Annotated in this window: 39 protein-coding genes and 3 pseudogenes (2 of these 42 cut by a window edge); 26 read left to right on the forward strand and 16 right to left on the reverse strand. The window is 58.9% G+C overall.

Going from position 1 to position 57,671, the window contains the following annotated elements:
• Both JH25_RS26485 and JH25_RS29290 read right to left on the reverse strand, forming a co-directional pair.
• Positions 1–179, reverse strand: the start of a protein-coding gene (locus JH25_RS26485) for an ImmA/IrrE family metallo-endopeptidase (RefSeq protein ID WP_032875220.1). Its footprint begins 1,117 nt before the window's first position; the window shows 179 of its 1,296 coding nt (coding positions 1–179); it begins with the start codon at positions 177–179; its stop codon lies beyond the left edge, outside the window.
• Between the two features lie 201 nt (positions 180–380).
• Positions 381–571, reverse strand: a pseudogene (locus tag JH25_RS29290) (DUF7693 family protein); the annotation flags it as partial.
• Between the two features lie 139 nt (positions 572–710).
• Between JH25_RS29290 and JH25_RS26480 the strand changes: the two are divergent.
• The gene (locus tag JH25_RS26480; RefSeq protein ID WP_032875222.1) at positions 711–1,865 is read left to right on the forward strand and encodes an ATP-binding protein; all 1,155 of its coding nucleotides are present in this window, start codon (positions 711–713) and stop codon (positions 1,863–1,865) included.
• A gap of 1 nt (position 1,866) precedes the next feature.
• A complete protein-coding gene (locus tag JH25_RS26475; RefSeq protein ID WP_032875225.1) occupies positions 1,867–4,101 on the forward strand; it encodes a hypothetical protein in 2,235 nt (744 codons plus the stop codon).
• A 1,110-nt stretch (positions 4,102–5,211) separates the two neighbouring features.
• On the opposite strand, the gene JH25_RS0126725 is transcribed toward JH25_RS26475, so the two are convergent.
• Genes JH25_RS0126725 through JH25_RS26465 form a run of 3 tightly spaced genes read right to left on the reverse strand, consistent with a single transcriptional unit; the run spans position 5,212 to position 11,139 of the window.
• The gene (locus JH25_RS0126725) at positions 5,212–7,452 is read right to left on the reverse strand and encodes a DEAD/DEAH box helicase (RefSeq protein WP_081883349.1); all 2,241 of its coding nucleotides are present in this window, start codon (positions 7,450–7,452) and stop codon (positions 5,212–5,214) included.
• Positions 7,427–8,722 carry an ATP-binding protein gene (locus JH25_RS26470; RefSeq protein WP_032875226.1) on the reverse strand — a complete coding sequence of 432 codons (1,296 nt, stop codon included), beginning with the start codon at positions 8,720–8,722 and terminating at the stop codon, positions 7,427–7,429. The genes JH25_RS0126725 and JH25_RS26470 overlap by 26 nt, the downstream gene beginning before the upstream one ends.
• Entirely contained in the window at positions 8,719–11,139 is a 2,421-nt protein-coding gene (locus JH25_RS26465) for a tellurite resistance TerB family protein (protein ID WP_032875229.1), read from the reverse strand. The genes JH25_RS26470 and JH25_RS26465 overlap by 4 nt, the downstream gene beginning before the upstream one ends.
• Before the next feature lie 283 nt (positions 11,140–11,422).
• Here JH25_RS26465 and JH25_RS28950 point away from each other — a divergent pair.
• Positions 11,423–11,575 (forward strand): annotated as a pseudogene (locus tag JH25_RS28950) (glutathione S-transferase); the annotation flags it as partial.
• A gap of 392 nt (positions 11,576–11,967) precedes the next feature.
• On the opposite strand, the gene JH25_RS26460 reads toward JH25_RS28950, so the two are convergent.
• Positions 11,968–12,882: a LysR family transcriptional regulator gene (locus tag JH25_RS26460; protein WP_032875232.1), complete on the reverse strand. Its 915-nt coding sequence runs from the start codon at positions 12,880–12,882 to the stop codon at positions 11,968–11,970.
• A 268-nt stretch (positions 12,883–13,150) separates the two neighbouring features.
• Here JH25_RS26460 and JH25_RS26455 point away from each other — a divergent pair, with 268 nt between their 5' ends.
• The 4 genes from JH25_RS26455 (at position 13,151) to pgm (ending at position 19,490) form a co-directional block, all read left to right on the forward strand.
• Positions 13,151–14,173, forward strand: coding sequence for a zinc-dependent alcohol dehydrogenase family protein (locus JH25_RS26455; protein WP_032875235.1), 1,023 nt, complete (start codon positions 13,151–13,153; stop codon positions 14,171–14,173).
• A 703-nt stretch (positions 14,174–14,876) separates the two neighbouring features.
• Positions 14,877–16,301, forward strand: a complete 1,425-nt coding sequence (locus tag JH25_RS26450; protein WP_177327387.1) for a hypothetical protein — start codon at positions 14,877–14,879, stop codon at positions 16,299–16,301.
• Between the two features lie 36 nt (positions 16,302–16,337).
• The gene (locus tag JH25_RS26445) at positions 16,338–17,741 is read left to right on the forward strand and encodes an aminotransferase-like domain-containing protein (protein ID WP_032875242.1); all 1,404 of its coding nucleotides are present in this window, start codon (positions 16,338–16,340) and stop codon (positions 17,739–17,741) included.
• 105 nt (positions 17,742–17,846) lie between these two features.
• A complete protein-coding gene (pgm, locus tag JH25_RS26440; RefSeq protein WP_032875244.1) occupies positions 17,847–19,490 on the forward strand; it encodes a phosphoglucomutase (alpha-D-glucose-1,6-bisphosphate-dependent) in 1,644 nt (547 codons plus the stop codon).
• A gap of 115 nt (positions 19,491–19,605) precedes the next feature.
• Here pgm and JH25_RS26435 read toward each other — a convergent pair whose 3' ends face one another.
• Positions 19,606–20,301 (reverse strand): pirin family protein, encoded by a 696-nt coding sequence (locus tag JH25_RS26435; RefSeq protein ID WP_032875247.1) that lies wholly within the window; start codon positions 20,299–20,301, stop codon positions 19,606–19,608.
• Positions 20,302–20,519: 218 nt separating this feature from the next.
• Between JH25_RS26435 and JH25_RS26430 the strand changes: the two genes are divergently transcribed.
• On the forward strand, positions 20,520–22,964 hold the full coding sequence (locus JH25_RS26430) for a UvrD-helicase domain-containing protein (RefSeq protein ID WP_032875249.1): 2,445 nt from the start codon (positions 20,520–20,522) through the stop codon (positions 22,962–22,964).
• 80 nt (positions 22,965–23,044) lie between these two features.
• Here JH25_RS26430 and JH25_RS26425 read toward each other — a convergent pair whose 3' ends face one another.
• On the reverse strand, positions 23,045–23,317 hold the full coding sequence (locus tag JH25_RS26425) for a DUF1652 domain-containing protein (RefSeq protein ID WP_005788459.1): 273 nt from the start codon (positions 23,315–23,317) through the stop codon (positions 23,045–23,047).
• Positions 23,318–24,178: 861 nt separating this feature from the next.
• Between JH25_RS26425 and JH25_RS26420 the strand changes: the two genes are divergently transcribed.
• Positions 24,179–24,631, forward strand: coding sequence for a M10 family metallopeptidase C-terminal domain-containing protein (locus JH25_RS26420; protein WP_032875250.1), 453 nt, complete (start codon positions 24,179–24,181; stop codon positions 24,629–24,631).
• Between the two features lie 2 nt (positions 24,632–24,633).
• Here JH25_RS26420 and JH25_RS26415 read toward each other — a convergent pair whose 3' ends face one another.
• Complete coding sequence (locus JH25_RS26415) at positions 24,634–25,419, reverse strand: helix-turn-helix transcriptional regulator (RefSeq protein ID WP_005788457.1); 786 nt, start codon at positions 25,417–25,419, stop codon at positions 24,634–24,636.
• Between the two features lie 197 nt (positions 25,420–25,616).
• Here JH25_RS26415 and JH25_RS26410 point away from each other — a divergent pair, with 197 nt between their 5' ends.
• The 10 genes from JH25_RS26410 (at position 25,617) to JH25_RS26365 (ending at position 42,597) form a co-directional block, all read left to right on the forward strand.
• The gene (locus tag JH25_RS26410) at positions 25,617–26,981 is read left to right on the forward strand and encodes an APC family permease (protein WP_032875251.1); all 1,365 of its coding nucleotides are present in this window, start codon (positions 25,617–25,619) and stop codon (positions 26,979–26,981) included.
• Positions 26,982–26,990: 9 nt separating this feature from the next.
• Positions 26,991–28,097 carry a DmpA family aminopeptidase gene (locus tag JH25_RS26405; protein ID WP_032875253.1) on the forward strand — a complete coding sequence of 369 codons (1,107 nt, stop codon included), beginning with the start codon at positions 26,991–26,993 and terminating at the stop codon, positions 28,095–28,097.
• A gap of 366 nt (positions 28,098–28,463) precedes the next feature.
• Positions 28,464–29,897 (forward strand): serralysin family metalloprotease, encoded by a 1,434-nt coding sequence (locus tag JH25_RS26400; RefSeq protein WP_005788454.1) that lies wholly within the window; start codon positions 28,464–28,466, stop codon positions 29,895–29,897.
• Positions 29,898–29,943: 46 nt separating this feature from the next.
• A complete protein-coding gene (locus JH25_RS26395) occupies positions 29,944–30,312 on the forward strand; it encodes an AprI/Inh family metalloprotease inhibitor (protein ID WP_032875255.1) in 369 nt (122 codons plus the stop codon).
• Between the two features lie 99 nt (positions 30,313–30,411).
• Positions 30,412–32,166, forward strand: coding sequence for a type I secretion system permease/ATPase (locus JH25_RS26390; RefSeq protein ID WP_032875257.1), 1,755 nt, complete (start codon positions 30,412–30,414; stop codon positions 32,164–32,166).
• The gene (locus JH25_RS26385; protein WP_005788451.1) at positions 32,163–33,476 is read left to right on the forward strand and encodes an HlyD family type I secretion periplasmic adaptor subunit; all 1,314 of its coding nucleotides are present in this window, start codon (positions 32,163–32,165) and stop codon (positions 33,474–33,476) included. Before JH25_RS26390 ends, JH25_RS26385 begins: the two co-directional genes overlap by 4 nt.
• A 2-nt stretch (positions 33,477–33,478) precedes the next feature.
• Positions 33,479–34,819 carry a TolC family outer membrane protein gene (locus tag JH25_RS26380; RefSeq protein WP_005788450.1) on the forward strand — a complete coding sequence of 447 codons (1,341 nt, stop codon included), beginning with the start codon at positions 33,479–33,481 and terminating at the stop codon, positions 34,817–34,819.
• 45 nt (positions 34,820–34,864) lie between these two features.
• Positions 34,865–37,822: an autotransporter serine peptidase EprS gene (gene eprS, locus JH25_RS26375; RefSeq protein ID WP_032875260.1), complete on the forward strand. Its 2,958-nt coding sequence runs from the start codon at positions 34,865–34,867 to the stop codon at positions 37,820–37,822.
• A 114-nt stretch (positions 37,823–37,936) separates the two neighbouring features.
• Positions 37,937–41,044 carry an autotransporter outer membrane beta-barrel domain-containing protein gene (locus JH25_RS26370; RefSeq protein WP_032875262.1) on the forward strand — a complete coding sequence of 1,036 codons (3,108 nt, stop codon included), beginning with the start codon at positions 37,937–37,939 and terminating at the stop codon, positions 41,042–41,044.
• A 128-nt stretch (positions 41,045–41,172) separates the two neighbouring features.
• The gene (locus JH25_RS26365) at positions 41,173–42,597 is read left to right on the forward strand and encodes a polyurethane esterase (RefSeq protein WP_032875263.1); all 1,425 of its coding nucleotides are present in this window, start codon (positions 41,173–41,175) and stop codon (positions 42,595–42,597) included.
• Between the two features lie 71 nt (positions 42,598–42,668).
• Here JH25_RS26365 and JH25_RS26360 read toward each other — a convergent pair whose 3' ends face one another.
• Complete coding sequence (locus JH25_RS26360; protein ID WP_005788446.1) at positions 42,669–42,893, reverse strand: YgdI/YgdR family lipoprotein; 225 nt, start codon at positions 42,891–42,893, stop codon at positions 42,669–42,671.
• 188 nt (positions 42,894–43,081) lie between these two features.
• On the opposite strand from JH25_RS26360, the gene JH25_RS26355 reads away from it, so the two are divergent.
• Positions 43,082–44,728, forward strand: a complete 1,647-nt coding sequence (locus JH25_RS26355) for a VRR-NUC domain-containing protein (RefSeq protein WP_032875265.1) — start codon at positions 43,082–43,084, stop codon at positions 44,726–44,728.
• Positions 44,725–46,983, forward strand: coding sequence for an ATP-dependent DNA helicase (locus tag JH25_RS26350; RefSeq protein ID WP_032875267.1), 2,259 nt, complete (start codon positions 44,725–44,727; stop codon positions 46,981–46,983). Before JH25_RS26355 ends, JH25_RS26350 begins: the two co-directional genes overlap by 4 nt.
• Before the next feature lie 126 nt (positions 46,984–47,109).
• Here the strand turns inward: JH25_RS26350 and JH25_RS26345 are convergent, their stop codons facing one another.
• Positions 47,110–48,060 carry an alpha-E domain-containing protein gene (locus JH25_RS26345; protein ID WP_005788443.1) on the reverse strand — a complete coding sequence of 317 codons (951 nt, stop codon included), beginning with the start codon at positions 48,058–48,060 and terminating at the stop codon, positions 47,110–47,112.
• Positions 48,061–48,062: 2 nt separating this feature from the next.
• Positions 48,063–49,472, reverse strand: a complete 1,410-nt coding sequence (locus tag JH25_RS26340) for a circularly permuted type 2 ATP-grasp protein (protein ID WP_005788442.1) — start codon at positions 49,470–49,472, stop codon at positions 48,063–48,065.
• A gap of 360 nt (positions 49,473–49,832) precedes the next feature.
• On the opposite strand from JH25_RS26340, the gene JH25_RS26335 reads away from it, so the two are divergent.
• The 3 genes from JH25_RS26335 to JH25_RS29185 all read left to right on the forward strand — a co-directional run bounded on the left by JH25_RS26335 (position 49,833) and on the right by JH25_RS29185 (position 50,822).
• Complete coding sequence (locus tag JH25_RS26335; RefSeq protein WP_032803895.1) at positions 49,833–50,378, forward strand: hypothetical protein; 546 nt, start codon at positions 49,833–49,835, stop codon at positions 50,376–50,378.
• 85 nt (positions 50,379–50,463) lie between these two features.
• On the forward strand, positions 50,464–50,676 hold the full coding sequence (locus tag JH25_RS26330; protein ID WP_032875270.1) for a hypothetical protein: 213 nt from the start codon (positions 50,464–50,466) through the stop codon (positions 50,674–50,676).
• Between the two features lie 11 nt (positions 50,677–50,687).
• Entirely contained in the window at positions 50,688–50,822 is a 135-nt protein-coding gene (locus JH25_RS29185; protein ID WP_005788437.1) for a hypothetical protein, read from the forward strand.
• Between the two features lie 120 nt (positions 50,823–50,942).
• Here the strand turns inward: JH25_RS29185 and JH25_RS26325 are convergent, their stop codons facing one another.
• Positions 50,943–52,289: a cation:proton antiporter gene (locus JH25_RS26325; protein ID WP_032875272.1), complete on the reverse strand. Its 1,347-nt coding sequence runs from the start codon at positions 52,287–52,289 to the stop codon at positions 50,943–50,945.
• 195 nt (positions 52,290–52,484) lie between these two features.
• Here JH25_RS26325 and JH25_RS26320 point away from each other — a divergent pair.
• Positions 52,485–53,660, forward strand: a pseudogene (locus tag JH25_RS26320) (pyridoxal phosphate-dependent aminotransferase); the annotation flags it as partial.
• 58 nt (positions 53,661–53,718) lie between these two features.
• Here the strand turns inward: JH25_RS26320 and JH25_RS26315 are convergent.
• The gene (locus JH25_RS26315) at positions 53,719–54,159 is read right to left on the reverse strand and encodes an Lrp/AsnC family transcriptional regulator (RefSeq protein WP_032875274.1); all 441 of its coding nucleotides are present in this window, start codon (positions 54,157–54,159) and stop codon (positions 53,719–53,721) included.
• A gap of 108 nt (positions 54,160–54,267) precedes the next feature.
• Between JH25_RS26315 and JH25_RS26310 the strand changes: the two genes are divergently transcribed.
• A complete protein-coding gene (locus JH25_RS26310) occupies positions 54,268–55,170 on the forward strand; it encodes a DMT family transporter (RefSeq protein WP_032875275.1) in 903 nt (300 codons plus the stop codon).
• Here the strand turns inward: JH25_RS26310 and JH25_RS26305 are convergent.
• On the reverse strand, positions 55,148–57,127 hold the full coding sequence (locus tag JH25_RS26305; RefSeq protein WP_032875276.1) for a peptidase U32 family protein: 1,980 nt from the start codon (positions 57,125–57,127) through the stop codon (positions 55,148–55,150). The two genes, JH25_RS26310 and JH25_RS26305, sit on opposite strands and share 23 nt — an antisense overlap.
• A gap of 207 nt (positions 57,128–57,334) precedes the next feature.
• Positions 57,335–57,671 carry the 3' portion of a RidA family protein gene (locus JH25_RS26300; protein WP_032875277.1) on the reverse strand. 44 nt of this gene lie beyond the right edge of the window, so 337 of the gene's 381 nt are visible here — the last part of the coding sequence; its start codon lies off the right edge, out of view — the gene reads right to left on this strand; the stop codon is at positions 57,335–57,337.

Consider the following 57,671-nt stretch of genomic DNA (forward strand, 5'->3'; position numbering starts at 1 on the left):
ATGATGAAATCTTCGCGATCGCGGGAGTAATACCCCTTCTTCCTGAAAATCTTGCAGCACTCAGGCCGGAAGGCGTAGAACCGGCCTTCGGTAATTTCCTTCGAAAGAAAATCAAAGACCTGTTCCTCGAACCGGTCACCCTTGGCATAAGTGTTGAGTTTTTTGACCTCAGGTTTCATCAGCGACGTGTTCCAATCGTTTCGAGTGAGTAGGACACCCAATCATGGGCACGCCATCCACAGACTAAGCGTTCTTTGCAGGGCTAAGAAATAGGCGCCACCTGCGCGATTTGTCAGGTAGCCCGATTCTACGGGCGTGGACACTGTGAAGGAAGCAGCGGGTAGGGCGTGATGGAGCTGGAGCTGGGGCTAGAGCGCTGATTACAGTTCCCAGAGCATCCGTTCGGGTTGTTGGTGCTCCCATGTGCTCAGCAGCTCCACCGGGTCGGTGCCAAACCGATCAGAGGAATCGAAGGTGTAAGCGCGACCATCCGGCTATAAATGCTGTCGCAGTAGTCCAGTGTGTCGCAATCGCTGTAAAACGTGATTACCCACCCGTCGACTTCAATGGTTGAACGGCGCCTCACCTTGGATTTTCATCGCCCAATTTATTCTTATCGCGTACATTCGCGCCTATACCTAGGCTACGTGCGAGCCATTGGAAGACAGCCAAAAACGGCATGCAAGCAACGAGGGAGCGTGAGGGCCTGAATGCAGATCAACCGCAAGTCAAACCTTTATGACATCGAGAGTCTTTACGACACACTCGGTACGGATCCGCAGCTCAGACTGCCTATCAGTATGAGTCATGGCGGGGGGCTGGGGGTTGATGCGGCCTTGGCCCAATTCGTCGTTACGTGGGCCCGGGCCTACGAGCATTCAGTCCTGCATCTCTACGCGCCTGCTGAAGAAGCGATCGCCCAGATTCCACAGATTGCTAAAACCGCCGCCGGGCTGTTCGCCCTGATCATGTCCAGTGAGATTCACACCGAAGATCACCTAATAGTCGATCGGCGCGACGCCCTGCTGGCTATCCGGACACTCGTGGAGGCGATGTTCGTTGGGGACATCCGCAATACATCCACTACCAGAGGCGCTCGCCCCACCGCGATCAACCTATTTTGCGTCAACAACGCCAAGCGTGAATTCATCAAACCTTTCTACCATCACAACACGCCCCTTATACAGCCGGAGTCATGGTTCTCCGATTTGATAGCTAAATCGTCTTCACTGATGACCGCGCGCAACGACCAGGTTTCGCTGTTGAAGTCGGGTCTTCCAGAGCTGGGCAGTGTGCTGTGGGAGCTGATAGCCAACGCTGATCAGCATGCAGTAACGGACGTCAAAGACAAAAAATACAAAAAGGCGCTGCGTGGCACCTCGATCAAATTAAACAGAATCAGCCGCCAAGACGCCTTGGGTTACTCAGATCGGGAGCCGGAACTGGCTCGCTTTATCTTGAAGCATTTCTTGAAATCTGAGGTGCTCGACTTTTTGGAGATCTCGGTCATCGACAGCGGGCCTGGTCTAGCCAGACGATGGTTGACCGCCAAAGAGAAGCGCCCGGTCGAGAGCCTTGATGAATTGGAACTGGATGAAGAACTGAACGCAACCTTGGATTGCTTCAAGAAACATATGACCTCTAAGCCTGATTCCGATAGATCGGGCATGGGGTTGCACAACGCCCTTCAGGCTCTCAACAAACTCAAGGCTTACGTTCGTGTGCGCACGGGGCGACTTTCGCTGAATCAGGCATTTCAAGGACGTAGTGGAGTCATGGCGTTCGAACCATCGGCTAGAGGCACTGAGCAAGAATTGGCAGCCGCAGAAGGCACAGTTTTCACCATCTGCATTCCGGTGAACTGATATGGCTGATCTCATGGATTTCGAAGCCCAGCTTCGTCAGGATGGCAAGCCTCTCCACCTCGCAGTTTTTTTCTCTGGCCCTGACTTCCTGGCGCCAAGCCAGGTTTCCCACGCGCTGCAGATTCAGCTGCCCCGGCACGTGATGCCTGACGCACTGCTGTTCCTGCTGCCTAAATACACCCTTGAAGAATTCAAGGAGCACAAGGCTGCCAAAGCTTCGCCGCTGATGGCTCAGTTTGAGCGAAACGGGCCGGGATCCCCTCAGGTTTACGGTGTTGGCTTCTACGACGAAGCGGGCGCTATCACTGACTACATTCACATTTCCGGTCCCGAAAATAAGCTCGGTATGCTGGTCAAAGCTCAGTCTTCTAACATCGTGAAAGCTGGCCTAGCCCATATGGTGAAGTGCTCTGACGTCCTAAAAAAAGCCCCAGCCGGTTTTTTCTATTCAAAGCCGTCATCTCGGGCTTCAAACTATTTCATTCGGGCGGAGGATTTGCTATTGGAAGCGCTCTATGCACACTTCCTTGCCTTCGCTTGCTTGCCACTGATCAAAAAAGTGAAAGCGTACGGGATGAGCGCACCAGATACGTTGTATCTGGATACGATCGCACTGTTGCCATTGGCATTCGCACTGCAAATGTACTTGATGCGATTCGCCCAACCTCTCTTTACAGACATTCGTTCGTTTCACTCGCACGAAGGATTGGTCAAGGACGGGGCGTTGCCGAAAGGCGCTTCTGCAATGTGTCTGATTTCTGCCTCAACGCGATGCGGTCTGGCGCAGCGATGGGCCGACATCAACAGCGCAGCGCCTTGCCTTGTGACCACTATTCTATCCTTCGAGCCGGAAGCTGCCTGCTGCACGATTTTGTATACCTTGAAGGAACCGGATGATTTCGAAATGCTACAGGAGGGGGATTCCGGGGGTACGAGACTGATCCGTATCCACGGCGAGCGATTCGTTGCTGAGCACAGCGAAACGCGGCTTCTGAACATCAATACTGATCACGCGCCGGCGATCCTGCAGTCAAAGTTCTATTCGTTTATGGGCGAAAATCTCTTCAGCTGTTTCAAGAAAGACAAGCCCGGAGCACGATCTCGCACGGTACACGTCAACAAGGACAGTCTCGTCGCTACCGATGGATTCGAAACCTGGTTTAAAACCGTGTTGCTGGAGGAAGCGGTCTCATCGACACGCTGGATCATTCATGATGACGATGAGGCGAGCTCCTTGCTTGCAGACCAGGCTATTGCCTATCTGCGGGAATGCGGCGTTGAAATAGAGACCAAGGTGTCATTTGACAACTTCGATGCCGGAACAAAATTCAATGGCTCCGCCATTATTCTAGCCGCGGCGGTGGAGCGTGGTTCTAGGCTACAGAGCGTCAGTCGTCGATTACGTACTGCACAGCTCACCGGTACCCGTCTCTACATAACGGGGGTAATGTTCGGCCGCAGCTATCAGATGATCAAAGAGCTGCAGAGCAACCTGACCCAGCCAGCCAAAGACCACAGCAGGTTCGTAGTCAAAACCTACATGGAGATCCCGGCTGCTGAGTTGACTTGCGTCGATCACTGGGACAAAGAGCAGACGTTGCTCAGCTCACTGCATTCATTCAGCACGGCGTTTTCGCCTCCCATCGCCGCCCGCATGGCAGTTTTTGATCAAGCTCCAGTGCAAGGGCTCGCCATGAACCCGTTTTGGCCAAGCAGCCATACCGGCCAGCCGATGAAATTGAGCCGTGGTTTTGCTTTCGTCGATGGAAAGCCTGACGGGAAAACGGATGTAACGGTCGCAACCTCTACAGACATTTTCCTTACCATCTTGTGGATCTTGCAGCACGCTAGGCAAAGCGAAAAGGTGGCAAACGCCAAGCGCTTGGAGTCCGGCGAGCTTCAGCAGGTGCTCTTGTCGCCGGAGGTGTTTTCCCGTTTTGACGACGGGATTATTCAGGCGGCATTCCTACACGCCGCCTTGCCAACTGAACTCGACTATCGCGCCGATGAGACTCAAAGCCTGGCGATGGCTGACATCATCTATCGACTCGCGGCAGGTTACGGGTGTGAGAGGGGGGAGGCGGCCATGGAGTTCGTCATGGCGCTGGCGATCGAAAAGATCCGCTTACACAAGAAAGAGGATGCTCGGCTGCGGCGCAGGCTGATAGATACTTTGGAAGAGAAAATTCCAGAGATCGTCTACCTGCTTGACCCGGAGTCAGGCCCTCCACTTTAAAGCGTTGTGAGCGGCGGGGGGATCACGTACATCCCCCTCGTTCCGCGAGAAAGGGGATGTGTGCGTCACGCTTCGATGGGACGATAAAGTGCTGCGGGCATGAGAGCGGTATTGCGGGGTTCGTTAGCATATCCGAAGGTGTTTCCACCTTCGCCCCTGAGGCCTGGAGAAGTCTATGAAAGCTCACCACTGGTGACACGGCTGCGAACCTACTCCAGCGGGCTGTCGACACCCGGGTCATACCTTTCATCCCGCTCTTGATCATGTTGTTTGCGCAAGACCGGATGGAAGACAGTATCCCGCGGATAAGGTCTCAGGCTCGCCCAGACAAAAGCATTGCCATGACTGGGATCACGCGAAGGTAAAACATCAGCTCATGACCCTTCGGTTTAACGCTAAATGCTTCGAAGACACGACTGATCGAGTTTGGTCGTTTTGCTGCGAGAAGTCGCAGAGATCGAGGTTTGGGTAAACCGCAGACGTTTGACTTCCTTGGCTTCACGCACTGTTGTAGTACCAATAGGATCGGTGGTTTTCAAATACTGCGCCTGACAGTTAAGAAGCGAATGCGCACAACGTTGCTGGTCATTCGGGAGGAGCTGAACGCCGACGCCATGAGCCTGTTCGGGTCGTGGGTCAGTGGCTGAACCGAGTGGTCAGTGGGTATTTCAATTACCACACGGTGCCGGGAAACGTGACACGACTTGGTGGGTTTCGTTCGGCGGTATGTCGCCTATGGCGGCAAGCCCTCAAACGTCGCAGCCAGCGTAATCGGCTTCATGGTCACGCTACGGACGCCTTGCCGACCTCTACATACCAAGACCTAGAAATGCACTTCCTTACCCTGAGGATTGCTTCGCGTCACGTACCCAAGGCAGGAGCCGTATGCGGTAGTTTCGCACGTACGGATCTGTGCGGGGGGGGGGGCAGGTAACTGCCATTCCTACCGCGACCGATTCAGGAGGCAGTCACGTCTGATCGGCGCCGGTTGATGGTTGAGAATTTGTTTTACAAAATGGAAGTCAGGCGGTAGGGGGAGTTGTCTGGATATGCCTTGGTGTTGTTCGGACAGCAGATTGTCTGAAAACATCAACCTCTCAAGGTTTAGATTCAGCTCATCGACTGTCTCTGGGCAAAACAAACTGCGGTTGAGATATCGAGCGATATGGATGCGAAAGATTTTATAAGCAGCGTCTCTGGCAACGCCCAATCCCATTTTTCGCGCAACATGTTCTCCACATCTGAGAGTATCGAGCTGAGATCGCTTGGATCCAGACCTCCCACATCCGCGAGTGCATTTTTTGCCTGATCAATGCTCGCGTCGATCTCTATAGCTAAGCCCGAATTATCACAAGATAAACCTACATGATTGAGCAGCAGGCGTAGTGCATCATTAGCGTAATCCCCCAACCAACTGATCAAATAACATTTCCCACCCGACTCGATAAGGTACCGCTCACCAAGCCCCAATAAGGCAAAAGTTTTCCGGGCCTCCTCGAGTAAAGCTTTGGCACCATGATCGATAAAAGGGCAGGGGCTGGAGTCCGCCAAGACTGCTCGCATCTCCGCGCGTACGGCGTCATGTACCATTGCGCCCAAGCCATCGAACTGTGGAGGAGCACCGCCGCGTGCCGCTGAGACGATGATGACCTTGGCCTGCAGGTCAACATCACGCACTTGCCATCGACGGCCACCGAAGATAATGCGTTGGTCTTTGGTCAGCGGACGGCTAACGGGGACCGAGCCCAAGGCTTTACCGTCGCATACCAGACGGAATTCTTCATCGCTGGTGAATGCGCTGTAGAACTCATAGTGATTGATCATGCGCTCGCCAACTGTTCCAGGCAGCAGCAATCCTGAGCTGTCTTGGACAATCAATTCGTGCTCACCCAGAGATTTGAGTAGTTTCACAAAGTCCGGCTTTTCAATACCTTGAAATGCTCCTTCAGCAATCAAGTTTTTCCATAGGTCGGCAGCCGAAGCGCCGCCGCATTGAGCAATGATGGAAAGGCATTGCTGAACCAAGGTGGAGGCATGAATGCCCTGCGCTCTGGGAGGTTCAAACCAACCTCTGGTCAGCAGTCGAACCATGGCAATGGTTTGTACCAACCCTTGGCGTAATTGATCAGATAAGCCAGATTTATCCGTGAGCGGTGATTCTTTACAGTAAACGCGTAGCGTTGCTTTCTCTCCTGGGCGTCTGCCGGAACGCCCTAAACGTTGACGCAGACTTGCCACCGAAGGTGGGGCACCAATTTGCACCACCGTTTTGATACTGCCGATGTCTATTCCGAGTTCAAGTGTTGTAGTGCAAATCGCAGATGCTGGCCGGTCGCCGGCTTTCAGTGCATGTTCAGCCTGCTCCCGCAGGTCTTTCGAGAGACTGCCGTGATGAGGCCAGAACTCGTTGGCCACGCCGTCTTTCTCGCATCGTCGGCGCAGTTGGTCTGCGTACCATTCAACCTGGGACCGACTATTCGGGAATATCAAGTTATTGCTGCCGCGTAGTACCTGGTAGAGATGCTCAGCAATCGCGAAGTCGGGGCTTGCCTCATTTTCCGTTTCGTCTTCATTCCCCTCCTGCTCATTGGGTTGACCAGGTTTCTTTTTAAGCTCGCTCATTGGCGGCTGAATGTAGCCGCGAACTTGCACCTGAAGTGTCTGGTTAGCGTTTTTCGATTCAATAACGGTAACGTTATCGGCATTGGCTGGGCGCAAAAACGCTGACGCCATCTTCATATCGCCGAGGGTGGCTGAAAGCCCAACCCTGGGGAGGCGCCTCCCCGCAGCAAGTTCAACCCTGTGCATCAATGACTGAAGTTGTTTGCCTCGCTCACTGCCGATGAAAGCGTGTAGCTCGTCCACGACGATATAGCGCAGGCGTTGGAATACCCCGCCGAGACTTGAACCACGGTTGACGAACAATGCTTCAAGAGATTCGGGAGTGATTAGCAGCACGCCCTCAGATGATTTGAGAAAACGGTGTTTTTTGCTGGATGAAACATCTCCGTGCCAAGCGACAACAGGGATCTCAAGCTGCTCACAGAGTCGGCTTAACCTGTCCCATTGATCGTTAATCAAGGCCTTGAGCGGACTGATATACAGCACCGCACCAGGCGGATCATCGTTATTGAGCAGATTCGTCAGGATGGGCAAGAAGGCGGCTTCGGTTTTGCCAGCGGCTGTTGCTGCGGCGATGATGACGTCCTGATCGGCGTGCACCAGAACAGGCACGGCCCATTCCTGGGCGTCGCGAAGGGAGGTCCAACCTTCAGCCCAAATCCAGCGCTGGATTCGGGGCTCTAGCTGTTCGAAGCCTGATGAATCAGAGTGTGAAGGTGGCAAGTTCATCGTCCGCATCGACCTTCATATCATCTTCACCGCCGGAATCCTTGGCGACCTCGACTGCCCCTAGCAGTGTTCGCCAATCGGCCCCTAGGTTTTGCTCCAGGATGGCCAGTAGATTGATGAACGCTGTGATCGTGGTACGCGGTGTGCGGAAGTAGGCTTCCCCTAGGCGTTGGTTGCAGTGAGCCATAAACAGAGGAAGCGCCTCGTCAGGCAGCAAATACTTTTCAGCATCGCCGCCGGCATATACGTAGCGGAGTTTTTGAAGCAGTACGTAGAAGTCTTCAGGGGTAAGACTGGTAAGGCGAATGACCGGCCCTGAGAGATCCACCAGTCCGGTTTTGGCAAACGAGTTCTCAGCCAATCGCGACTGCAGGGCAGGGTAGCTGAATAACCCTCGACGAGTGTCCATCAAAAACTCGGGCGTGCCGCCCAGTACGAAACCCAACCCTTCGGATGACCCTTGCAATGAGTCGTTGAGGATGCGGAGGATCTGTTCGTAGTTGGCATTACGAGCCTGCGTATTCGCCAGTTTGTAGAGGTTAACCAGTTCGTCGAGGCAGATCATCAGGCCACCGAACCCTGCGAGCCTGACGAATCTGGAAAGCAACTTGAGCTGGTCGTAGACGGAGGCGTCATCAATGATGGTCCGCACGCCCAAGGCAGCGCGGGCATCGGTTTTTGTAGTGAATTCTCCGCGCAGCCAACGAATGGCGTCGGCCTTCAGTTGCTCATTGCCTTCCTCAAAACCGCGGCAATAGGCAGCGATCACCTCGGCAAAGTCGTACCCATTGACCATCTCGGTCAACTCGGCCAAGTGCTTACGAATAACTGTCTCGCTGTCGGTACCCGCTGCCTTGGCTTCTGTTTTGGCCTGGGAGATGAATTTCTCCACGATGCCTTGCATGGCACCACCGTCAGGCTTTGTGCGCGTTGACATGTTCTTGGCTAGTTCGGAGTAAAGCGAGCGAGCTTGCCCCCCAGTGGCGTGCAACCGGCGGTCAGGGTTCAAGTCGGCATGCATGGTCACGAGTTTTCGTTCCATGGCGATAGCACGAACCAGGTTCAGAAAGAACGTTTTACCTGCGCCGTACTCGCCTATCACCACCCGAAACGCTGATCCGCTCTCCACCAGACGTTCGACATCCTTGATCAGAGCATCAAGCTCACCTACACGGCCAACCTGAATCAGGTGCTGACCAACACGTGGCACTACGCCCGCGCGTAACGATTGAATGACCGCATCGCGATCCTTGGCTCTGATAGTGCTCATAGGGCTAATTCTTCCAGGATGTCTGTGTTTATCTCGACTGGGTCGTCGCCTTCTGTGACGGGCATGTCGAATCGTTCAAAAGCCATGTCGTTGATTTGTTCCAGAGCGCCATCGAGCATCAGCTCCATGTCGCTGGCAGCGGTTTCCAGTTCTGCGCGGCTCCATTCCGGGCGAGAGATCAACAGGCGGAGGAAGGCCGAGTGTTCCAGGTCAAGCCCAGGCACGTCCGCGCTCGACTCGGAATTCGGTTCAGCGCTTTCAGTCGGCCGCTCCGCCTCCTCAACCTGATCCTCAGTGAACACCTTGGCGAGGAGGGCGGAGACCTCCGCCGTCTCCCGCTGAAGCTGTGCAATCCGATCATGATCAAGGACGAAACCTTGTTTCGAAGATGAGGCAGGCTGCGCGCCGGGTTCGGCGGATGGGTAAGTGGTGGCAGGCGTCACGGCAATACCCACACCGGCTGCCGCCCCATGGAGGTCGCTGTAAAGCAACTGGCTATCCAATTGCAGTGCCTTATACACACGCTCCAGCAACTTCACTTCCGCAGGGCTGACGATGCCATCGGCCTGCGCCAGATGAGCGAGGAAGCCCGCAATGGTGCGTTTTGCATCGACGGGCAAGGGATCGAGCTTTTTCTTAAGGCTGGCAAGCGTGGGCGGTTGTTGGAGTTGGATTTGCAGATGTGCTTTGAGGCGTTTGTGATGGGCACCGCTCAAGTGACTCCATGAATCGATATGCTGAGCAAGCAGTGTGATTTCTTCGTTGGAGGTATCACCGTCGGCCGAAGCCACTGCACTGGCCAAATCAAGGGTTACCGATGCAGCGTTGTATGCAGCAGACGCACGGAGTGATCCATCTTCAGGCTGGGTTACAAACAACGCGATCCGGTCCTCGGCTTTTGGCGTCTTGCTACCACCCAGTACGTCGGGTTCCATTCCAATATGCAGCGACTCCAATGCGCGGGCCAGAGCGAGTACTTTGTCTCGAGACAATGCGCCCGCGCTTTTAAAGCGCCCTGCGAGCTCTCCAAAACTCATGACGACCAGGTCGTTACCAATCCTGGACTGCAACTCATCCAATTCATCGTGGGCTGCCTTCGGCCAGAGTGCGACAGGAAGCTGCAGGAGCCCCTCAAGTGCCTCTGCGCTTTCAGGGTTTCTTCCCAAATAACGGCTGTAGGGCTCAACTTCGCTGGTGCATTGCTCGACCAGCAGTTGCAAAATTTTACGTGTGCCCGAGGTTGCCATGACGTCAGGCAGATCCCCTAGGGTAAGCGTGGGGGCCTTTATTACGGCAGAGGCAGGGCGATAGCTGGCCTTGAGCTTGGTTTTGTTCTGCGCCAGCGTCAGGCCCGCAGGATAAGCGTTTTCGTACTTGAGCTTGAACAGGCGTGAAAACACATCTTTGCAGCGTATGACTGGCGTGCGTTTACTGATGTTGGGGTCGGCCAACGCCCATGCCAGTGCCCAATCGGCATTCAGCGGATGCTTATTGGCCGCGTGCTGACCTAAACCAATGCGCAGCGGCAGAGGCATTTCGTAGTTGTGCTCGGCCACGTTGGGTGGCAGGCCAAGGTAGAGATTCGCGTCAACAGCGCGGTTGCCCAGGTAGTCAAGGAAGCCTTCTGCATAGCCTCGGAATGACCCATTTCCTCTATAAATACTCAGTAGGCGCCGGACCTCGTCGACTATAAGAGGAACCTCATTATTCACCTTTGAATCGTAAATGGGATCAATGAGGGCTCGACGTTCCAAACCGTAGAAAAACAAAAATACATAACCGGTATCTGCCAACGGATCACTACGCCCACCTGCGAGCCATTGTAGGTATCCGCGCCGCGCTTGCGGTGTAATGGAGTGAAAACTCGGCCAATAAGACATCAGCCGCTCGTTGAGGTCGACGTAATTCTTGGCAATCCGAAGCTTTGGGTTGATGAGTGAAGGCTCTTGAGCATCATGTCTGCTACCGAGTGTGCTCCCGATATAAAACATGCCGCCAGGCAGGGAGAAACCGGCAACTTCGATGATTTCGCCAGCAGGCACCCAGCGGGCGTCGACCTTCTGTGAGCTGATACTTGGAATTTTAAAGGTATTGGCAGGGGTAGAGCCGAGTTGCACCGTATAAAACTCGGGGCTTTCCTCATTGTCCCTATTGCTCGTCGTGACTTCACGCATGGAAAACGTTACGCCTAAGCCTTGTGGCTTTTGCGGGCGTACATTCTTTGCAGCCGATGTTTGAAGCTGATTGAGCCGGCGTTTTCCGCGTTCGGCCAGCAGCCACATAATCGTGCCGATACCCGCTATGACACCGATCGCTATCCAGGCATTTTTGGGGATAGCAGCGAGCGCACTCAATGCCAGAGCAAAAATAATAAGTATGCCGGTGCCACCGGAGTTTTTTGCTTTCTTCCTTGCCATGTGTCATTTCAACCTTGAAAGATGGGTGCTGGCGCAATGGCAGTATCCAATATTTCTAACGCTTGAGCCAATGGCTTGGCTGAGCAGGTGATCGGAAAGTTGAACGATCTTGGATGGAAATGTCATTTCAGCTCGAGATTTAATGCTTAGCGTATTTCATCTGAACGTCGCGGCATTTACGTGAGCCATCCTCAGTAATTTCAAGCATCAGTAATGAGGCCTGTCTGACAACAACCTGAGTCTAACGGAGCCTTCCGCCCCCATTTATAGATACGGCTGACATACCCAGGCAGATATTTCTGTGGGGCTTTCGGTCAATCGCTGGTTCGACACGCCATTAGAGCATTCGTGTTTGTCGGCAGTGGCGGACTATTTCCAGCGCTTGAGCGAATGTGCCGGATCCGCCCCCCTGTATCGGCGCTACGGGGTGGCGTAGGCAGTGTCCTGCCGTCCCTCGGCGTCGTTGTAGACGATCACCTGCCGCCGCTTTGGCACGCGGGCTTTGTGAAGTGCAAGCGCAAGCTAACGGACACATCCATTGATGGTGCGCCACCATGATTGGCGATCAAACGACTATCCCCACTTTTTTCGTACGGAGGTTCAGCCATTAACTGAGGTCATCGACTACCGCTCACGGCGGCTGGGAACGGCGCATGGGAGACTTTTCGAGAACGGAACTGTTGGGCCTTAGACTGGGGGCATTCTTTCAAACGATCCAAAGCATGCCCTCAGATATGCCCCCAATGCAGCAATCCACTGGAAGTGAACGGAGCTCCATGGTTTGTGGAAAGGCAGAAATGATCAGTCGAACAGCCTGCCAGACAAAGCCTAAAGACTCTCAGGATCCCCGAAAAACATCTGAATCCGCGACCTCAACCACCGCTCCCCCGGATCATTATCCTGCGACCCCCGCCATGCCATATGCAGCTCAAACGAGCGCACGGGCAGCGGCGGGTCTTCGGCGCGCAACCCTCCCGCCGCGGTCAACGCTTCAGCCGCATAATCCGGCACTGTGGCCAGAATGTCGGTGCCCGCCAGCAACGTGCCCAGCCCGTTGAACTGCGGCACGGCCAGTACTACGTGGCGTTTGCGGTCGAGTTTCTCCAGCTCTTCATCAATAAACCCGCTCAGGTCGCCGGCGAATGACACCAATGCATGGGGGCGTGAGCAGAAGTCGTCCAGGCTCAGCGAGCCGGGCACGCTGTCGGCGCGCAGCAGTTTTGGCAGGCTGCGCCGCAGTACCTTGCGTTTGGCATTGGCCGGCAGGTCGGCGGTGTAGCTGACGCCGATGGAGATTTCACCGGAGGCGAGCAGACTGGGCATCAGGATGTAATTGACGCGGCGTACCACCAGCACAATGCCGGGGGCTTCGGAACGCAGGCGTTTGAGCAATTGCGGAAGCAGGGCAAATTCCACGTCATCGGACAGGCCGATGCGGAACACGGCGGTGCTGGTGGCGGGATCGAATTCGGCGGCGCGGCTGACGGCGGTGGAAATCGAGTCCAGGGCCGGGGAGAGCAGGGCGAAGATTTCCACGGCGCGGGCCGAGGGTTCCATGCTGCGCCCGGTGCGCACGAACAGCGGGTCATCGAACAGCCCACGCAGGCGCGACAAGGCCGCGCTGATGGCCGGCTGGCCGAGGAACAATTTCTCGGCCGCGCGGGTCACACTGCGCTCATGCATCAAGGTTTCGAATACGATCAAGAGGTTAAGGTCGACACGACGCAGGTCGTTACGGTTCATCTTGTGTCCTGGAAGAGTCTGCAAACTTGATGTGAGCGGTCACACAGGAACCCATAAGGTCCTATTCAGAAGCATGACCGGCATGAATCTTACGGGGAAAGGCTGGTACTCTGCACCGGCTAATTGATTTTTCCTACGATAGTTGAGGTCTGCTCCTCCTTCGCGGAATCAATGACAGACATGTCGACTATTAATGGCGACCGGTGGTCTTACCTGGAAAGCCCAGATAAAGTTCATGGCATTAGAGGTTACTTTGACGAGGTTTGCGATGTCCCGCACGATCCGTTTTCACAAGTTTGGTCCGGCCGAGGTGCTCAAATGCGAAGAGCATGCAGCCGCGCAGCCCGCACCGGGCGAAGTGCAGGTGCGTGTCGAGGCAATTGGCATCAGTTGGTACGACATTCTGTGGCGCCAGAACTTGGCGTCTTCCCATGCGCGCCTGCCTTCGGGCCTTGGTCATGAAATGGCCGGCGTTGTTGTCGCCCTCGGTGACGGCGTGGATGACTTGGCAGTGGGCGATAAGGTGGCCAGTTTTCCGGCCGAGAGCCCCAATGATTACCCGGTGTACGGCGAGCTAATAGTCCTGCCCCGTTCGGCCCTGACCCGGTACCCGGATGTGTTGAGCCCGATTGAAGCCAGCGTGCACTACACGCCGTTGCTGATTGCCTACTTTGCCTACATGGATCTGGCGCGGGTCAAACCGGGGCAGTTTGCCTTGGTGACCGATGCCAGCCATTGTTCCGGCCCATCGTTTGTACAACTGGGCAAGGCCTTGGGTGTGCGGGTGATCGCCGCTACCAAAGACAGTGCCGAGCGCGAATACCTGCTGTCCCTTGGGGCAGAAAAAGTCATCGTCACCGAAGAACAAGACCTGCTCATGCAGATCAACAAGTTCACCGATAACCGTGGCGTGGACGTGGTATTCGATGGCCTGGGTGGCCCGCAGATGTCGCTGCTCGGTGATGTGCTGGCACCGCGTGGCAGCTTGGTGCTGTATGGCCTGCAAGGCGGCAACCAGACGCCGTTCCCGGCCTGTGCGGCGTTCCAGAAGAACATTCAGTTCTTCGTGCACTGTATCGGCAACTTCACGGGCAAGCCGGAGCTGGGCATCATCCAGGACCAGGTGGCAGTGCAGCGCGCCTTGCGTGAGATCAACCAACTGACGGCCGATCGGGTGCTGGTCCCACTGAAAACCACGGTGTTTCCGTTCGGTAAGTTCGTCGAAGCACATCGATACATGGACGAATGCCCGTGTCGCGAGCGTGTGGCGTTGCAGGTTGAAGCTGTTTGAGCTGTAGGAGTATTCGTAAATGAATACGTTGGCGTCTGGGCCTATGAGGCAAATGCGCCATTTGACAGGGCTTAACCCGCATCGGGGTTGAGCCGCCGCGAGGGTGTTGCGCCCTGCAAACAATACCTTTTTTCCTTACGCCGCCCTGAATTCCAGCGCGGCGCTGTTGCGTGCGCGCCAAAAAAGTTCGGTCGCCTGCCCATCTGAACTGCTTTCAGGCGTTGTTCTGTATCTGTTAATCATTATTTGAGTGCCGATAATTGTGTCTTCGCTGTCATCTCAAGGATTGAGCAATGATTGAATACCTGACATTAACGTCTCGCACCTCTGAAACTAGCGATGCACGGGTCGCCTTCTCGAAAGTGCAAAACAAATACGCAGTCGCTTTACCTGAGCCAACAATGAGCGGGTAACTAATATGCGTCGGACGTTTCCTTAGTTGCTTAGTTAAAGTGGTGTAGGGCGTTGTCGGAATATTCCTAAGACATGCGGCCAGCCGCGCTGGAAGCCGTGCACGCCCACGACTCAGCATCGGTGGCGCCATTGACTGCTCCGGTGAGTGGTCCTGCGATTTTGTTGCAGGGTGCTAATGTTGAATCAACCTCGCACGATGCAACTGACGACAAACTTATAGATGTAATGGGTCGAGCAATGACAATTGATAATTGCTTGAAGCTAATATTTCAATTCAGGTAGTAGAACGATGAGCGCTATTCATGAGCAAGCCATGAACTATGTTTACCAGCAAGTTCTGCAACGGTTGGTCGGGCACTTTACCCGTGACGAACGTACCGCACTGCAACTGTTGATCCAGCGAATTGTGGTAGCGGCCGGTGGCATGGAACAAGTAGGCAACTACAAAGTGCTGATTGCTCACGGCGGGGGTGAGGTCAGCAGCTACACCCTGGCGCTGTTGCGTGCGGCGCAACTGAGCATCGCCGGGCGTGCACCCAAGACTTTTCATCTGCGCGTGGCAACGTTGCGGCATCCGGGTATGACTCAGGCAACGCTTGATTCACTGCACCAGGGCTATGGCGCGTTGTTCTTCCATGATGATTCTCGGGTTGAACTGCTGATGGTCGAAAACCATGAAGTACTGCCCTTTAATCATCAGCGCCCGGCGTCCAGTGCCGGGCGTGAAGTCAGCCAGCGCAATATGCTGATGATAGGGCACCTGACGTCCGGGGACATTCGCGCCATCCTGCGCAACGACACGTATCTGGCCCTTGGCGATTTCTATCAGCGGGTTGCTACCTGGAACGGCGGTGTGCACGCGGTGGTCAGCGGCGATTCGGTGCGCAAGCAAAGCCAATACATCGCGTGGCTGAAGAAAAATGCCCTGGCAACCGGTCTCGCGTTCGCGCCCGGCAAGCCGACATCGCTCAACGGGTTGTTTGCACGCATGGAAGAATGGAGCGTCGGCTGCTACCGCGACCTCTATGGCGAGCACTACGCGGGCACCGAGAACCCAGGCCGGGGCGGGCACCGGCATTTGGCCTACATCGGTATTGCCGACCTGCTCGACGATGTCGACGTCGCGCGCGCGCCGCTGCTTACGGAGTTTCTGGCTCACAAGCGCGACCCGTTCGAGTTCCAGTTCAGCCACCCAGCCTATCCAAACCCATTGCTCATGGCACATATGTACGGCTTGCAGGCCCAATGCCTGCGTGAGCTCTCCTATGAGCACGGTGTCGAAGGTTTTGTTCGTCACGCGGCAGACTACATGCTGCGCAGACGCGTCCCCATTGAGTTGATCACCGAGGCGTCCAGCCCGGATGGGCGGGTATTGTCGACCACCTACGCCCAGGCGTTTTTTGGTCTGGATGAAAGTCAGTTGACTTGCCTGCTGTTCGCGCCTTTCGTTCAGCATGGCGAACGGCTGGAGGGCTTCTTGCGTCAATGCCATCCCGGCATGTTGGTGGCACTGCCCGAACTGCACAAGGCGCTGCAGGGCAAGCCTGCTGCGGACATGTTGCATCAGTGGCTGGTAGACACCAGTGGTTTGCCGCTGGCCTTATTGCAGCATTTGTATCGCAAGCGAACATTGCCGGCTGCGCACGGCTCTCGCATCCACAAACAACTGTTTAGCCGGCCCGAGGCCCGGATCGCCCAAGTGTCGGGGCGCTAGCACCGTGCATTGGCGTATAGATGCCGGTGAGCGGCGATGAACCTGAGGGGAGAGCGGCAGGCAGACTTTGCCTATCAGGCGGTGTACCGCTACATGATCAACCTGATCAACGAAGTCAGCCTGGAAACGCCGGTCAAGTTGCCGTCGTTGCGTCAGTTGTCGACACGCATGAACGTGTCGATCTCGACGATTCAGTACGCTTACTCTTTGCTGGAAAAGGAAGGGCGGGTCTACTCGGTGGCCAAGTCTGGCTATTTCGCCTGGCCTGTGGCGACAAACCCGCCGGTCATGGCGGGCGCCGACCTGCTTGAGCGGCTGTATGCGGCGGCGCGACGCCCGACCATGGTTGTGCTCAGTGGTGATGAGCCGGCGTTGTTGGGGTCACTGGATGGCGCTTTGCTTGCGCTGGAGCGCCAGCTGGTGCGCAGGTATCCACACCACCTGCAACCGTCGCAACCTTCTGGCGTATGGGAATTACGGGCGGCATTGGCGGCCCGTTATACCTCGTCGCCTAGCCATTGCTGGCAGGCCGACGAGGTGTATATCGGCGCCGATCTTCAGGGCGTACTGCAAATCCTGATCGACACGCTTGGCCTCGAGGGTACGGTGGTGCTGGCTGAATCGCCCTGCGATTACCTGGTCTTGCGCCTGTTACAAAGCGCTGGCGTGCGGGTTATCGAACTGCCCTGGCACGCCGATGGCAGCTTCGACTTGGCCACGTTCGAGCACCTGCTCAAGCACGAACCGGTGCACCTTGTGCTGCTGTCCTCCGTGGTCAGCATGCCCTCGGGTAACGCGCTGACGCTACCTGAACGGCTGCAAGTAGCGCATTTGCTGGAGCGGCACGCCTGTTGGTTGCTGGAGAACGACACGTTTGGTGAGCTGAGCTTCGTGTCGTCGCAAACGGCTTTGCGCAACCTGGTCAACCCGCAGCGGCTGATTGTGTTTTCTTCGTTCGAAAAGGTGTTGGGGCCAGAAGCGCCGTTTGGGTACCTACTGACGCAGCAAATGGGCAGTGAGTTGCAGCGCCAGTTTTTGCTGCGCTCATTTCGACTTTCATCCATTCGGCAACGCGCCATTGCTCGGCTATATGAGAGCGGGCGGTTGGATCAGCACTTGCAGACGTTATGCCAGCGCCTTCAGGAACAGGCGCAAGCCATGAGCCATCGGTTGGATGTGCATATGCAAGGGCGTGTGAGTTATCGAATGCCTATCGCCGGGGCAAGTTTCTGGTTGCAGTCGGTGGTGCCGGTGGATATGCGTCTGGTGTTCCAGCGCATGCTCGCCCAGCAGGTCGTGATTGCGCCGGGGGAGTTGTTCAGCCTCTTAGGCTTGCATCACCAGCATATGCGCTTGAGTCATACGTTCAGCGGCCACCCCAATCTGGATATTGTCCTGAATGCGCTGGCTCAGGCGCTGCTCCAGGCACAGACCGATTAATGTGTGAAACTTCTCTCCGAATTGTGGGATCGATAACATCGCTCAGTAGTCCAACTCTGAGTAAACTGTCATTTTTTCCGAATCCTTATTTTCCGAGGTTTATGCATGACTATCAGTCCTTTTGCGGGCAAACCGGCGCCGGCTCAGTTGCTGGTGGATATCCCGCGACTGGTCACGGCCTATTACACCGGCCAGCCTGATGCAGCAATCTCTACCCAGCGTGTAGCCTTTGGTACCTCCGGGCACCGAGGCAGTTCGTTCGAGCTGAGCTTCAATGAATGGCATGTGCTGGCGATCAGCCAGGCGATCTGCCTGTACCGTGAAGCCCAAGGCATCACAGGGCCGTTGTTCGTTGGCCTGGATACCCATGCATTGTCCACGCCGGCCGGTGCCAGTGCCCTGGAAGTGCTGGCTGCCAATGGCGTGCACGTCATGCTGGCTGAGGGCGATGAGTACACACCGACCCCGGCGATTTCCCACGCCATCATTTGCTACAACCGCGGCCGCACCAGCGGCCTGGCGGACGGCATTGTGATCACCCCGTCGCACAATCCGCCGCAGAGTGGCGGCTACAAGTACAACCCGCCCAATGGCGGCCCGGCCGATACCCACGTCACCAAGTGGATTGAAGCCAAAGCCAATGAACTGCTAGCCAACAAGCTTGCTGGGGTCAAGCGCATCACCCATGCCCAGGCGCTCAAGGCGGACACCACTCATCGCCATGACTACCTCAACAGCTATGTAGCCGACCTGATCAATGTGATCGATATGGACGCGATCCGTAGCGCTGATCTGCGCCTGGGCGTTGATCCATTGGGCGGGGCGGGGGTGCGCTACTGGTCGGCGATTGCCGAGCACTACCGCCTGAACCTGGAGGTGGTGAACACCGAAGTGGATTCCACCTTCCGCTTCATGAGCGTGGACTGGGATGGACAGATCCGCATGGACCCATCCTCCAGCTACGCCATGCAGAGCCTCATTGGTCTCAAGGAACGTTTTGACGTGGCGTTTGCCTGTGACCCGGATCATGACCGTCACGGTATCGTCACGCCCTCCGGCGGCCTGTTGGCGCCGAACAACTACCTGGCGGTGTCCATCGATTACCTGTTCCAGAACCGTCCTGATTGGCGAGCCGATGCGGCGGTGGGCAAGACCGTGGTCAGCAGTGGCCTGATCGATCGCGTGGCTGCACGTATGGGCCGGCGCCTGTATGAAGTGCCGGTGGGCTTCAAATGGTTTGCCGATGGCTTGTTCGAAGGCTCGTTGGGTTTTGGCGGCGAAGAAAGCGCTGGTGCTTCGTTCCTGCGCAAGGACGGCACGGTCTGGAGCACTGACAAGGACGGCCTGATCCCGGCCTTGCTCGCAGCGGAAATGACCTCGCGCAAGGGCCAGGATCCCAGCCAGATCTACCGCGGCCTGACCGATGCACTCGGCGAACCGTTTGCCATTCGCGTGGATGCCAAGGCGACCCCGGCGCAGAAAGCCCTGCTGGGCAAGCTGTCGCCGGAGCAGGTGACGTCCACCCAATTGGCCGGCGAGAGCATCCAGCAGATCCTCAGCCATGCCCCGGGCAATAACCAGGCGATTGGCGGCTTGAAGGTCATGACGGAAAACGGCTGGTTTGCTGCGCGGCCATCGGGTACCGAGGACATCTACAAGATCTACGCCGAGAGTTTTATCGGCGAAGAACACCTCAAGCAGCTGGTGGAAGAGGCGCAGGTGCTGGTGGACGGCGCAATTTCCCAGTAACTGTGTAGGAGGGGGCTTGCCCCCGATAGCGGTGGGTCAGTCACAGATGTGTTGACTGGCATAACCTCATCGGGAGCAAACTCCCTCCCACATTAGATAGCAGCATGATGCAAGATCAGGCCAGGTCGACCAGCACGATCTCGCTGTCCTCGATCGCCGTCACCCGCAACACTTGCTCATCCTCAACGGCCACGCCGTCTCGCGCCTGTGCGCGCAAACCATTGACTTCAATTACGCCGGTTGCCGGCACCAGGTACGCCCGGCGTCCGTTGTCCAGCCGGTATTCGGCGCTTTCCCCAGCTTTCAGGTTCGCCGCCACCAAGCGTGCATCGGCACGAATGCGCAGGCTTTCACTGTCGCCAGCCTTGCCGCTGGCCAGCGTCACAAAGCCTTCACGATTACCTTGCGGAAACGGCTTGGCACCCCAGGACGGTGGCAAGCCGGCCTCATTCGGGATGATCCAGATCTGGAAGATCTTGGTCGGGGTGGCCTCCAGGTTGTACTCGCTGTGGGCGATCCCGGTACCAGCGCTCATCACCTGTACATCGCCCGCCTCGGTGCGGCCTTTGTTGCCCAGGTTATCGGCATGGCTGATTGCGCCTTCGCGTACGTAGGTGATGATTTCCATGTCGCGGTGCGGGTGCTGGGGGAAACCGCTGCCAGGCGCGATGATGTCGTCGTTCCATACCCGCAAATTGCCCCAGTGCATACGCTCGGGGTCGTGGTATTCGGCGAATGAAAAGTGGTGATGGGCGTCGAGCCAGCCATGATGGGCGCCGCCGAGGGTGTTGAAAGGTCGAAGTTCAAGCATGATCGTCTCCTGTGAATGAGCCCATCATCCAGCAGCGCATGATCGATAAAAAGCGTAAAAAATGCCTGATTCCTATCCATCAATTCGATCATTTAAACCTGCTTCAACTTTCACTTCATCGCCTAACTACATGACCGTAAAGCAATTGGCTGGAACTGAGCGTCGATTCCGGCGACCATGGCGGCCTTGTCAAAGCCAAGCTCATCGCAGGAGTCCGCGTGCCGCAACAAAAGCCTGATCTGCCCCCTGAACTGCGCCCCTTGGCTGAAATGCCGTTATTGAAGCGGCTGGCCGCTCGCCTGTTCGGCCATGGCCTCACCCGTTTGCGCGCGCAGCACCGGTTTTCCTGGCTGCATGGCCAGGCCGACGGTTTTCGCAATGGGCATGAAGCCGGTGTGGAATATGGGTATCGCGAGGGTAAGGCCGATGGTCTTGAAGAGGGCCGGCAAGTCCTGTTGATTCGCGACTTTCGCCCTGATGAGCACCGAGCGCCCGGTGTGGATGACAGCCTGTTCGACGATTGGCGATTGCCGCTCACCGCCGATGTGAAGAAGCGCATGAAGGCGGATGTGGCACGCCTGCTGTCAGCCCACGCGCAGCCGAGCACAGCGCAGTGGAAGATGATCTTCAGCGACACGCCCTCGACCTCGGTGATTGCGGGCGCCGGCGCAGGTAAATCGACCTCCCTGGTGTTGCGTATCCTGTTGCTCACCCATTACCTGGGTTTTGAGTTGAGTTCGATGACTGTGGTGACGTTCACCCGCGAGTCGCGCAAGGACTTCATCAACAAGCTCATGGAGATTCTGAGCCTGTGGGGCCAACCCCTTGACCTGAAACAAGCCCAGGCGGTGGTGCGTACGTTTCACTCGCGCATCCTGCCGATGGTGCGCAGCCTGCCGGGTTTTGAACGGCTGCAAGCCTTTGAAAACCTCAGTGGCGGCTTCGAAGACGCCGATAGCAATGCCTTCGATCTACGTATCAGTGATGCCCAGCGCCAACATATGAACGCCTGTTATCACCGTTTGCAGGGGCATCATGCGCGTTTTCGCGAGTTGATTGCGCCGCTGGCTCGCCAGGGCCTGCAGCTCAAGGAGCTGGAACGCGATCATCCGGACGTGCAAAAGCGCATGGCCGTGACCGAGTTGGCGGCCAAACGTGATGAAGAACTCTGCGACGTGATCGAGGACCTGTGGTTCCGCGCGGGCGCCTGGCCGATCAAAGGCATCGAACCCAGCCGTCAGACCTTTGAAATCAACGGTGCCAAGTTTCATTGCCACGGCTATATCCCGCAGTTGGATGCCTGGGTCGTATTAGGTTTCGATGCGCGGGAAAACGCCGGGATCAGCCGCCCAAACTCAAAATTATCGGTGCGCGCAGAGTGGGCGGTAAAGCGCACCCTGTTTCAAGCTTTCTGCCATAAGCCATTGATATGGCTTGATAACTACGATTCATCCAAGCGCCTTTTAAGCAGTCTGGCCGGCGAAGCCACGGCCGGGCCGGGCTTTGATTACAAGGTCAAGGGTGAACTCGCCTCGGCCCCGCTGCTGGACAGTTTTGTCATGGCGGCCGGGTTTATCGAGAACCTCGGGCTGGACGTACCGATGGCCGTGGGCCAGATGAGCTTCGCCAAGGATGACCCGGATCGGTTGTTCTTCGAGGCCTTGAGCATTTTCTGGAAGGCCCTGGAAGACCACCTGCTCGATCAATCACCGCCGATCATGACCTACAACCGAATGTTTTCCCTGTTTGGCGAAAATACCCCGGAGAACCTCAAGCTGCTCAGTGATCCCTTGCTGCGGCCGATGTCACACCTGATGATCGACGAATTCCAGGATGTATCGCCGCAGATTGTCTCGTGGATCCGTGCCACGCTGCGGGAAATCCGCAGTCGCGGCCCGGCCATGCACGTCGGGCGTGGGGCGCAACGCTCATCCTTACTGTGTGTCGGCGATGACTGGCAGTCGATTTATGGCTGGCGCGGCAGTTCGCCCAAGTACTTCATGGAGTTCAACCAGGAATTTGTCGCACCGAGCACCACTCGCGTGATGCTGGGCGAGAACTACCGCAGCCACCAACACATCATCGACGCGGCCGAGCATATCGTGCGCACCGCACCGGCCATCCCCGGCAAGAAGGCCAAGGCCAGTGGCGAGTCCAAGGCGTTGGTGCCGGTCACCGTGCTGGAGCGCGACGACGCGGCGCTCGGCCGGCTGTTGCTGGAGCATTATCAACGCGGGGATACGGTCTTGATGCTTTATCGAAAAAGCAGCGATAAGTTGCTGATTCAAGAGCATATTCAGTCTGTTGTTAATGTGGATTCTAGCTTGCCGATCCACGAGCGCCGTCTGAAACAGCTCACTTACCACAGCGCCAAGGGCCTGCAGGCCGATGCAGTATTTCTGCTTGGGGACTGCCAGCATCTCACCAGCTCGCCCTACAAAAACCAGGTCTACCGCATGGCGGGCTTGGGAAAGGAAGGTGACAGCGAGCCGTACGACAATGCGCAAAAGGACGAAATACTACGACTGGCCTACGTCGGTATTACCCGAGCGGTCAGCCACTGCTACTGGTATGTGGAAAAGTCGGAGGGCCAGGGTGTAAATGTGCCCAGGGCATCCGAGCGGGTGGATGGCAAGAAAGCGTTTTTCGACGATCAGCGCTGAACCTTCAGCTGACACACAGCAAAATGCGGGAGGGGCTTGTCCGCTCCCGCATCAGGTAATCGGCGGCTGACAAATACTATTCAGGCCCGCAACGACAACGGCGGCACAAAACACTCCAGCTCATCCTCCACGGCCTCGATAATGCGCTCCACATCAGCGGCGTTCATCACTGTGGCGCAAGGTATGCCGGCGATGGCGATCAATGTTTCACCGCTGGCGCGGTCGAACAGGCGGGCGATCATGCTGCCGGGGGCATCCATACTCCCCTCGAAGCCCATCGGATGAAAATGCCAGCGCATCAACTGGCACGCATTGGGAAAAGTCACTTTGTTCATGTTGCCTACCTTGTTCATTGAGCGCTTCCTTTAGCTCGCGGCAGGGGTCAGGACCTTCGTTGGTCAAGACGGCGAAGAACTTAAAAATAGCATTCGTTCGCAAGTACAAGGTGAGTTTTTCGGCCCCGTTCGGCGGTTCTTTTACCTGATTTTGATGTGGATCATGTCCTACAGCAGATTAGGCAAAAGGCCATTACTTCGAATGGTCGTCTGGCCATTGTGGGGGGCGGGTAGATTTAGGCAATCTCAAGCATTTTGTTCGCTGTGCTGGCGCAGGATTCGACTTGCTCCCGATGGCGGCCTCAGGGCCGACCAGGGTGCTGGATCAGCCGAGTACATATCCGTTGTTTGGGTAACGGCCACTATTGGTTCCGCTTTTACAGCGGGTCACTTTCGAAAAGCGCGAAAATAACCAAAGCGCTCTTGCCCCACCACTCGGCACCTCGCTTAGGCTCGGTGTGCCCGTAATCCGACAGGGATTTGGGGGGCCGCCGCCACGCGCCATCCATGGCGCGGGGCGGCTAAACCGGCATCCCTGCCGGTTTACCCCCCAAATCCCTGTCGAATTCCGGCCAGCGTGGTTTGACGGGGCGCTTAAGATCAAGATCAAAAGCAGATCAAGGTCAAGATCAAGAGCGGCTCGCTTCGCATCGTGGTTACGTTGGCTGCTATCAAGTTGTGCAACGTCGGTTTATATCGCACCGGACGTAATTGACACTTTTCAGATAATTAACCGGCCACTGGTTAAATAAATAATGGCGTCATGATTAAGACATTTTCTGTCAACTATTCCGAATGGAAAGAAGGGGTGTCACTGTGAGAGATTTCGGCCGCAACACGTAACACTCTCACATAACTGATTATCAACAGGTGACTTATATGTCTTCCATAGAAAGCCTTCCAATCGGCGGTACATGGACCCAGTCCGAGTTACGTGGCACAGACCAGCGCGAACGGCTGGAGGCCAGGCGCGGCGAGCCTTCAGTGCTGGTCGGCGGGGCAGGCGGCGACCAGCTGGTGGGGCGTCAGGGTGCCAATACATTCAAATATGAAAAAAGCACCGACTCCCTCAGCGATGATCCGGACACGATCCTGAATTTCAATCCGAAAGAAGATGAGATCGATGTGTCCCTGATGTTAAAGGACCACGCTATATCAGCAATCAATATTCAACCAGGCCCGCCTGTGGAGGTGGGCGATGTGCAACTGAGCCACGCGTTCGGCGTGAGTACATTGACTATCAAAGTCAATGCCGAAGGGCCGAACTTTTCCGTACGCGTTGATGGTGTAAATCTGTTGCCGCAGCATATTAATTTCTTCCATTCGGATTAAGCCTACGGGTTCTCCAGGTCATGCCCCAGCGACTGGATAAACAGTGAAAACAACTCGGGCTGTGACGAGATATCGAGCTTGGCGTAAAGGTGCCTGCGGTGCACTTTGACCGTGTCCGGCGAGATCTTGAGGCGTTCGGCCATGGCCTTGGAGGAAAAACCCCGTAACACCAGGCGAGCGATTTCCAGCTCGCGGTCCGACAGTACACCACTGCCGAAATGACTCAGCGCGTCCCGAATCTGGCTGTCTATTGCCGGTGCTCGCTGAGTGCTTTGCTGCCAGTGCTGCTGCATCAATGGCAGCACCCAAGCAGCCAGTGTGGTCAACAGCCCGGTTTCCTCAAAGCTGAAGCGTCGCTGCATACCCAGGGACAGTGAAAGCGTGCCCGTGCCGGGCAATTGCAGGATCAACTGCACTTCGTCTTCCAGCACGTTGTCGTGGAAGTAGTTGAGGAAGTACTCACTCTGGCGAAAATGGTCCGGCGCCACTTCCTCCAGGCGGTACACGCCGCTGGCATAGTTCTCGCGGCACGCCTGGTAGAACGGATCGAGCAGGTACAGACCGTTGAGGTACACCAGCATCGACGCCGGTTTGCTGCTGGGCTGGGCGTCGTACTCCTCAAGGGCCTGGGGCGGGCCGTCCAGCGGGTAGAAAATCGCCAGGGCGTTATCGAAGGGCAGGCATTGGTGCAATAACAGCACCAATTGTTTCCAGAACCGTTCGGTGCCGATTTGTGACAGGGTGCGCCCCAATCCCGCGTGCATGCCGATTTCCCGGAACAGGCTCATATCACTGGCTCCCCTCAAAAGATCGGCCAAGGGTTCGGCTTTTAGCCGGTACCGTCAAGGGGAGTACGCCAATAGGGGAATTGGCCTACCGGCCCGCCAGCCGATAACGTCGCCACTATTCAACGGGAAGCATATCCCGCACACACATCATTTTTCGTTCCTGCCTCACACCAAAAACAACGACAGAGGATAACGATATGAGCGCTACCCCCACGCCCGATGGCGTGCTCAAGCCCACCTTGAGCGTCTTTGATGTAGTGGCTATCACCGTTTCTGCGGTGACGCCGGCCAGTTCCGTATTTGTGATCGCCCCGTTCGCCATTCAGCAAGCGGGCAGCGGTGTGTTCCTGGCGTTTGTGATGGCCGGGCTGCTGGCGTTGATGTTCGCCTTCTGTTACGCCGAACTCGGACGCGCCCATAACAGTGCCGGTGGCGAGTATGTGTATGCCAAGCGCGTGTTTGGTGGCATGGCCGGCTACGCCACGTTCCTGACAGTGCTGGTGATGTTGCTGTTTATCCCGCCGGTATTGGCGACTGGTGCGGCGACTTATCTGAATAATGCCTTGGGCACGAACTTCGACTCCCAAACTGTCGCCCTGGTGATCGTGGTGTGCAGCTACGCCCTGGGCATTCTCAATATCAAGCTCAATGCCTGGATTACCGGCACCTGCCTGCTGTTGGAAGTGGCAGCGTTGCTGGTGATTGTGGTGATCGGCTTCGGCAACCCGGTGCAGCCGGCCAGCGTATTGTTCCAGCCGCAGATCGTCGAAAACGGCGTGTTGCACCTCGCGCCCTGGGCCCTGGTGATCGGTGCCGTCGGTATTGGCCTGTTCTCATTCAATGGCTACGGCCCGGCAGTGTTGCTGGCCGAAGACATGAAATGCGGCGGCAAGGGGGTACACAAGGCGGTGCTGTGGTCCCTGGGGTTGGTGGTGGTGATCGAACTTGTGCCAATCACCGCACTCTTGATCGGCGCGCCGTCCCTGAGTGAGATGATCAGCAGCCCCGACCCCATTGGCTATCTATTGACCAGTCACGGTAATGAAACCCTGTCGCGGTTGGTCAGTGCCGGGATTTTCCTGTCGGTGTTCAACGCAATTGTGGCCATTGTCATCCAGATCGGCCGGGTGGTGTTCAGCAGCGGACGCGATGCACTGTGGACGCCGAGTATCAACAAGCTGTTCACGCGGATTCATCCGCGCTGGGATTCGCCGTGGCTGGCTACGTTGTTCCTGGCGATTCCTTCGGCGCTGTTGAGTTTCAGCTCGAACCTGGCGGATCTGACGTCGTTCAGCGTGTTGCTGATCATGCTGGTGTACCTGGTGGTGGCGCTGAGCGCGCTGATGAGCCGGGTGCTGCTGCGTGATCGCGAACATCCCTATCGCATGCCATTGTGGCCGTTGCCGGCCGTGCTGGCGGTGCTCGGCGCGGGGTATCTGTTAGTGATCTTGATCCTTGAGGCGTCGATGCGCGACATCATGGTCATTATCGGCTTGCTGGCGCTGTCGGTGATTTTGTATTGCATCAGTGGCCGGTCGAGTCCGGTCTTTCAGAAATTGTAAGGAGTGGGTATGCGCGCACGTCAATTGGGTATCACGCTGGGGCTGGGCACGCCTGGCGAATTGAATGCCATCACCGATGTTCCCGGGGTTCGCGTCGGCCACACCACGCTCAAGACGCGTATCGACGGCAAGCAGGTGCGTACCGGCGTGACGGTGGTCCAGCCGCGCGCCGGTGAGGCCCGGCATCAACCCTGTTTTGCCGGGTACCACGTGCTGAACGGCAATGGTGATGCCACCGGCCTTGAGTGGATCAACGAGGCCGGATTGTTGACCACGCCGATGGCCATCACCAACACCCACAGCGTCGGGATCGTGCGTGACACCTTGATCGCCCTGGAGCGCGAACGCCTGCAAGACCCCGCGGTGTACTGGTGCATGCCGGTGGTCATGGAAACCTATGACGGCCTGCTCAACGATATCTGGGGCCAGCATGTGCAACCTGAGCATGTGCGCCAGGCACTCGACCATGCCGAAACCGGCCCGGTGCAGGAAGGCGCCGTGGGCGGCGGCACCGGGATGATCTGCCATGAGTTCAAAGGCGGCATCGGCAGCGCATCCCGGCGCTTGTCGGCGGAGCAGGGCGGCTGGACCGTCGGCGTATTGGTGCAGGCCAACCATGGCAAGCGCCAGGAGCTGCGGGTCGATGGCTACCCGGTGGGCCGACATTTGATGGACATCACTTCGCCCTTTGCCGAGCAGGGCACGCCCGGCATGGGGTCCATCGTGGTGATTATCGCCACCGACGCGCCGTTGCTGCCCCATCAGTGCCAACGCCTGGCGCAGCGGGCGTCCATCGGTATCGCACGCACCGGTGGCGGCACCGAGGATTCCAGCGGTGACTTGTTTCTGGCCTTTGCCACCGGTAATCAGGATTTGCCGCAGGCGGACTACGGGCGCAAGGACCTGCCGCTGCGTACCGCGTTGCATATGGTCAATAACGATCATATTTCTCCACTGTTCAGCGCGGCGGCGGAGGCAGTGGAAGAAGCAATCATCAACGCGATGCTGGCAGGGGAAGACATGACCACACAGGCGGGTGTCCAGGTGCCTGGCCTGGCCGGCGAGACCCTCTTGGCAGCATTGCACAAGTGTGGCTGGAGTGTGCCCCGGCAATAGGGGACACTGCACTTTAATAGTGCAAGTAGTGGCTATTTAATGCCGCTAATGACACCGTGACAATATATTGGATCCATTACTCAAGTGCGCCGCTCAACTTAGAGCGGCTTTACTGCTATTTAATATTTAAATAATGCGGCGCTCGAATTCGGCGGGTAAAAGCAAGCGTTCCCAGTAAACACTGCGTGCGACTTCCTCAAGTTGTACCTGTGTCACATTTTTGCTGTGGAAATAGATGTAGACGAAAGATTTCAAGTTGTGTCAGTTTTCTTACGCCTTCAAAAGAGGTGAGTGATAGGACTATCCTCGCCCGCGAGGTTCCTATCGAACAAAGACTGATGCACTTGCAAACAAGGAAGTACGTTTATGTCAAAAGTAAAAGACAAAGCTATTGTATCTGCCGCGCAAGCCAGCACTGCTTACTCGCAAATCGATAGCTTCAGCCATTTGTATGACCGTGGCGGTAACCTCACAGTCAATGGCAAACCGTCCTACACCGTGGACCAGGCAGCGACCCAGCTGCTGCGGGATGGCGCCGCGTATCGGGACTTTGATGGCAACGGCAAGATCGATCTGACCTACACCTTCCTCACCTCGGCTACCCAGAGCACCATGAACAAACATGGCATCTCAGGGTTCAGCCAGTTCAACGCCCAGCAGAAAGCACAGGCCGCACTGGCCATGCAATCCTGGTCGGATGTCGCCAACGTAACCTTTACCGAAAAGGCTTCCGGCGGTGACGGTCACATGACCTTCGGCAACTACAGCAGCGGCCAGGACGGCGCCGCGGCCTTCGCTTACCTGCCCGGCACCGGTGCGGGCTACGATGGCACCTCGTGGTACCTGACCAACAACAGCTACACGCCGAACAAGACTCCGGACCTGAACAACTATGGTCGGCAGACCCTGACCCACGAAATCGGCCACACCCTGGGCCTGGCTCACCCTGGCGACTACAACGCCGGGAACGGCAACCCGACCTATAACGACGCGACCTATGGACAGGACACGCGTGGCTATAGCCTCATGAGTTACTGGAGCGAGAGCAACACCAACCAGAACTTCAGCAAAGGTGGCGTCGAGGCTTACGCTTCCGGCCCGCTGATCGACGACATCGCCGCGATCCAGAAGCTCTACGGTGCCAACCTCAACACCCGCGCCGGCGACACCACCTACGGGTTCAACTCCAACACCGGGCGTGATTTCCTCAGCGCCACATCCAACGCCGACAAGCTGGTGTTCTCGGTGTGGGACGGTGGCGGCAACGACACCCTGGACTTCTCTGGCTTCACTCAAAACCAGAAGATCAACCTCACTGCCACCTCGTTCTCCGATGTTGGCGGCCTGGTCGGCAACGTGTCGATCGCCAAGGGCGTCACCATCGAGAACGCATTCGGCGGTTCGGGCAACGACCTGATCATTGGTAACCAAGTCGCCAACACCATCAAGGGCGGGGCCGGCAACGACCTCATCTACGGCGGCGGCGGTGCGGACCAACTGTGGGGCGGGGCCGGCAGCGATACCTTCGTGTACGGTGCCAGTTCCGATTCTAAGCCAGGGGCTGCGGACAAGATCTTTGACTTCACCTCCGGTTCCGACAAGATCGATCTGTCGGGCATCACCAAGGGTGCGGGCTTGAGCTTCGTCAATGCGTTCACCGGCCATGCCGGCGATGCTGTGCTGAGCTATGCCTCGGGTACTAACCTGGGCACCTTGGCCGTGGACTTCTCCGGGCACGGCGTGGCGGATTTCCTCGTCACCACCGTTGGCCAGGCAGCCGTCAGCGACATCGTGGCCTGATGCACGGCGCGGCGCCTCGGCGCCGCGCTCCAGGATGGAGCTTTATATGCCACGTTTTTCTCATTTGATCGCCTGTGCTTCGCAGGTGTTGTTCGTTTTGGCAGGAGCCCACGCAATGGCTAGCAGTCTTGTATTACCGACCTCCGCCCAGTTGGCCGGGCATTGGCAATTGAAGCAGCAGGACCAGGTATGCGCGCTGGATTTATTGGAACAGGCCAATGCCCTGGGAGGCGATATCGCTTGTGTGGAGCAATGGCTGGGCGACAAGCCACAGACGTGGTCGCCAACGCCGGACGGCATTTGGCTGTTTAACGCCGAAGGCTCAGGGATCACGCATTTGAATCGCCAGAAAGAAGGCGAATATCAAGCCCGCACTAAAACCGGGCAAGTTGTCGAGCTGAAACGAATGCCTTAGTTAAAAGTTATAAGCATATAACTCGATTTAGTAGTTGGCCATGCGCTTCATCGGCAGGGCGACTATTACGTGCAGTGCGCTCCAGGAAGATAAAACAATATGGCGAAGTCCCAAGGGGTTGCGCCCTTATTCAGGGCGCTGGGTGAATACAAGAGTATTTTGATCAGCGTTGGCTGTTTCACGGCATTGATTAACCTGCTGATGCTGGTGCCGTCGATTTACATGTTGCAAGTGTATGACCGTGTGTTGTCCTCCCAGAATGAAACCACCCTGGTGATGTTGACGCTGATGGTCGTGGGCTTCTTTGCGTTTATTGGCCTGCTTGAGGTTATCCGCAGCTTTATCGTGATTCGCATTGGCAGCCAGTTGGAGCGGCGTTTCAATCTGCGCGTGTACAAGGCCGCATTCGAACGCAACCTGCAACGCGGCCAGGGTCATGCCGGGCAATCCCTGGGCGACCTGACCGCGCTGCGTCAATTCATCACCGGGCCTGCGTTGTTCGCGTTCTTTGATGCGCCATGGTTCCCGATCTACCTATTCGTGATTTTCCTCTTCAACGTGTGGCTCGGCGTGCTGGCCACGGCTGGCGCGGTATTGCTGATTGCCCTGGCTTGCCTGAATGAATACCTGACCAAAAAACCATTGGGCGAGGCGGGTGTGTTTTCCCAGCAGTCGACCCAGTTGGCCACCAGCCACCTGCACAACGCCGAGACGATCCAGGCGATGGGTATGCTCGGTGCGTTGCGCAAACGCTGGTTCGACGTGCATTCGCAGTTTTTGGGCTTCCAGAACACCGCCAGCGATACCGGGTCGGTCATTACCTCTCTGAGCAAATCCCTGCGCCTGTGCCTGCAATCTTTGGTATTGGGGCTGGGCGCCTACCTGGTGATCAAGGGCCAGATGACCGCCGGGATGATGATCGCAGGCTCCATCCTGATGGGCCGCGTACTCAGCCCCATCGACCAGCTGATCGCGGTGTGGAAGCAATGGAGTTCGGCCAAGCTGGCTTACCAGCGCCTTGATGGGCTGCTGCGTGAATTCCCGCCAGAGGGCGAGCAAATGGCCTTGCCGGCGCCCAAGGGCCAGGTCAGTTTCGAACAGGTCAGTGCTGGCCCACCGGGGCGGCACATGGCGACCTTGCATCAAGTCAGCTTCAACCTGGCGGCCGGTGAAGTGCTGGGTGTGCTGGGCGCGTCGGGCTCCGGCAAGTCCACCCTGGCCCGCGTGCTGGTGGGCGTGTGGCCGACCCTGGCCGGCACCGTGCGGCTGGACGGCGCGGACATTCACCGTTGGGACCGCGACGACCTCGGCCCGCACATCGGCTATTTGCCCCAGGACATCGAGCTGTTCAGCGGCAGCATCGCCGACAACATCGCACGCTTTCGCGAGGCCGACCCGGAGCTGGTGGTCCAGGCCGCGCAACAGGCCGGTGTGCATGAGCTGATCCTGCGCCTGCCCCAAGGCTACGACACGGTGCTGGGCGATAACGGCGGCGGCCTGTCCGGTGGCCAGAAACAACGCGTGGCCCTGGCCCGCGCCCTGTACGGCGGGCCGCGCCTGATTGTGCTGGATGAGCCCAACTCCAACCTTGATACGGTCGGCGAAGCGGCGTTGGCCAGCGCCATCGTGCAGATGAAAGCCCAAGGCAGCAGCGTCGTGCTGGTGACGCATCGCTCCTCGGCATTGGCCCATGCCGACAAATTGCTGGTGCTTGGCGACGGCCATCTGCAAGCGTTCGGGCCCAGCCAGGAAGTGCTGCGGGCGTTGTCCGGGCAACAGCAGGAAGCGCCGAAAGAGAAAACCGGTGTCAGTTTCAGTCGTCAGTACCCGGCCGCAAGGAACCCAGGCGCATGAGCAGTATTACGGTAGAACCTCGTTTCAAAGAGCGCGATGCCCGCTTCTTCGTGCGTATGGGCTGGCTGATGACGGTCGTCGGTGCCGGTGGTTTTTTCCTTTGGGCCAGCCTGGCACCGTTGGATCAGGGCATCCCGGTGCAAGGCACCGTGGTGGTGTCGGGCAAGCGCAAGGCCGTGCAAACCTTCAGCCCCGGTGTGGTCAGCCGCATCCTGGTCAAGGAGGGCGAACTGGTCAAGCAGGGCCAGCCGCTGTTTCGTCTCGACCAGACCCAGAACCAGGCCGACGTACAATCCCTGCAAGCGCAGTACCGCATGGCCTGGGCCAGTGTGGCGCGTTGGCAGAGCGAGCGCGACAATCTGCCGAGCATTACCTTTCCCACCGAGCTGAGCGCCAACCCTGATCCAGCCCTGGCGTTGGTGCTGGAAGGCCAGCGCCAGCTGTTCAGCAGCCGCCGCGACGCCTTCGCCCGTGAACAAGCCGGGATTCGCGCCAGCATCGAAGGCGCTACCTCACAGTTGAGCGGTATGCGCCGTGCCCGCAGTGACTTGACCGCCCAGGCCCAATCCCTGCGCGCGCAACTGAGCAATCTGCAACCCTTGGCCGACAACGGCTACATCCCGCGCAACCGGCTGATGGACTACCAGCGCCAGTTGTCTCAGGTGCAGCAGGACCTGGCGCAAAACGCCGGTGAAAGCGGCCGGATAGAGCAGGGCATTGTCGAGTCGCGGCTCAAATTGCAGCAGCACAGCGAGGAGTATCAAAAAGAGGTGCGCAGCCAATTGGCCGACGCGCAATTGCGCAGCCTGACCCTGGAGCAGCAACTCACGTCTGCGGGGTTCAACCTGCAACACAGCGAAATCAACGCGCCGGCCGATGGCATCGCCGTCAACCTCAGCGTGCACACCGAAGGCGCCGTGGTGCGCGCCGGGGAAACTCTGTTGGAAATCGTGCCCCAGGGCACGCGCCTGGAAGTGGAAGGGCATCTACCGGTGCATCTGGTGGACAAGGTCGGCACGCACTTGCCCGTCGATATCCTCTTCACCGCCTTCAACCAGAGCCGCACGCCACGGGTGCCGGGCGAAGTCAGCCTGATTTCCGCCGACCAGATGCTCGATGAAAAAACCGGCGCGCCGTATTACGTGCTGCGCACCAGCGTCAGCGACGCGGCGATGGAAAAACTCCACGGTTTGGTGATCAAGCCCGGTATGCCTGCCGAGATGTTCGTGCGTACCGGCGAGCGGTCATTGCTCAATTACCTGTTCAAGCCGCTGCTGGATCGCGCCGGCTCCGCGTTGACTGAGGAATGAGCATGAAGCCAGTGTTCATTTCGCTATTGCTGGTGTGTGGCAGTGCCCAGGCCGCCATGGGCCCGTTCGATGTTTATGAGCAGGCGCTGCGCAACGATCCGGTGTTCCTCGGCGCGATCAAGGAGCGCGACGCCGGCCTGGAAAACCGCACCATCGGCCGCGCCGGGCTGCTGCCGAGGCTGTCCTACAACTACAACAAGGGCCGCAACAACTCCGAGGCGCATCTGCCCGACGGGCGCGGCGGCAGCTATAGAGACGACCGCAACTACAACAGCTACGGCTCCACCTTCAGCCTGCAACAACCGTTGTTCGATTACGAAGCCTATGCCAACTACCGCAAGGGCGTGGCCCAGGCGCTGTTTGCCGATGAAAGCTTTCGCGACAAGAGCCAGGCGCTGCTGGTGCGGGTGTTGAGCTATTACACCCAGGCGCTGTTTGCCCAGGATCAGATCGACATCGCCCGGGCAAAGAAAAAGGCCTTCGAGCAGCAATTCCAGCAGAACGAGCACTTGTTCAAGGCAGGTGAGGGCACGCGCACCGACATCCTTGAAGCCGAGTCGCGCTACGAGCTGGCCACTGCCGAAGAGATCCAGGCCCTGGATGAGCAGGATGCGTCACTCAGGGAGCTGGGCGCGTTGATCGGCGTGCAAAGCGTCAACATCAACGACCTGGCGCCGCTGAACCAGAGCTTTGCCGCGTTCACCCTGACCCCGGCCAATTACGACACCTGGCATGAGCTGGCGCTCACCAACAACCCGGTGCTGGCTTCACAGCGTCAGTCGCTGGAAGTGGCGCGCTATGAAGTGGAACGCAATCGTGCCGGGCATTTGCCGCGAATCACCGCGTATGCCACGTCGCGCAAACAGGAGTCCGACAGCGGCAACACCTACAACCAGCGCTACGACACCAACACTATTGGCGTCGAAGTGAGCATGCCGCTGTATGCCGGTGGCGGCATTTCGGCCTCCACCCGCCAGGCCAGCCGCGCAATGGAGCAGGCCGAGTACGAGCTGGAAGGCAAGACCCGCGAAACCCTGATCGAGCTGCGCCGCCAGTTCAGTGCATGTCTGTCGGGCGTGAGCAAGCTGCGTGCCTACCAGAAGGCATTGGTATCCGCCGAGGCGCTGGTGGTGTCGACCAAGCAGAGCATCCTTGGTGGCGAGCGGGTCAACCTTGATGCGCTGAATGCCGAGCAGCAGCTCTACAGCACTCGCCGCGACCTGGCCCAGGCGCGGTACGACTACCTGATGGCCTGGACCAAATTGCACTACTACGCGGGCAACTTGCGCGACACCGACCTGGCCAAGGTAGACGAGGCCTTCGGCCCGGATAAAAACCTGTAGGAGTTCGCTCCTATAAGGGGAATAACAATAATCAGGAGTGTGCAGATGATCACTGATTCACCGCGTTTCAAACCCTTCACCGCAGGTTCATTGCTGTTGTTGTCCGTTGCGGCACAGGCGCAATACACCGAGACCGGCCAAGCGGGTAACCCGGCCAGTTGGCGTTCGGCCGAATACCAAAGCGATTGGGGCCTGGGCCGTATGAAGGCCGATGAAGCCTACGCCGCCGGGATCAGTGGCCAAGGCGTGAAAATCGGCGCGCTGGACTCGGGCTTCGATGCCAATCACCCCGAAGCCTCCAAAGACCGCTTTCATGCGGTGACCGCCACCGGCACCTATGTCGACGGCAGCGCGTTCAGCACCACGGGCGCGCTCAACCCCAACAACGATTCCCACGGTACTCATGTCACCGGCACCATGGGCGCCGCCCGCGACGGCGTGGGCATGCACGGCGTGGCGTACAACGCGCAAGTCTATGTGGGCAACACCAACGCCAACGACAGCTTCCTGTTCGGCCCGACGCCAGACCCCAAGTACTTCAAGACGGTATACACCGCGATGGTGGATTCCGGCGTGCGCGCCATCAACAACAGTTGGGGCAGCCAGCCCAAGGATGTCAGCTACCAGACCCTCGGTGACCTGCACGCCGCCTATGCCCAGCACTACAACCGTGGCACCTGGCTGGACGCCGCGGCGGATGTGGCCAAGGCCGGGGTGATCAACGTGTTCAGCGCCGGCAACAGCGGCTATGCCAATGCCAGCGTGCGCTCGGCCTTGCCGTATTTTCAGCCGGAACTGGAAGGCCACTGGCTGGCAGTGTCGGGGCTGGATAAGGCTAATAACCAGAAATACAACAAGTGCGGTATCGCCAAATACTGGTGCATTTCCACGCCCGGCGCGCTGATCAACAGCACTATTCCCGACGGTGGTTATGGGGTCAAATCCGGCACCTCGATGTCGGCACCCCATGCCACCGGGGCGTTGGCGCTGGTGATGGAGCGCTATCCCTATATGACCAACGAGCAAGCGTTGCAGGTGTTGCTGACCACTGCCACGCAGCTTGACGGTTCGATCACCCAGGCGCCCAACGCAATCGTCGGTTGGGGCGTGCCGGACCTCGGCAGGGCGATGCACGGCCCGGGTCAACTGCTGGGAGCCATGGATGTGAACCTGGCAGCCGGGCAGGGTGATGTGTGGAGCAACGGTATCTCCGACCAGGCCTTGCTTGCGCGCCAGGCCGAGGACCGCGCCGAGCACAGCGCCTGGCAGCAAACCCTGATCGACAAGGGCTGGCAGAACGGCGTGAGCGCCACCGCCAGCCAGCAGGACCAGACCGACTACGCCATCGGCAACGCCCGCGACCAGGCAGCGGCGAACCGTGTGTATGAAGGCAGCCTGATCAAATCTGGCGCCGGCAGCCTGGTCCTCAGCGGTGACAGCACCTATCGGGGCGCCACTATCGTCAATGGCGGCCTGCTCGCGGTGAACGGTTCGCTGACCTCGGCAGTCACCGTGAATGACAGCGGCACCCTTGGCGGTTCCGGGCGTATCGCCGCGTTGTCGGTAAACAACGGCGGCCGCGTGGCACCGGGCAATTCCGTGGGCACCTTGCAGGTAGCGGGAGATGTGAACCTCGGCGCGGGCTCGACCTATGCAGTGGAACTGACGCCCACCAGCAGCGACCGTATTGTCGCGGGCGGCAAGGCGGTCCTGGGCGGCGGCACCGTCACCTTGGCGCTGGAAAACAGCCCCACGTTACTCAGTCAAAGTCAGGTCCAAAGCCTGATTGGCCGGCAATACTCGATCCTTGAGGCCGCGGGCGGCATCCAGGGCCAGTTTGGCCAAGTGCTACCCAACTACCTGTTCCTCGGTGGCACCCTCGACTATGCCGCCAACGCTGTGCAACTGAACGTGGGGCGCAACGACGCGAGTTTTGCCAGCGTCGCCGCCACCCGTAACCAGCGCAACGTGGCGGCGGCTGCCGAGCAATTGGGCGCTAGCAACCCGGTGTATGAAAGCCTGTTGCAGTCGCAGTCAGTCGCCACCGCCCAGCAGGGTTTGCAGCAACTGTCCGGTGAAATCTACCCCGCCGTCGGCGCGATGCTGATCAACGACAGCCTGCAACTGCGCAATGCCGTGGGCGAGCGCCTGCGCCACGTACCAGTGAGCGGCGAAAGCAACCTGTGGTTCAAGGCGCTCGGTGCCTGGGGCAAGAGTGACAGCCGCAGCGAAACGGCCGGTTCGACCACCTCCATCGGCGGCCTGCTGGCGGGCGTGGATGGCGCACTGGATGAGCAGACCCGCGTGGGTGTGGTCGCCGGTTACAGCGACAGCTCCTTGAATATGGGCAGCGGCACGCACTCATCGGCATCCATCGACAGCTACCACTTCGGCGCGTATGCCGGGCGCGAGCTGGGCGACTGGCGCTTGAGTGTCGGCGGTGCCTACAGCTGGCATCGCGGGGATGTGAAGCGCGACCTGCAATGGGGTGATGTCAGCGGCAAGCAAAAAACCAAGCTGGATGCGACCACAGCGCAAGTCTTCACCGAAGCAGCGTACCGCATCCGCCTGCAAGCGGTGGCCTTGGAACCGTTCGCCAACCTGGCCTATGTGCACCTGAACAGCGAGTCGTTCCACGAAAAAGGCGATGCCGCCGCCCTGGAACGCGGCAGTGACCGCCGCGATGCGGTGCTCAGCACCCTTGGCGTACGGGCATTGAAAACCCTGGCCCTCAATGACCACCAGCAACTGGAACTCTCCGGTTCGTTGGGCTGGCAACACAGCCTCACCGCCGTGGAATCCGAAGAGCACTTGGAGTTTGTCGCAGGCGGGCCTTCATTCGCCGTGCGCAGTGCGCCGTTGCTGCGTGACGCTGCTTTGGTGGGGCTGCAAGCCAGCCTGGCGCTGAATGCCGCGACGCGGGTCAACCTGGATTACAACGGCCAGTTGGGTGGCCGCGCGAAAACCCAGGGTGTGGGTTTGAGCCTGAACTGGCAGTTCTGAAGACACCGCGAACAAAAAATGTGGGAGCAGGCAAGCCAGCGCCCACATTGAATCGGCGGTGTTCTGGAGAAAGTGATTTACACACGTGCAATAAGAAAACTAAGGAAGGTCACCGTGAAAAAACGCAAGTCAGGGTTAACTACCGCCATCCACACCGGCCCGGGCTACCCGCTCAAGGCGCTGAGCTGCGTGCCATACGGCGCGTTGCTGTGTTGCCTGGCAAGCCTGGGAACCGCTCAGGCTGCACCCTATGTGGAAACCGGCAAGCTGGGTGATGCCGCCAGTTGGCGCAGCAACGAGTTCAAGGCCGACTGGGGCTTGGGCGCCGTGCATGCCGACACCGCGTATGCCGCCGGCTACACCGGCAAGGGCGTCAAGCTGGGGATCTTTGACCAGCCGGTGTATGCCCAGCACCCGGAATTCGCCAGCCCCGACAAGGTGGTGACGATTGTCACCGAGGGCATTCGCCAATATACCGACCCGTATATCCCGGTGAAGGCCGGTGATGCGTTCCGCTACGACGGCACGCCGTCCAAGGACTCCAACGGCAAGCTGGGTAACCACGGCACCCACGTCGGCGGCATTGCTGCGGGTAACCGCGATGGCGGGCCGATGCATGGCGTGGCGTTCAATGCGCAAATCCTCACCGCCGAAAACGGTGACCCGGGCCCGGAAGACGGGATTATCCTCGGCAACGATGGCGCGGTTTACAAGGCCGGCTGGGACGGGTTGGTTGCCAGCGGCGCACGCATCATCAACAACAGCTGGGGTATCGGCATCGGTGACCAGTACGCCAAGGGCGGCCGCGATCCGGCGTTCCCCAATTTCACCGTGAATGAAGCCCAGGCGCAGTTCAATACGATCCGGCCGATCCTCGGCACGATCGCAGGTGGTGCTTATCAAGGCGCCATCGACGCGGCCCGCAGTGGTGTGCTGACCATCTTTGCCGCCGGTAACGACTACAACCGCAACAACCCGGACGCGATTTCCGGCCTGGCGTATTTTGTGCCGGAGATTGCGCCGAACTGGCTGTCGGTGGCGGCATTGCAGCAGAACCCGGACACCGCCAGCCCTGATCCGTATGTGATCAGCACCTTCTCTTCACGTTGCGGCTATGCGGCGAGTTTTTGCGTGTCGGCACCCGGTACCAAGATCTACAGCTCGATCATCAACGGCACCGACCTGAACAACCTGACCACCGACTGGGCCAACAAAAACGGCACCTCCATGGCCGCCCCCCATGTGGCGGGTGCAGCAGCGGTGCTGATGGAGCGCTTCGAGTACATGAGCGGCGACCAGATCTCCACGGTGCTCAAGACCACGGCCACTGACCTCGGCGCGCCGGGTATCGACTCGCTGTATGGCTGGGGCATGATCAACCTGGGCAAGGCGGTCAACGGCCCGGGGATGTTTATCACCGCCGAGGACATTCCTGCCGAGTTCCGCATTGAGGGCGCCTATGGCAGCGGCCAGTTCGTCGCGGACCTGCCGGGCGTCGGTGCGGTGGTGGACGCGGGCAAACCGACCCAGCGCATTTGCAACGACGTGCACTGCGGGCTGGATGTGTGGAGCAACAACATTTCAGGCCATGGCGGCTTGACCAAGCAGGGCATCGGCACCCTGGTGCTGGCCGGCGCCAACACCTACAGCGGCCCGACCCTGGTCAACCAGGGCTTGCTGGCGGTCAACGGTTCGGTCACCTCCGATGTCATCGTCAGCCAGACCGGCGTAATCGGTGGCTCGGGGCGTATCGGCTCGCTGACGGCAAATAGCGGCGGCGCCGTGGCGCCGGGCAATTCCATTGGCACCCTGAACGTGGCAGGTAATGTCACCTTCAACCCGGGCTCGACCTACGCTGTGGAATTATCGCCTACCAGCAGCGACCGTATCGTCGCCGGGGGTACCGCCACGCTCAATGGCGGCACCGTAACCCTGGCCCTGGAAAACAGCCCGACACTGTTGAGTGCAACCCAGGCCCAAAGCCTGATCGGCCGTCAGTACAACATCCTGCAAGCGGCGGGCGGTGTCACCGGCAGTTTTGGTGCTGTACTGCCCAACTATCTGTTTGTCGGCGGCACCTTGAATTACGCGGCCAACGGTGTGCAGTTGGACGTGACACGCACCAACAGCTTCGCCAGTGTTGCTGCTACACCGAACCAACGCGCCGTGGCCGCAGCCGCTGAGCAATTGGGTGCGGGCAATGGCGTGTATGAAAGCTTGCTGTTGGCACCGACGGCCGCTTCGGCCCAGGGCGCGTTCCAGCAACTGAGCGGTGAAGTCTATCCGGCGCTGCAAACTGCATTGGTCAATGACAGCCGTTATGTACGCGAAGCAGTGGGCGAGCGCCTGCGCAATGGCGAGATGGGCGCAACCAGCCAAGCCATCGACAGCCGTGGCAACGTATGGGTCAAGGCCCTGGGCGCCTGGGGCAAGACCGACAGCCGCAGCGACACCGCTGGCTATAACACCTCCATCGGCGGGATGCTTGCCGGGGTGGACGGTGCCCTCGACGACGCCACGCGCATTGGTCTGGTCGCGGGTTACAGCGATACCTCGCTGAACATGGGCAGCGACACCCATAGCCGCGCCTCGGTCGACAGCTACCACTTCGGTGCTTATGCCGGGCATGAAATCGGCGCCTGGCGCCTGAGCGGTGGGGCGACCTACAGCTGGCACCGCGCCGATGTGAAGCGCGATCTGCAATACGGCGATGTCGCCGGCAAGCAAAAGGCCAAGGTCGATGCGCACAGCACCCAGGTGTTCACCGAAGCGGCGTATCGCATCAACCTGCAACCGCTGGCCCTGGAGCCGTTCGCCAACCTGGCCTATGTGCACCTGGACACGGACAGCTTCAAAGAGAAGGGCGATGCCGCTGCGCTGAAAAGTGGCGACGACAGCCGCGACCTGGTGTTGAGCACCTTGGGTGTGCGCGCCTTGAAGACCTTCAACGTCAACGACCACCAGCAATTGGAAGTCTCCGGCACTCTGGGCTGGCAGCACAACCTGAGCAGCACCGATTCCGAGCAACACCTGGCGTTTGCCTCGGGTGGCCCGTCGTTCGCGGTCGAAAGTGCGCCGATGGTGCGGGATGCCGCACTGGTTGGGGCACGGGTCAGCCTGGCGTTGAGCAAGGATGCGCGGGTGAACTTTGACTACAACGGCCTGCTGGCCAGCAAAGATAAGGTGCACGGCGTCGGCTTGAGCCTGGACTGGGCGTTCTAAAGGTCAGGTGTAGTTGGTTGTGGCGAGGGAGCAAGCTCCCTCGCCACAGAAGCTCGCTCCTACAGTAGGTAACGGATAACAGGTGTTTTGGCTTTCTCTACAAATCCAACAACAGAGAGGCACTACCAATGGGTATCTTTGACTATAAAAACCTCGGCACCGAGGGTTCCAAAACGTTGTTCGCCGATGCGATGGCGATCACGATGTATTCCTACCACAACCTGGATAACGGCTTTGCCGTGGGTTACCAGAACAACGGCTTGGGCCTTGGCCTGCCGGCCACGCTGGTGAGCGCGCTGATTGGCAGCGGCAACGCCCAAGGCGTGATTCCCGGGATCCCGTGGAACCCGGATTCAGAAAAAGCCGCCCTCGACGCAGTGCAACAGGCCGGTTGGACCCCCATCAGCGCCAACACCCTGGGCTATACCGGCAAGGTCGATGCCCGTGGCACCTTCTTTGGCGAAAAGGCTGCCTACGGTACCGCCCAAGTGGAAGTACTGGGCAAATACGATGACGCCGGCAAACTGCTGGAAATCGGCATCGGCTTTCGTGGCACCTCGGGGCCACGGGAAAGCCTGATCACCGATTCCATCGGGGATGTGATCAGTGACCTGCTTGCTGCATTCGGTCCCAAGGACTATGCAAAAAATTACGCTGGCGAGGCGTTTGGCAACTTGCTCGGCAACGTCGCTGACTATGCCAGCGCCCAGGGCCTGAGCGGCAAGGATGTGGTGGTCAGCGGCCACAGCCTGGGCGGCCTTGCGGTCAACAGCATGGCGGATCTGAGCGGGAGCAAGTGGTCAGGGTTCTACACCGATTCCAATTACGTAGCCTATGCGTCGCCCACCCAAAGCGCCGGCGACAAGGTGCTTAACGTCGGCTACGAAAACGACCCGGTATTCCGGGCGCTGGACGGTTCCTCATTCAACCTGTCGTCCCTGGGCGTACACGACAAACCCCACGAATCGAGCACCGACAATATTGTCAGCTTCAACGACCACTACGCTTCCGCACTGTGGAACGTGCTGCCGTTTTCCATCCTCAACCTGCCGACCTGGGTCTCGCACTTGCCCACCGGTTATGGCGACGGCATGACGCGCATTCTTGAGTCCGGCTTCTACGAGCAGATGACCCGTGACTCTACGGTGATCGTCGCCAACCTCTCCGACCCGGCACGGGCCAACACCTGGGTGCAGGACTTGAACCGCAATGCCGAGGCGCACAAGGGCAATACCTTTATCATCGGCAGCGACGGCGACGACCTGATCAAGGGCGGCAGGGGGGCGGACTTTATCGAAGGCGGCAAGGGTAATGACACGATCCGCGACAGCAGCGGGCATAACACGTTTTTGTTCAGTGGGCAGTTTGGTAATGATCGAGTGATTGGCTATCAGTCGACAGACAAGCTGGTGTTCAACGATGTGCAGGGCAGTACCGATTATCGCGATCACACCAAGGTGGTTGGCGGGGATACGGTGATCAGTTTTGGCGCCGATTCGGTGACGTTGGTGGGCGTGAGCAGTCTGTCGGGGGAGGGGATTGTTATCGCTTAAGTTGGAATGCGGTTGAAAACTGTGGGAGGGGGCCTGCCCCCTCCCACATTTGATCGGTGTTGATTCGAAGATTAGTTTTCCTTGCGCACCGTGGCTACATCATCGGCCTTGATGCGAATGCGCTTGCCGGCGATATCGGTAAATTCATAGAAGCCGTCGGCTGTCTTGGCGTTGGGCGTGTCCTTGGTCAAATACTGCGTGCCATTTTGCAATGTCACTACCGTTTGCGTGGAGCAACCGGCCAATACCAGAAAAGTGAGTGCAACCAGCGGCAGACCCAAATTCTTCATGTTCATAACCCTTACCTTTAACCCTGAAAAGTCCCGCAGCGTCTGGCTGTGGGCTATAAATGTTACGCGATCAACTCCCTCATCTGATCGTTTTTTTGCAAAAAGTTGCAGGCGCCATTTATCTATTACCGATTGCAACAACGGCTTTGCATCGGCACTCTGTATGCATAACCAGTATTTGACTCCCTTGCGCCATGGCCAACCCCCTCGAAGACCCCTTGTATTACCTGCATAACTTCCGCCAGGTCCTGGCCTGGCTGGGGCAACGCTATGCCGATCTGCTCGATGCGGACGAACAGCATTTCATTCAGCAATTTGACAGGTTGCCCCAGGCGTCCCAGGCGTTATTGGTGCGCATGGTGATGCGCAAGGGTGTGCATTTTCGCGGCGCCAAGCTTAATTATGTGGAAATCGGCTGCCCCCATGCGGCAGCGGGCCCATTACGAGAACTGGGATGGGTGGATGACCAAAGCCCGCTGCCGTTTGCCACCTTGTTCGCCTTGCTGCAAAAGGGCGAAATCCTCGGCGCGTTCAGGCCCTGGATCGATCAGCCCAAGGGCAACAAGGCCACCTGGCTCGAACCGCTGGCGGCGCAGTTCAGCGAGCCGCGCAGTTTTGCTCAATGGTGCCCGGGCTTGGATGATGTGCTCTATAGCCTTACGGTCATGGCGTTGTGTGATCGCCTGCGCTTGATGTTCTTTGGCAACCTGCACCAGGACTGGTCCGAGTTCGTGCTGGCAGACCTGGGCATCTACACCTATGAAAAAGTCGAGATTTGCGCCGAGTCCCGCGGGTTACGCACGCGTGACGACGTGGTGGGGTTCCTGTTCCTGCACCAGTGCCAGCAAGCGTTTGAAGCCGGTGAGGCATTGGACACGCTGCTGGTGCAGATCGCCGGCCTGTGCACCGACAACCCCTGGCTGGAAAAACGCCGCGCCAAGCTGTTGTTCCAGATCGGCCAGTATTGCGAGCGCTGCGCCGAGCTTGCGCTGGCTGAACAGATCTACCTTGCCTGCGCCTATCCCGGTGCACGTGCGCGGTTGATCCGGGTCGTTGAGCGCCAAGAGGATTACGCCCGAGCGCTGGCCCTGGCCACCGCAGCTCAGCAGGCCCCGGAAAGCGCCGCTGAACAACAGCACTTGCTGCGTGTATTGCCGCGCCTGCGCCGCAAACTCGGCGAACCGGCGTTGCCCAAGGCCAAGCCGCAAGCGGTTGCACGCCTTGACCTGGCACTCGCCCAGGCGCCGCTGATGTCGGTGGAATACTGCGTCCAGGCGCACCTGAATGAGCCCGAGGCACCGGTGCATTACGTCGAGAATGGGTTGATCAACTCGCTGTTCGGCCTGTTGTGCTGGGAAGCGATTTTCGCGCCACTGCCGGGCGCGTTCTTCCATCCGTTCCAGCGTGGGCCGGCGGACCTGCACAGCGAAGACTTCCATCAACGCCGCGAGGCGTTGTTTGCTGCGTGTTTCGAGCAACTGGGGGATGAGCGCTACAAGGCCACCATCCGCCAACGTTTTCTGGACAAATGGGGTATCCAATCACCTTTCGTGTTTTGGAACCTGCTCAGCGAAGAGCTGTTGGAGCAAGCCCTGGCCTGCCTGCCCGCCGAGCACCTGCGCCATTGGTTCACACGCCTGCTGCTGGATATCCGCGCCAACCGCACCGGAATGCCGGACCTGATCCAGTTCTGGCCTGCACAAAAAACCTACCGCATGATCGAGGTCAAGGGCCCGGGCGACCGCCTGCAAGACAACCAACTGCGCTGGCTGCAATTTTGCGGCGAGTACCAGATGCCGGTCACCGTCTGTTACGTGCGCTGGGCGGAGCAACCCGCTTGAGTTACAGCGTGGCCGTACGGGCGCTGTGTGAGTTCACGGCCAAGGTCGGCGACCTTGACCTGCGCTTTACCCCGTCGCCCAGCGCCCAGGAAGGTATCGTCGGCCACCGTACGGTGGCGTCCCGGCGCAGCGCGCACTACCAGAATGAAGTCGCCCTGGAGGGGCAATACCAGCAGCTCAACGTGCGGGGCAGGGCGGACGGCTACGACCCCGACGCCAACCGCCTTGAAGAAGTCAAAACCTACCGCGGCGACCTCTCTGCCCAGCCCGCCAACCATCGGCAACTGCACTGGGCCCAGGTCAAGGTGTATGGCTGGCTGATGTGCCAGAAGCTCGGCCTCGGCGAAATCGACTTGGCGCTGGTGTACTTCGATATCGTTGGCGAAGGCGAGACGCTGCTGAACCAACGTTTCGAGGCGGCGCAGCTTGAGCGCTTTTTCAATCAGCAATGTGCGTTGTTCCTCGACTGGGCACAATTGGAAATGCAGCACCGCAATAAGCGCAACAAGGCCGCCCAAGCCCTGGCATTTCCCCATGCCGATTTTCGTCCCGGGCAGCGTACGTTGGCCGAGTCGGTCTACAAGGCGGTCAGCACCGGTCGTTGCCTGATGGCCCAGGCGCCCACGGGCATCGGCAAGACCGTCGGTACCCTCTTCCCGATGCTCAAGGCGCTGGCGCCGCAGCAGCTGGACAAGGTGTTCTTCCTTACCGCCAAAACGCCGGGGCGCAAGCTCGCCCTGGATGCCGCCCAGGTGCTGTACGACAGCAGTCCGGATCTGCCGCTGCGTGTACTTGAGCTGGTTGCACGGGACAAGGCGTGCGAACACCTGGATAAAGCCTGCCATGGTGATTCCTGCCCACTGGCCAAGGGTTTTTACGACCGCTTGCCCGCCGCCCGCCATGCCGCGTCCAGGGTTCGCCTGCTCGATCAGCGCAGCCTGCGCAGTGTGGCGCTGGCCCATGACGTGTGCCCGTATTACCTCAGCCAGGAAATGGCGCGCTGGGCCGACCTGGTGGTCGCCGACTACAACTATTTTTTCGACTTCGGCGCCCTGTTATTCGGCCTGGCGCAGTTGAACCAATGGCGTGTTGCGACGCTGGTCGACGAGGCCCATAACCTGGTGGAACGCGCCCGTTCGATGTACAGCGCCAGCCTCGACCAATACAGCCTCAAGACCTTGCGCGATACCTCGCCCGAGCCGCTGAACAAACCCTTGCAGCGCCTGAACCGCGAGTGGAACGCGTTGCACAAGGAACAAGTCGCGCCGTATCAGGCCTATGCCACCCGGCCCGACAAACTGCTACAGGCCCTGAGCCTGTGCACCAGCGCCATGGGCGACTACTTCAACGATCACCCCGAGTCCCTCAATGGCGACCTGCAAGCCTTCTACTTTGAAGCACTGCAATTTTCCAAGGTGGCCGAGCTATTCAACGAACACTTCATCTTCGACATCAGCAAGCGCCAGTTCAGTGGCAAGCGCAGTAGCTCGACCCTGTGCCTGCGTAATGTGGTGCCGGCCGAATTCATCCGGCCCCGATTGACGGCGGCTCGCAGCAGCGTGCTGTTTTCCGCGACCCTGAGCCCACGCCACTATTACGCCGATTTACTCGGGTTGCCGGCGGATACTGCCTGGGTCGATGTAGAGTCGCCGTTCAAGGCCGAGCAATTGCAGGTCAGCATCGTTGAGCGCATCTCTACACGCTTTGTGCACCGCCAGGCGTCGCTGGAACCTATTGTGGAATTGATCGCCCGGCAATTTGCCGAGCAGCCGGGCAACTACCTGGCGTTTTTCTCCAGCTTCGATTACCTGCAGCAAGTGGCGCAGTTACTCGCCGAGCGACACCCGCAGATTGCACTGTGGCTGCAGTCACGCGGCATGGCCGAGGCCGAGCGCCAGGCGTTCCTGGACCAGTTCACCCAGCACAGCCAAGGCATCGGTTTTGCGGTATTGGGCGGCGCGTTTGGCGAAGGTATCGACCTGCCGGGGGCGCGTTTGATTGGCGCTTTTATTGCCACCCTGGGCTTGCCGCAACTCAACCCGGTGAATGAACAGATCAAGGCACGCATGGGCGAGGTTTTCGGCGCGGGGTATGACTACACCTACCTGTATCCCGGCATCCAGAAGGTGGTGCAAGCGGCGGGGAGGGTGATCCGCAGCCAGCACGATCGCGGCGTGGTAATGCTGATCGATGACCGCTTTGGCGAGGCACGGGTTCGACAGTTGCTGCCGAGGTGGTGGGCGATCAATGTTTGACAGATTACGGCGATTCAAATGTGGGAGGGGGCTTGCTCCCGATTGCGGCGTATCTGCCAGCCAGTATGTAGCTGACCCACCGCTATCGGGAGCAAGCCCCCTCCCACATTTGAGCGGTGGTGTTGCTTAGATTACTTCCAGGTAAGAACTGTGTATCGCCCGCGCCAACTCGCGCACGGTGTCGATAAAGTCCGTCAACCGGGCGTGCAGTCCATCTTCCAGAATCTCATCGATCCCGGTATACCGCAGCCTTGCTTCGAACTCCGCCGCCAGGCGCTGCGCCGTGCGTCCGTAACTGCCGGGCAAGTCGGCGAGGATATGGCTCAACTCTTCGATGCACGCGTGCAGCGAGCGCGGGACATCGCTGCGTAACAGCAGTAGCTCCGAGACCGAGCGTGCATTCAGGGCGTTGGGGTATAACTCGGTGTACGCCTCGAACGAGGACAGCGCACGCAGCAGGGCGCTCCACTGGTAATAACCGCGAGCCGACAAGTCGCTGACTTCTTCGGACTCTTCACCAAACATCTCATAGCGCGCATCCAGCAGGCGCAAGGTGTTGTCGGCGCGTTCGACAAAGGTGCCAAGGCGAATAAACCGGTAGGCGTCATTGCGCATGATGGTGCCCGAGGTCGCGCCGCGAAACAGGTGCGAGCGTTGCTTGACCCAGTCGCAGAAGTGGCTGATGCCATGCCGCGCCAGGCCGCCGGCGGCGATGCTGCGCATTTCCAGCCAGGTGGCGTTGAGGTTTTCCCACATATCGGCGGTGATGCGCCCGCGCACGGCGTGGGCATTGCCTCGGGCGGCGCGCAGGCAGTTGTAGATGCTGGCCGGGTTTTCTTCGTCCAGGGCGAAGAAGTGCAACATGCGCTCGGCATCCAGGGTCTGGTGACGCTCCAGGTAGCTGTCCAGGGTGCCGCTGCTGAGCAACGACATTGCCAGCTCATCCAGGCCATCGCTGCGCCCGGCCTGGGGCATCAACGACAGTGAATAACTGACTTCCAACATGCGCGCCAGGTTCTCGGCGCGTTCCAGGTAGCGCGACATCCAGTACAGATCAGCAGCGGTTCTACTCAACATACTCAGCCCTCCACCACCCAGGTGTCCTTGGTTCCGCCGCCTTGCGACGAGTTGACGACCAGCGAGCCTTCCTTCAGCGCCACGCGGGTCAAGCCGCCCGGCACCAGGCGGGTTTCCTTGCCCGAGAGCACGAAGGGGCGCAGGTCGATATGCCGGGGCGCGATGCCGTTTTCGACAAAGGTCGGGCAGGTGGACAGGCTCAAGGTCGGTTGGGCGATATAAGCGTGGGGACGCGCCTTGATGCGCTGGCGAAAATCTTCGATCTCGGCTGCGCTGGAGGCGGGGCCCACCAACATGCCGTAGCCGCCGGAACCCTGGGTTTCCTTGACCACCAGTTGTTCCAGGTTGGCCAGCACATGGGACAGTTCATCGGGCTTGCGGCACTGGAAGGTCGGTACGTTTTGCAGCACCGGCTCCTCGTCCAGATAGAAGCGGATCATCGCCGGCACATAGGGGTAGATCGACTTGTCGTCAGCCACCCCGGTGCCGATCGCGTTGGCGAGCACCACATTACCCGCGCAATAGGCCGCCACCAGGCCGGGTACGCCGAGCATTGACTTGGGGTTGAACGCCTCGGGGTCAAGGAAGGCGTCGTCGATGCGCCGGTAGATCACGTCCACCGCCTTGGGGCCATCGGTGGTGCGCATGAATACCTTGAGGTCGTGCACGAACAGATCGGCGCCTTCGACCAGCTCCACGCCCATTTCCCGCGCCAGGAACGCGTGTTCGAAAAAAGCGCTGTTGAAGCGCCCAGGGGTCAATACCACCACATTGGGGTTATCGAGGCGGCTGGCGCTTTTCAAGGTCTTGAGCAGCAGGTTGGGGTAGTGGTCCACCGGCGCAATGCGTTGCTTGGCGAACACTTCCGGGAACAGGCGCATCATCATCTTGCGGTCTTCGAGCATGTAGCTCACGCCGCTGGGGGTACGCAGGTTGTCTTCGAGCACGTAATAGGTGCCGTCGCCGTCGCGTACCAGGTCGACACCGGAGATGTGCGAGTAAATGTCGCGGTGCAGGTCCAGGCCGACCATCGCCTTCTGATAGCCCTCGTTGCCCAGCACCTGTTCTGCCGGAATGATCCCGGCCTTGATAATGCGCTGGTCGTGGTAGATGTCGGCGAGGAACATGTTCAGTGCGTTGACCCGCTGGATACAGCCGCGCTCGATCAGGCTCCACTCACTGGCGGGGATGCTGCGGGGGATGATGTCGAAGGGAATCAGGCGTTCGGTGTCTTGCTCGTCGCCATACAGGGTGAAGGTGATCCCGGCGCGATGGAACAGCAAGTCGGCTTCACGGCGACGCTGGGCCAGCAGTTCCGGCGGCGTGTTGGCCAGCCAGCGGGAAAAATCCTGATAGTGGGCGCGGCATACGCCGTTTGCGTCATTCATTTCATCGAAGAAAGTTCGAGCCATTCCAGTACCTTGTCAGTGCCGAGGGTTTCCTGGGTGGCACTGCCGCTTAAAAAACGCATGTTCTTATGAGCCCGTGGCTGAGGGTGCCAACAGGCCTGGTCCTTACTTTCTTATGGAGTCGGCTCTGGGTCGCGGGGTAACGAATGCTCCTGTTTTCGGGTAGATGAATGGATAAAGCAAGGGATGTGCCGGAACGCACACAAGGTGGCAATTACCTATGGCGAGCGAGCTTGCTCGCTCGCCACAGAAGCGGGCTCACCACAAGGGGGCAGAGGGTGCCCTGACTTGGTGCGCAAGAAACTTGAACTTCATCCACGCCCGATTCTTCTAATGAGTCCCGTCACTTTGTGGAGCATCGTTGTGCCCCGAATCATCTCCCCAAACACGCCGGAAGCGGCCCTGACCGACCATAGTGAACACAACGCCAAGATCTTCGGCTCGCCCAAGGATCGCCTCGACTTCTACCGGCGCGAGATCCAGTACGAAACCAGCATCCTGGCCAACCGCACTGACGCTTACCTCACTGCGCAATCGTTTCTGGTGATCGCTTTCGTGTCCGGCATGGGCAACCTCAACCCGGAATGGGGCAAGCTGTTCACGCTGGTGGTGCCGGTGATCCTCGCCGCGCTGGGTATTCTCAGCTCGCTCAACGCCTGGCCTGGCATACGCGCGGCCTACCAGATCATTGATCACTGGCACTACAAGCAAAGCGAATTGCTGCGCAGCGAGCCGGTGATGGGCCTGGCCTACGATGAATCGCCGCTGTTTTCCGAAATGGAGTCCAGTCACAAGGGCTATCGCAAGTCGTTGCTGTTTTCCATGCGCGCGCCGTGGTTGTTCATGGTGTTCTGGCTGGTGCTGGGCATCTATGCGTTTTATATCCAGGTGGACAATCCACTGCGCTGAGCAATCGGACGGAACTTCACTGGGGCACGTGACGCCTTAGCTTTACGCGGTAAAGATTTATCACCGGTCTGTGAAGAGGTATGCCATGTCTACATCCAACGATCCCCAAACCAGCAACCGCAATGACCCTGCCATCGATGGTGGCGAGCCCGCTCCGGGCACCGCTGCCGATGCGCCCAAGGACCCGACGCCTGCCAGCGACCCCAAGGCCAAGGAGAACGACTACAGTCCAGACTTCAAGCCTGAGCGCGAGCACAAGCCTGAAACCGATGCCGATATCGATACCCAAGGCGGTTAACGGAGACGGTCATGTCAAAAGAACTCGACGAAGAACTCAACGACCCCGGCAATGAAGATCCGGGTTCGCTGATGGATGATGCGCAAGTGCCGCTCAACGATCTGGATGAAGCGGCCGACGTCGGCAATACCGACAGTCAGGATTGATCGGGCGGCGGGCCAAAGGGATCGGTGAGCTTGAACAGTAGGTATTCTTACTGTGCTTGATCCACTGAAACCTTCTGGCCCGGTACGCGGTTATCCGTCACGCCAAGCGCGGCGCAGGATTCATTTTTTGTGCGCGGCGCGTCGTTCGTACCACGCCAGCAAGGGCTGGGTGCTGAGGCCATGCACCATCACGCTCAGCGCGATCACCGAGAGGGTCAGGTTCACCGCCACGGCGCTGCTGGTACCGATCAGCCCATGGTTGAGCGCATAGAACAGGTAGTAGAGGCTGCCGATCCCACGAATACCAAACCAACTGACCAGGCTGCGTTGTCGCCGATCCAGCAGGCTGCCCCAAGGCATCGCAAACACGCTGAGCGGGCGAACCACACAGAACAGCAACGCCGCCACCGCCAGCGCGCGCCAATCCCAATGGCTGACCAACACGATGCCCAATACGCTGACCAGGAACACTTCCATCGAGCGCTCGACCAGGCTGCCAAAAGCCAGCATGTCGCCCATCATCACGCCGGCGGCGATCTGGGTGTCCTTCAACTGGCTGACGTCACCGTGCAGCGCCTGCTCGGGCTCGATCTCCAGATGGCCCACCACCGGCTGGGCCAGGTGCTCGGCCGGCGTTTGCGCATAACCGGTGGATTTGACCTCGGCCTGGCGCAGCCCCAGGCCCGCCGCAAACACCGACAAGAAGCCGTAGCCGCCGACCGCTTCAGCCGTCACATACGCCAGGGCAATCAGCGCGAGGGTGAGGTAGTCATTCGGTGACAGGGTGCTATCGGCATTGATCAAGCGCAGGCGCAGGGTGATACGGCCAATGCCGCGGCCCATCCAGTAACCCATCAACAGCCCGGCCGGTACCGCCCACAGCAGGTTCTTCAGCACCCAGCCGCCGAACCAGTCGCCGTCGAAACCGCCATGTTGCATGAACAGCAGGCCAAAAATCACAAAAGGAAACGCAGTGCCGTCGTTCAACCCTGCTTCGCCGGACAGGCCGAATCGCAATGCGTCATAGTCCTGGGCATTGTTGACCTGCACCAGGCCGGCCAGCACCGGATCTGTGGGCGCCAGCATCGCTCCCACCAGCAATGAAACGCCCCAGGTTAAATCGAACAGGTAGTGCAGCAACAGGCAGGTGCCGAGGATGGTCAGCAGCATCACCGGCCCGGCCATGCCAAAGGCGATGCGCCAGGTGCGGTGCTTGAGCGGCAGGCGCAATTTCAAACCGCTGACAAACAGCGAAAACAGCACCGCCACTTCCGTCAGGTGCTCCATCCAGCGCGCTGAGCCCTTCACGTCCAGGTGCAACAAGTCCACGCCCAGCGGGCCAATGGCGATGCCCAGCAACAAGCACACCGCTGAGGTGGTCACCGGCATCCAGCGCAAATAGGAGGAGGTGAGGGCGAGGGTGAGCAGTACGGCGCCCAATACGGCCAACCATAGAATGAAAGTCATCGTGCGTGTTCCAGGGCCGTGGTCTATGCAGGTTTGAGAACAGCGACCGGGAGGGGGTTCAATGTGATTGCCTGCCACGGGGACAAGGCCCTATTTATCCATTGAACGACGGTTTGCTATGCACTAAGTTGACCGATTGTTGCCGCGCGCATATTTATGGATTTGCGTCTTTATTCTTTCACCAGAGGCTCTGGCATGAGGTTTTCTCCCTTCGTTGAGCGAATTGCAGGGCAGGGCGTCGCCGCCTGGGACATCCACCACGCTGCGTTCGACGCTGCCGGCCAGGGCGAAGACGTCATCATCCTCAGCGTCGGCGACCCGGATTTCGCCACGCCGGCCTTTATCACTGACGCCGCCGTCAATGCCTTGCACGCGGGAGATTCCCACTACACCGAGATCGCCGGGCGCCCGGCCTTGCGCGAGGCGATCGCGACCCGTTACCGCCAGACCCTGGCCCGCCCGTTGGCGGCTGACAACGTCATCATCGTGCCCGGTGCGCAGAACGCGCTGTTCATCAGCTCGCTATGCCTGTTGCAGGCCGGCGACGAAGTGCTGGTGCTCGACCCGATGTACGTCACCTACGAAGCCACGCTCAAGGCCAGCGGCGCCACCCTGGTGCGGGTGCCCTGCAGTGCGCAGTCCGGCTTTCGACTGGATCCACCATTGCTCGCCGCCGCGATCACGCCGCGCACCCGGGCGATATTCTTTTCTAATCCGAACAACCCCACTGGCGTGGTGCTCAACCGGCAAGAGCTGCAAGCCATTGCGGACTTGGCGATCGCACATGACCTGTGGGTGGTAGTGGATGAGGTCTATGAAAGCCTGGTGTTCGACGGTGAATACCACAGCCTGGCGGCGTTGCCGGGCATGGCGCAGCGCTGCATTGTGATCGGCAGCTTGTCCAAGTCCCATGCCATGACCGGCTGGCGAATCGGTTGGCTCATCGCCCCAGCGCAAATGGTGCAGCACGCTGAAACCCTGCTGTTGAGCATGATGTACGGCTTGCCCGGCTTCGTGATGGAGGCGGCGACAGCTGCGGTGTTGGCCCATGACGAAGTCACGCAAGGCATGCGTGAGACTTACCGACGCCGACGCGACCTGGTGGTGACTGCCTTGAGCGCCTGCCCGGGCATCCGCGTGCAGGCGCCGCAAGCGGGCATGTTTGTGTTGGTGGATGTGCGCGATACGGGCCTGGGGTCCCTGGATTTCGCCTGGCGCCTGTTTCGTGAAACTGGCGTGTCGGTGCTGGACGCGGCAGCCTTCGGCGAGCCTGCCCAGGGCTTCGTTCGGCTTTCCTTTACCTTGGGCGAGGAGCGTCTGGCGCAAGCCTGTCGGCGGATTGTGCTGTTTGTTGAACAGCTTGCCAGTGAGCGGGCCGTGCACTGGGCGTGAGTACTTGCCCAACTCTCCCACAGGCTACGCAGCCCTGTTAGTCAGCCAACGGCGGCAAACGCCGTTTCACCGGGGTTTTCTTGACGATAGCGGTGTTGGTCTCGGCATAGGTATTCAGCCGGTCCAGCAGCGTGTCGAGGTGCTCCATGGTGCGTACATGCAGGCGTGCGATAAAGCAGTCGTCGCCCGTGACCTTATCGCATTCTGTGAACTCGGGGATCGCCTGGATCTGGCGTTCCACTTCCTGCAGTTTGCCGGGCAGGGGGCGGATGCGCACGATGGCTTGCAGCAGGTAGCCGAAGTGCTTGGGGTCGATGTCGACGGTGTAGTGGGTCAGCACGCCGCGCTCTTCCAGGCGGCGCAGACGTTCGCTGACGCTCGGCGAAGACAAACCGGTGATGCCCGCCAGGGTCTTGAGGGACAGGCGCGAGTCGTCCATCAAGGCGGCGATCAATTGCTGGTCGATAGTGTCGATCATGAGCTTTGCCTAATAAGAAAAGGTGAATCCTGGGTTTTGCCTTTTTTAGTCGCTGTAGCCGTGTCGAGCAGATTGCCATAATTGAGCCTCACTTGAGGAGCCTCAATCATGGATACATCAATCCGTCGCGGAACCTGGGAAATGATCGCTGCCATGCTGATCTCCGGCACCATTGGCTGGTTTGTGCTGGTGTCGGGCGTGTCGGTGCTTGAGGTGGTGTTCTGGCGTTGCGTGATTGGCGCGCTGACACTGCTGCTGGTCTGCGCGTTGCTGGGGTATTTGCGCCTGGAGTTACTCAACTGGGCCAAGCTAGGGCTGGCAGTGCTCAGCGGCGTGGCGATCGTCGGTAACTGGCTGTTGCTGTTCGAGTCCTATTCCCGTGCGTCGATCGCGATCAGCACGGCGGTGTACAACGTGCAGCCGTTCATACTGGTGATGCTGGCAGCGGTGTTTCTCGGTGAGAAGATCACCGTGCAGAAAATGGCATGGCTGAGTGTGGCGTTCCTGGGCATGTTGGCGATCGTGACCGCCCATGGTGAGCAATCGGGTGGCGGGAACTATCTTGCTGGCATTGCCTTGGCCTTGGGCGCGGCATTTTTGTACGCGGTGGCGGCGCTGATCATCAAACGCCTGAAGGACGTACCGCCGCATTTGATGGCGTTGATCCAGGTGACCACCGGCGCCGTGCTGCTGGCGCCGCTGGTGCCCTGGCACAGCTTGCCCGGGTCGACCACTGCCTGGGCGGCACTGGCGACATTGGGCGTGGTGCATACCGGTTTGATGTATGTGTTGCTGTACGGGGCTATTCAGAAGCTGCCCACGGCGATGACCGGCGCGTTGTCGTTCATCTATCCGATTGCGGCGATCCTGGTCGACTGGATCGCGTTCGGGCATCGCCTGGGGTGGCTGCAATGGCTGGGTGTGGCGGCGATTCTGCTGGCCGCTGCCGGGCTGCAGCGGGGCTGGTGGTGGCCCCGCGCCCGTCAGCTCAGTGCGTGCCCTGATAGATGAGGTTTTCCGGGTTGAAATGCTCTACAGCACTGCCCGGCTGCGGCAACCCAAGAATATGCCCCTTGATCTTGCCCACCACATGCATCTCGCACGGCTTGCAATCGAACTTCAAGGTCAGCACTTCGTCGCCGTGGATCAACTGCATCGGCGCGACCTTGGTCTTCACGCCGGTGACGCCCTTGGCCTGTTTGGGGCACAGGTTGAACGAGAAACGCAGGCAATGCTTGGTGATCATCACTGGCACTTCGCCGGTTTCTTCGTGGGCTTCGAAGGCCGCATCGATCAGCTTCACGCCGTGACGGTGGTAGAAGTCGCGGGCCTTCTGGTTATAGACGTTGGCCAGGAATGACAGATGCGCATCCGGATACACCGGCGGCGGGGTGGTCTCGGCCTTGCGTCCACCCCGAGGGTGCGCCTTGATGCGGGCGGCGGTCAGGGCTTCGATCACTTCACGGCGCATGGCCTTGAGCTGCGAGTTGGGGATGAAGAACGCCTGCGGCGCGTCCAGCTCGATGCGGGTGGCGTGATACTCCGTAGTGCCGAGCTGGCCGAGCAGATCGCGCAGGGTGTCCAGTGCCTGTTCCGGCTTGTTGGCTACACCAAACGGGCCGGGCAGGGTGACACTGGCGCTGATGCCTTCTTCGCTGGTGGCGGTGAGGTGCAACTGCTCTTCACGCAGGCGTGCAACCCACGCCAGGCCGATACGGCGTTCGGCGGACGTCTTGAGCAGTGCCTGTTGCCAGTTATGGTCCAGGTTACGGTTCAAAGGATGGTTGGGGCGCAACTGATGCAGGCCGGCCGGCATTTCATTCGGCTCGACGCGGTAGCGATAGCGTTTCTCGCCGTCTTCTTCGAACTCGCCTTTAGGCTCGGCGATATTGGCGCGGAACCCTACCACTTCACGCTTGACCAGCACATTCAGACCATCGCCGTTGGAAAGCGGCTCATGGGTGACTACCTGCAAGTCGCGCTTGCCGGCTTTTTCCACCACACCCACGGGCAGGCCGGTGAAGGTCGGGGTGTCGAACGCGCCGATGTCGATCTTGCGATCGGTGACGAAATAGTCGGTGCTGCCACGGTGGAAGGTTTTTTCGGGGTCGGGCACGAAGAAGTGCGCGGTACGCCCGCTGGAGGCGCGGGCCAGGTCCGGGCGGTCTTCGAGGATTTCGTCGAGGCGCTGGCGGTAGTAGGCGGTGATGTTCTTCACATAGCCCATGTCCTTGTAGCGGCCTTCGATCTTGAACGAACGCACACCCGCTTCGACCAGCGCGCGCAGGTTGGCGCTCTGGTTGTTGTCCTTCATCGACAGCAAGTGCTTTTCAAAGGCCACGACGCGGCCCTGGTCATCTTTCAAGGTGTACGGCAGACGGCAGGCCTGGGAGCAATCGCCACGGTTGGCACTGCGGCCATTCTGCGCATGGGAAATATTGCACTGCCCGGAGAACGCCACGCACAGGGCGCCGTGGATAAAGAATTCGATGGCGGCATCGGTTTCGTCGGCGATCGCGCGGATTTCCTGCAGGTTCAGCTCACGGGCCAATACCAATTGCGAGAAACCGGCCTGGTCAAGAAACTTTGCCCGGCCCAGGGTGCGGATGTCGGTCTGGGTGCTGGCGTGTAGCTCGATGGGCGGAATATCCAGCTCCATCACGCCCAGATCCTGCACGATCAACGCGTCTACACCTGCGTCATACAGCTGGTGGATCAGCTTGCGCGCCGGCTCCAGCTCGTTGTCATGCAAAATGGTGTTGATGGTGGTGAAGACGCGGGCGTGGTATCGACGGGCGAATTCCACCAGCTGCGCGATATCGCTCACGTCGTTACACGCATTATGGCGAGCGCCGAAGCTCGGCCCGCCGATATAAATGGCGTCGGCGCCATGCAGAATGGCCTCGCGCGCAATGGCGACATCGCGGGCAGGGCTGAGCAATTCAAGGTGATGCTTGGGCAAGGACATAGTTTTTTTAGTCAGGCTTGTCACGGTCGAGGCGCGCATTGTAGCCGTGAAATGCCCGGCCGGCATCTACCGCAGGGCTGTCGGGCCCAGGGCCCTGTGTGGGAGGGGGCTTGCTCCCGATGAGGGTGTGTCAGTAATTAAAACTGTTCTGACCCACCGCTATCGGGAGCAAGCCCCCTCCCACATTGTTCATAGCGCTCTGAGATATCAGGCTTTGGCAGCCATTGCCGTTACTTCAACACGCATCCCGTCCACCGCCAACGCAGCCACGCCCACCGCAGCCCGCACCGGCCATGGCTTGGCGAAAAAGCGCTTGTAGACTTCATTGAACGCAGCGCGGTCGGCCATATCGGTGAGGTAGATGGTCAGGTGCATCACCCGATCCATGGAACTGCCGGCTTTTTCCAGCGCGACTTTGAGCGCTTGCAGGGTGCATTCGCTTTGCAGGGTGATGTCGCCCAGCTCCAGGCTGCCGTCGGCGTGGGTCGGGATTTGGGTCGAGACCAGAATGCCGTTGAAGCCGATGACATCGGAGGAGATGGAG

It is taken from the genome of Pseudomonas sp. BRG-100 (assembly GCF_000737955.1).
GTDB lineage: Bacteria > Pseudomonadota > Gammaproteobacteria > Pseudomonadales > Pseudomonadaceae > Aquipseudomonas > Aquipseudomonas synxantha_A.

Excerpts from the sequence above, each read along its gene's own strand:
- JH25_RS26480 (WP_032875222.1), top strand. The coding sequence starts at position 711 with ATGCAGATCAACCGCAAGTCAAACCTTTATGACATCGAGAGTCTTTAC.
- JH25_RS26475 (WP_032875225.1), top strand. The coding sequence starts at position 1,867 with ATGGCTGATCTCATGGATTTCGAAGCCCAGCTTCGTCAGGATGGCAAG.
- JH25_RS0126725 (WP_081883349.1), bottom strand. The coding sequence starts at position 7,452 with ATGAACTTGCCACCTTCACACTCTGATTCATCAGGCTTCGAACAGCTA.
- JH25_RS26470 (WP_032875226.1), bottom strand. The coding sequence starts at position 8,722 with ATGAGCACTATCAGAGCCAAGGATCGCGATGCGGTCATTCAATCGTTA.
- JH25_RS26465 (WP_032875229.1), bottom strand. The coding sequence starts at position 11,139 with ATGGCAAGGAAGAAAGCAAAAAACTCCGGTGGCACCGGCATACTTATT.
- JH25_RS26460 (WP_032875232.1), bottom strand. The coding sequence starts at position 12,882 with ATGAACCGTAACGACCTGCGTCGTGTCGACCTTAACCTCTTGATCGTA.
- JH25_RS26455 (WP_032875235.1), top strand. The coding sequence starts at position 13,151 with ATGTCCCGCACGATCCGTTTTCACAAGTTTGGTCCGGCCGAGGTGCTC.
- JH25_RS26450 (WP_177327387.1), top strand. The coding sequence starts at position 14,877 with ATGAGCGCTATTCATGAGCAAGCCATGAACTATGTTTACCAGCAAGTT.
- JH25_RS26445 (WP_032875242.1), top strand. The coding sequence starts at position 16,338 with ATGAACCTGAGGGGAGAGCGGCAGGCAGACTTTGCCTATCAGGCGGTG.
- pgm (WP_032875244.1), top strand. The coding sequence starts at position 17,847 with ATGACTATCAGTCCTTTTGCGGGCAAACCGGCGCCGGCTCAGTTGCTG.
- JH25_RS26435 (WP_032875247.1), bottom strand. The coding sequence starts at position 20,301 with ATGCTTGAACTTCGACCTTTCAACACCCTCGGCGGCGCCCATCATGGC.
- JH25_RS26425 (WP_005788459.1), bottom strand. The coding sequence starts at position 23,317 with ATGAACAAGGTAGGCAACATGAACAAAGTGACTTTTCCCAATGCGTGC.
- JH25_RS26420 (WP_032875250.1), top strand. The coding sequence starts at position 24,179 with ATGTCTTCCATAGAAAGCCTTCCAATCGGCGGTACATGGACCCAGTCC.
- JH25_RS26415 (WP_005788457.1), bottom strand. The coding sequence starts at position 25,419 with ATGAGCCTGTTCCGGGAAATCGGCATGCACGCGGGATTGGGGCGCACC.
- JH25_RS26410 (WP_032875251.1), top strand. The coding sequence starts at position 25,617 with ATGAGCGCTACCCCCACGCCCGATGGCGTGCTCAAGCCCACCTTGAGC.
- JH25_RS26405 (WP_032875253.1), top strand. The coding sequence starts at position 26,991 with ATGCGCGCACGTCAATTGGGTATCACGCTGGGGCTGGGCACGCCTGGC.
- JH25_RS26400 (WP_005788454.1), top strand. The coding sequence starts at position 28,464 with ATGTCAAAAGTAAAAGACAAAGCTATTGTATCTGCCGCGCAAGCCAGC.
- JH25_RS26395 (WP_032875255.1), top strand. The coding sequence starts at position 29,944 with ATGCCACGTTTTTCTCATTTGATCGCCTGTGCTTCGCAGGTGTTGTTC.
- JH25_RS26390 (WP_032875257.1), top strand. The coding sequence starts at position 30,412 with ATGGCGAAGTCCCAAGGGGTTGCGCCCTTATTCAGGGCGCTGGGTGAA.
- JH25_RS26385 (WP_005788451.1), top strand. The coding sequence starts at position 32,163 with ATGAGCAGTATTACGGTAGAACCTCGTTTCAAAGAGCGCGATGCCCGC.
- JH25_RS26380 (WP_005788450.1), top strand. The coding sequence starts at position 33,479 with ATGAAGCCAGTGTTCATTTCGCTATTGCTGGTGTGTGGCAGTGCCCAG.
- eprS (WP_032875260.1), top strand. The coding sequence starts at position 34,865 with ATGATCACTGATTCACCGCGTTTCAAACCCTTCACCGCAGGTTCATTG.
- JH25_RS26365 (WP_032875263.1), top strand. The coding sequence starts at position 41,173 with ATGGGTATCTTTGACTATAAAAACCTCGGCACCGAGGGTTCCAAAACG.
- JH25_RS26360 (WP_005788446.1), bottom strand. The coding sequence starts at position 42,893 with ATGAACATGAAGAATTTGGGTCTGCCGCTGGTTGCACTCACTTTTCTG.
- JH25_RS26355 (WP_032875265.1), top strand. The coding sequence starts at position 43,082 with ATGGCCAACCCCCTCGAAGACCCCTTGTATTACCTGCATAACTTCCGC.
- JH25_RS26345 (WP_005788443.1), bottom strand. The coding sequence starts at position 48,060 with ATGTTGAGTAGAACCGCTGCTGATCTGTACTGGATGTCGCGCTACCTG.
- JH25_RS26340 (WP_005788442.1), bottom strand. The coding sequence starts at position 49,472 with ATGGCTCGAACTTTCTTCGATGAAATGAATGACGCAAACGGCGTATGC.
- JH25_RS26330 (WP_032875270.1), top strand. The coding sequence starts at position 50,464 with ATGTCTACATCCAACGATCCCCAAACCAGCAACCGCAATGACCCTGCC.
- JH25_RS29185 (WP_005788437.1), top strand. The coding sequence starts at position 50,688 with ATGTCAAAAGAACTCGACGAAGAACTCAACGACCCCGGCAATGAAGAT.
- JH25_RS26325 (WP_032875272.1), bottom strand. The coding sequence starts at position 52,289 with ATGACTTTCATTCTATGGTTGGCCGTATTGGGCGCCGTACTGCTCACC.
- JH25_RS26315 (WP_032875274.1), bottom strand. The coding sequence starts at position 54,159 with ATGATCGACACTATCGACCAGCAATTGATCGCCGCCTTGATGGACGAC.
- JH25_RS26310 (WP_032875275.1), top strand. The coding sequence starts at position 54,268 with ATGGATACATCAATCCGTCGCGGAACCTGGGAAATGATCGCTGCCATG.
- JH25_RS26305 (WP_032875276.1), bottom strand. The coding sequence starts at position 57,127 with ATGTCCTTGCCCAAGCATCACCTTGAATTGCTCAGCCCTGCCCGCGAT.